The sequence below is a fragment of the Streptomyces pseudovenezuelae genome (assembly GCF_001513955.1).
GTDB lineage: Bacteria > Actinomycetota > Actinomycetes > Streptomycetales > Streptomycetaceae > Streptomyces > Streptomyces pseudovenezuelae.
Genome location: NZ_KQ948148.1, coordinates 177,699 through 234,475 on the forward strand (window position 1 = coordinate 177,699; position 56,777 = coordinate 234,475).

Sequence of the window (56,777 nt, forward strand, 5' to 3'; positions counted from 1 at the left end):
CAGGCGGGTGCCGTCAGCCGGAACTCCACGATGCTGCACGGCGTTCTCGTGGTGATCGCCGCGCTGCTGATGGTCCCGGTCCTCGAGTTCATCCCGCTCGCCTCGCTCGCCGCGCTGGTGATGGCCGTCGGCGTCCAGATGGTGTCCCTGCACCACATCCGCACGGTGACCCGCCACCGCGAGGTCCTGGTCTACGCCGTCACCACCCTCGGCGTGGTCGTGTTCGGGGTCCTGGAGGGGGTGACACTCGGGATCGCCGTCGCCGTCGCCGTCTCCCTGCACCGCCTCACCCGCACCCGGATCACGCACTGCGAGAGGGAAGGAGTCCATCATGTACACGTACGCGGGCAGTTGACGTTCCTCGCGGTCCCCCGGCTCAGCCGGGCCCTGCATCTCGTCCCCCAGGGGGCGGCCGCCGTGGTGGAGCTGGACGGTTCGTTCATGGACCACGCGGCGTACGAAGCGCTGCAGGACTGGCAGAAGACGCACACCGCGCAGGGCGGTTCCGTCGAGCTGACCGGGCGCAGACCGGGGACGCGCATCGCCGAGCCGTCCGACTCCGCCCACTGCCGCTGCCGTCCCTGGACGGCCTGGCGCAACCACCAGTGCGAGCGTCCGTACACCGCCCAGTCCGCCGGACAGCCCGGTGCGTCCGGCGAGCCCTGTGCCGCGCAGGCTCCGGGCGCGCCCCGCGAGTCGAGCGGGCAGGAACTGGCGCGTGGCATCAGCGCGTTCCAGCGCAACACCGCGCCGATCGTGCGCGGTGAGCTGGCCCGGTTGGCGCGCGAGGGCCAGCAGCCGGACCAGCTCTTCCTCACCTGCGCCGACTCACGGCTGGTCACCTCGATGATCACCTCCAGTGGTCCGGGCGACCTGTTCGTGGTGCGCAATGTGGGCAACCTCGTTCCCCTGCCCGGTGCGGAGAGCGGGGACGACTCGGTGGCGGCCGCGATCGAGTACGCGGTGGACGTGCTGAAGGTGCGCTCCATCACGGTGTGCGGGCACTCCGGCTGCGGAGCCATGCAGGCGCTGCTCAACTCCGAGCCGGGCGACGCCCGGACCCCGCTGAAGCGGTGGCTGCGGCACGGACTGCCCAGCCTGGAGCGGATGGCCGACGGCAGCGGGCCCTCGGCCAGGCTTGCCGGGCGGGCACCCGCCGACGCGGTCGAGCAGCTCTGCCTGACCAATGTGGTGCAGCAGTTGGAGCATCTGAGCGCCCATGACGCGGTCGCCCGCGCCCTGCAAGCAGGGGAGCTGGAGCTGCACGGGATGTACTTCCACGTGGGCGAGGCCCAGGCGTACCTGCTCACCGAGGCGGACGGGGACGGGCTGTTCGGCCATGTGGAGGCGGCGGCGGACCTGCCGGCGTGAGTCTCACGGGTGTGCGGCCCCTCCCGTCGGGGCCGCACACCACCTGCCCGGTGCCGGGAAGTCCGGGACCTGCCGGGCGCTAGGAACTCCGGGACCTGTCCGGCGTCGGCTTCACCGGGACACAGGGCTCGACGTCGGCCTCGGTCGGGTAGACGTCGACCCGGTGCGGGTCCGCCCCGTCGTTGAAGTTCACGAAGACCAGCACGTTGCCGCGGTGCAGGGTGATCTTCCGAGCCCAGTGGAAGGTGAAGATCGGGACGCGTTGACCCTCGCGGTCGTGTGACCAGATCACGGTGTCCCCCTCGCAGATGTAGCCGGAACGCAGGATCTGCACGTCCACCTCGATGCCGTTCGGGCGCAGCTGCCGTGCGAGCTCGCGCTGGTCGTCGACGTCGATGTACTGCTCGTTGGCGGTGAGCGTGACGGTTCCGTCGTCATGGCGCTCCAGCGCATACGCCGGGGACTCCGCCGGCGTCCCCGGCACCGCCACCACCGCGAACCCGGCCGCCGCGCAGAGCCCCGCGGCGAGCGCGAGCCGGCGGCCGGTGAGCAGCGGGCGCCGTACGGCGGGCATCGGCGCGGACTCCCGCTGCTCGATCTCCCCCTGCAGCTCCGCCAGCAGCCGGTCCTCGAACGTCGTCCTGGTCGTCATGCCGCTCCCCCGCTTCCTTCCGTGACGTACGACAGGGAGCTGCCGTACGGCTCCCCGCCCGGTGATTCCGCCTGCTCCCGCAGTGACCTGCGCGCCCTGTGCAGCCGTACACGTGCCGCCACCTGGCTGATCCCCAACGCCGTGGCCGCCTCGGAAACCGTCAACTCGTCGACCGCGACCAGTTCCAGGACGGCTCTCTCCCCCGCCGGGAGCCTGTCCAGTGCGGCCAGGGCGCGGCGGCCCGGGCTCTGCGCGTCGAGCTTGTCCTCCAGGCGGGCGATGTCGTCGGGCTCCAGCAGCCGCCGGCCCGAGATGCGCCGGTCGCGGTCGGTCTCGCGGGCGACCCTTCGGCGCTCCCCGGCGACCACGTTGCGCGCGATGCCGTACAGCCATGCCCGCTCGCTGCCCCGGGACGGGCGGTAGGTGTGGGCGGAGTCCAGGACCGCCAGGAAGATCTCGGCCGTCAGGTCGGCGACGGTGTGCGGATCCGCGACACGCCGGGCCAGGAAAGACGTCATGGCGTCCACATGGCGCCGGTAGAACTCTTCGAAGAGCTGTGGGTCGCGGGCCGCGGCCCGCGGTCCACCCCGTATCCCGTCCACTCGGGCTCCCTTCCGATCGCGCGCCGGTGGGTCGGCGGCGCCTCACCCGTACTTGGGCGGGAGTGTGAAAGGCGTTACAGGCGCTGAACTCCGCCTGGTCGGCGTACGTGGGTACGGATGACCACGGCCGACGGACTCGACCGCTACAGGTCTAAACCAATTTTCGGTCGACCCTTGTCATCGCACCCCCGGTCTGATGAGCTGTGGCCTGGGACACAACGGACAACCTGGGAAAGGCAGATGCCGTGAGCAACGAAAGCCTGGCCAACCTGCTCAAGGAAGAGCGCAGGTTCGCACCCCCCGCCGACCTGGCCGCAGGCGCCAACGTCACGGCGGAGGCGTATGAGCAGGCCAAGGCTGACCGGCTCGGTTTCTGGGCCGAGCAGGCCCGCCGACTGAGCTGGGCCAAGGAGCCGACCGAGACCCTGGACTGGTCGAACCCGCCGTTCGCCAAGTGGTTCCAGGACGGCGAGCTCAACGTGGCGTACAACTGCGTCGACCGGCATGTCGAGGCGGGGCACGGCGACCGGGTCGCCATCCACTTCGAGGGCGAGCCGGGCGACAGCCGCGCGATCACCTACGCCGAGCTCAAGGACGAGGTCTCCAAGGCCGCGAACGCCCTGCTGGAGCTGGGAGTCCGCAAGGGCGACCGGGTCGCCGTCTACATGCCGATGATCCCCGAGACTGCGGTCGCGATGCTCGCGTGCGCGCGGATCGGCGCGGCCCACTCCGTGGTCTTCGGCGGATTCTCGGCGGACGCCCTCGCCACGCGCATCCAGGACGCCGACGCCAAGGTCGTCATCACCTCCGACGGCGGCTACCGGCGCGGCAAGCCGTCCGCGCTCAAGCCGGCCGTCGACGAGGCCGCCGACAAGGCGGGCAATGTGGAGCACGTGCTCGTGGTCCGCCGCACCGGCCAGGAGGTCGCCTGGAACGACGACCGGGACGTGTGGTGGCACGAGATCGTCGAACGGCAGTCCGCCGAGCACGCCCCCGAGGCGTTCAACGCCGAGCAGCCGCTGTTCATCCTGTACACGTCCGGCACGACGGGTAAGCCCAAGGGCATCCTGCACACCTCCGGCGGCTACCTCACCCAGGCCGCGTACACCCACCACGCCGTCTTCGACCTCAAGCCGGAGACCGATGTCTACTGGTGCACGGCCGACGTCGGCTGGGTGACCGGGCACTCGTACATCGTCTACGGCCCGCTCGCCAACGGTGCCACCCAGGTCATGTACGAGGGCACGCCGGACACCCCGCACCAGGGCCGCTTCTGGGAGATCGTCCAGAAGTACGGGGTGACGATCCTGTACACGGCGCCCACCGCCATTCGTACGTTCATGAAGTGGGGCGACGACATCCCCGCGAAGTTCGATCTCAGCAGCCTGCGGGTGCTGGGCTCGGTGGGCGAGCCGATCAACCCCGAGGCGTGGATCTGGTACCGCAAGCACATCGGCGCCGACCGGACGCCGATCGTGGACACCTGGTGGCAGACCGAGACCGGCGCGATGATGATCTCCCCGCTGCCGGGGGTGACCGCGACCAAGCCCGGTTCCGCGCAGACGCCGCTGCCCGGCATCTCCGCCACCGTCGTCGACGACGAGGCGAACGAGGTCCCGAACGGCGGAGGCGGCTACCTCGTCCTCACCGAGCCGTGGCCGTCGATGCTGCGCACCATCTGGGGCGACGACCAGCGCTTCCTCGACACGTACTGGTCGCGCTTCGAGGGCAGGTACTTCGCCGGTGACGGGGCGAAGAAGGACGACGACGGCGACATCTGGCTGCTGGGCCGCGTCGACGACGTCATGCTGGTCTCCGGCCACAACATCTCCACCACCGAGGTCGAATCCGCGCTCGTCTCGCACCCCTCGGTCGCCGAGGCGGCCGTCGTCGGTGCCGCGGACGAGACGACCGGGCAGGCCATCGTCGCCTTCGTGATCCTGCGCGGCACGGCGAACGCCGAGGACGAGAACCTCGTCGCCGACCTGCGCAACCACGTGGGCGCCACCCTCGGCCCGATCGCCAAGCCGCAGCGGATCCTGCCGGTGGCCGAGCTGCCCAAGACCCGCTCCGGCAAGATCATGCGCCGTCTGCTGCGGGACGTCGCCGAGAACCGCCAGCTGGGTGACGTGACCACGCTGACGGACTCCACGGTCATGGACCTCATCCAGGCCAAGCTGCCGGCCGCGCCCAGCGAGGACTGACCGGCTCCGCACACAGGGGCGCCGGACGCGGAAGCGCGCCCGGCGCCCCTTTTAGGTAAACTAAGCAAAAGAGCGTGACCCTCAAGGTGTGCCGGGAAGTCTGGTCGGCGAGTAGTACTGCCCTGCCCACCGACCGGAGGTCCCCCTGATGCCCGCGCCCTCTCGCAAGGTCCTCGGACGTCTCTCCCTCCCCGAGCGGACCTTCGTCACGGACGCGCTGCGCACCGAGACGGTGGGCGGTGTGCTGCTGCTCATCGCCGCGGTCTCCGCGCTGGTCTGGGCGAACGTCCCCGCCCTGCAGGGCAGTTACGAGAGCGTCAGCCACTACCACCTGGGCCCCGCGGCCCTGGGGCTCGACCTGTCGATCGCCCACTGGGCCGCCGACGGACTCCTCGCGATCTTCTTCTTCGTGGCCGGCATCGAGCTCAAGCGCGAGCTCGTCGCCGGTGATCTGAAGGACCCCAAAGCGGCCGCGCTGCCCGTGGCCGCCGCCCTGTGCGGCATGGCCGTACCGGCTCTCGTCTACACGCTCACCAACCTCACCGGCGGCGGCTCCCTGAGCGGCTGGGCCGTGCCCACCGCCACCGACATCGCCTTCGCGCTGGCCGTGCTCGCCGTCATCGGCACCTGGCTGCCGAGCGCGCTGCGCGCCTTCCTGCTCACCCTCGCCGTCGTCGACGACCTCTTCGCGATCCTGATCATCGCGGTCTTCTTCACGGCGGACATCGACTTCGCCGCGCTCGGCGGCGCGGTCGTCGGCCTCGCGGTCTTCTGGGTGCTGCTGCGCAAGGGCGTGCGCGGGTGGTACGTCTATGTCCCGCTCGCGCTGGTGATCTGGGCGCTGATGTACAACAGCGGCATCCACGCCACGATCGCGGGCGTCGCGATGGGCCTGATGCTGCGCTGCACCAGGCGGGAGGACGAGAAGCTCTCCCCGGGCGAGCGCATCGAGCATCTCGTACGGCCGCTCTCGGCGGGCCTGGCCGTCCCGCTGTTCGCGCTCTTCAGCGCGGGTGTCTCCGTCTCCGGCGGCGCGCTCGGCGATGTGTTCACCCAGCCGGAGACACTGGGCGTGGTGCTCGGGCTGGTCCTCGGCAAGGTGCTCGGCATCTTCGGCGGGACCTGGCTGACGGCCCGCTTCACCCGGGCCTCGCTCAGCGACGACCTCCAGTGGGCCGACGTGTTCGCCGTGGCGACCCTCGCGGGCATCGGCTTCACCGTCTCGCTGCTCATCGGGGAGCTCGCCTTCGACGGCGACGCGACGCTGACCGACGAGGTCAAGGCGGCCGTACTGCTCGGCTCGCTCACCGCCGCCGTCCTCGCGACCGTGCTGCTGAAGCTGCGCAACGCCCGGTACCGCAAGCTCTACGAGTCCGAGGAGCGCGACGACGACCAGGACGGCATCCCGGACGTGTACGAGGAGGACGACCCCGCGTACCACCTGCGCATGGCGGCCATCTACGACCGCAAGGCCGCCGAGCACCGGCGCATCGCCGAGCGCAAGACCGCCGAGCGGCTTGCCGAAGTGACGGGCGGGGCAGGCGAGGAGGACGACCGTCGGGCATGATCTGACGGGACGGTACAAAAGACACGGCCCATACAGAGTCAGTGATGAGGGAGACCGCGATGAGCGCACCCGACGGCAGCCCGGTCGGCGCCGAACGCAGCATCGGCCAGCTGTTCGCCTCGGCGACGACCGAGATGTCGGCACTGGTGCACGACGAGATCGCGCTGGCGAAGGCGCAGCTCAAGCAGGACGTCAAGCGGGGCGCCGTGAGCGGCGGCATGTTCAGCGTGGCCGGCGGGGTCCTGCTGTTCTCGCTGCCGATGCTCAACTTCGCGCTGGCGTACGGCATCCGGACCTGGAGCGACTGGAACCTCGCGGTCTGCTTCCTGCTGTCCTTCGCCGCCAACGTCCTGGTCGCGCTCGTCCTCGCGCTGATCGGTGTCGTCTTCGCCAAGAAGGCGCAGAAGAGCAAGGGCCCGCAGAAGGTCGCCGCCTCGATGAAGGAGACGGCCGGCGTGCTGCAGAACGCCAAGCCGCACCCGCGTCCGGGCAACGACAACAAGGCCCTGGAGGAGCGGGTCCGGGAGACGAAGGCCATCGAGGCTGTGGCACGCTCGTCGTCATGACCGATCCCGCCGCCCCTTCGGCGCAGCAGCCCGCCTCTCTCGTACGGCCCGACGGTCCCTGGACGCACCGGGACGTGGCGGCCAACGGCGCGCGCTTCCACATCGCCGAACTGGGCGACGGACCGCTCGTGATGTTCCTGCACGGCTTCCCCCAGTTCTGGTGGACCTGGCGCCACCAGCTGGAGGCGCTCGCCGACGCCGGCTTCCGGGCCGTGGCCATGGATCTGCGCGGCGTCGGCGGCAGCGACCGCACCCCGCGCGGCTACGACCCCGCCAACCTCGCCCTCGACGTCACCGGGGTGATCCGCTCCCTCGGTGAGCCGGACGCCGCGCTGGTCGGCCATGACCTGGGCGGCTATCTGGCGTGGACGGCGGCCGCGATGCGTCCCAAGCTCGTACGCCGGCTGGCGGTCGCCTCGATGCCGCATCCGCGGCGCTGGCGCTCGGCGATGCTCTCGGACGTCAAGCAGTCGCGGGCCGGCTCCTACATCTGGGGGTTCCAGCGGCCCTGGATCCCCGAGCGGCAGCTGACCGCGGACGACGGCGCGCTGGTCGCCGAGCTGATCCGGGACTGGTCCGGCCCCCGGCTGCCGGACGACAAGGCGGTGGAGACCTACCGCGCGGCGATGTGCATCCCCTCGACGGCGCACTGCTCGGTCGAGCCGTACCGCTGGATGGTGCGGTCGATGGCCCGTCCCGACGGCCTCCAGTTCAACCGGCGCATGAAGCGGCCCGTGCGCGTGCCGACCCTGCATCTGCACGGCTCGCTCGACCCGGTGATGCGGACGCGCAGCGCGGCCGGGTCCGGGGAGTACGTCGAAGCGCCGTACCGCTGGCGGCTGTTCGACGGCCTCGGACACTTCCCGCACGAGGAGGATCCGGTCGCCTTCTCGACAGAACTGATCAATTGGTTGAAGGACCCCGAACCCGATCGGTGACCGAACGGCCACTTGCCCGGCGCATAGGCCAATTGGGGGGCGTGGGGGCGGTTATCGACCTTGGGGCAGGGGCACACGTCCGGGTATGGGCTGGACGCACGACTACGGTGACGCGGCACGCAATCGACGCTCGGGCGCTGCCCTGAGCTCCCACCATCAGGGCGGTGCCCCGCACCTGCCGGGCGGCACGGATCTGAGGGTGGGCATCCCGCGCATCCTGCGCCGCCGGGCCCGCTGGGTCTCGGTGCGCCTGCGTCACCCCCGAGGCTGACGCACCCGCCGTCCGGCACCTCTCACAGTGCGCAGCTGTCGCTGTCCACCTGCTGGTTCGCGGTACGACCCTTGGCGATGTCCTCCTGGATCTCGTCCGCGGTGAGCGCGTACCCGGTGTCGGCGTCGTCGAGCGACTTGGCGAAGACCACGCCGTAGACCCTGCCCTGCGGGGTCAGCAGCGGGCCGCCGGAGTTGCCCTGGCGGACGGTCGCGTAGAGGGAGTAGACGTCGCGGTCGACGGTCCCCCGGTGGTAGATGTCCGGTCCGTGGGCGTCGATGCGCCCGCGCACGCGCGCGGAGCGGACGTCGTACGAGCCGTTCTCCGGGAAGCCGGCCACGATCGCGCTGTCCCCGCTGGCGGCGTCCTCGGACGTGAACTTCAGCGCGGGCGCGTCCAGATCGGGCACGTCCAGGACGGCGATGTCGCGCTCCCAGTCGTAGAGGACGACCGTGGCGTCGTACTTCCTGCCCTCACCGCCTATCTGGACCGTGGGCTCGTCGACGCCGCCGACGACATGGGCGTTGGTCATGACACGGCGGTCGCCGAAGACGAAGCCGGTGCCCTCCAGTACCTTGCCGCAGCTCTGCGCGGTGCCCATGACCTTGACGATCGAGCGCTGGGCGCGGGTGGCGACGGCACTGTGCGCGAGCTGGGGATCGGGCGGCTGGACCTCCTTGATGGGCTCGTTGGAGAAGGGGCTGAAGACCTGCGGGAAGCCGTTCTGCGCGAGGACCGAGGTGAAGTCCTTGAACCAGGTGTCGGCGGCGCCGGGCAGCGCCTCCTGCACCCCCAGGAGCACCTTGGAGCTGCGGACCTCCTTGCCGACCGTGGGCATGGTGGTCTGGGCGAGGGCGGAGCCGATCAGCCAGGCCACCAGCAGCATCGCGAGGACGTTGACGAGGGCGCCGCCGGTGGCGTCCAGGGCCCGGGCCGGGGACCAGGTGATGTACCGGCGCAGCTTGTTGCCGAGGTGGGTGGTCAGGGCCTGGCCGACGGAGGCGCAGACGATGACGACGACCACGGCCACGACGGCGGCGACCGTGCCGACCTCCGCGTGGTCGGTCAGCGCGTCCCAGATGACGGGGAGGGTGTAGACGGCGACGAGACCGCCCCCCAGGAACCCGATCACCGACAGGATGCCTACGACGAAGCCCTGGCGGTAGCCGACGATCGCGAACCACACGGCGGCGACCAGCAACAGGATGTCCAGCACGTTCACCGGTTCGAGCCTCGCCTCATCACTTCGCGTTCACCACAGGTCGGCCGGCCGGGGGCTGTCCCCGGGAAGACACAGCACGGACGCCACCCTGTCATGCGCGCCAGTCGAGCGGGACCTGCTTCTCGCGGTCCCAGGGACGCTCCCAGCCCGCGTAGTGCAGGATGCGGTCGATGATTCCGGCGGTGAAGCCCCAGACCAGTGCCGATTCGACCAGGAATGCCGGACCTCGGTGTCCGCTGGGGTGGACGGTCGTCGCACGGTTGTCGGGGTCCGTGAGATCCGCCACGGGAACCGTGAAGACGCGTGCGGTCTCGTTCGGGTCGACGACCCCGACCGGGGTCGGCTCGCGCCACCAGCCCAGCACCGGGGTCACCACGAAGCCGCTGACCGGGATGTACAGCTTGGGCAGCACGCCGAAGAGCTGGACGCCCGAGGGGTCGAGGCCGGTCTCCTCCTCGGCCTCGCGCAGGGCGGCCCTGAGCGGCCCGTCGCCCTTCGGGTCACCGTCCTCCGGGTCGAGCGCGCCGCCGGGGAACGACGGCTGCCCGGCGTGCGACCGCAGCGAACTCGCCCGCTCCATGAGCAGCAGCTCGGGTCCGCGCTCGCCCTCGCCGCCCTCGCCGAACAGGATCAGCACCGCCGACTGCCGTCCCGCGCCGTTGGCCGGCGGCAGGAAGCGGCTCAGCTGGAGCGGCTCGATCGTCTCCACGGCGTGCACCACCGGGTCCAGCCAGCCCGGCAGGCCGTCCTTGCTGAGCGTCACGCCCTCCGTATGGCTCGCCCGTGTCATCGCCACCCCCGTCGTCCTGCACTGCCCAACGCCCGACAGGCCCTAGATCGTTCCGCCCGGGCACGCCACCGGGCTTCGGGCGGCGGGGTCGGCGCTGTGGTCCGGGTCGGATTTCCGGTCCGGCCCGGTTCTCCGGTCCGGTTCAGCTGCAGGGCCCGGCTCGGTGTTCCGGCCCGTGCCGGTCCGCCCGGACCCGCCGTCCGTGTCCTCACCCGGTGGCCCCCAGGGGCGGCGCGGCCTTGCCGCCCGCGTCCAGGTAGGCCTGCGGGGGGTTCAGCCGCTGTCCCGGGAAGCCGCCCTTCTCGTACTTGAGGAGCTTGTGCGCCTTCTCCGGGTCCGTCTCGCCCTCGCCGTAGGCCGGGCAGAGGGGCGCGACGGGACAGGCGCCGCAGGCGGGTTTGCGGGCGTGGCAGATGCGGCGGCCGTGCCAGATGACGTGGTGCGACAGATCCGTCCAGTCGCTCTTCGGGAAGAGCGCGGAGACGGCCGCCTCGATCTTGTCGGGGTCGGTCTCGTCGGTCCACCGCCAGCGCCTGACCAGCCGCATGAAGTGGGTGTCGACGGTGATGCCGGGCCGCCCGAAGGCATTGCCGAGGACGACGAAGGCGGTCTTGCGGCCCACACCGGGCAGCGTGACGAGGTCGTCGAGCCGCCCCGGGACCTCGCCGTCGAACTTCTCCACGAGGGCCTTGGACAGCCCTATCACCGACTTGGTCTTGGCCCGGAAGAACCCGGTCGGCCGGAGGATCTCCTCGACCTCCTCGGGGTTGGCCGCGGCCAGGTCCTCGGGGGTCGGGTACTTGGCGAACAGCGCCGGGGTCGTCTGATTGACCCTCAAGTCGGTGGTCTGCGCGGACAGGACCGTCGCCACGATCAGCTGGAAGGGGTTCTCGAAGTCCAACTCGGGGTGGGCGTACGGGAACACCTCCGCGAGCTCGCGGTTGATGCGCCGGGCACGGCGGACGAGAGCGGTCCGCGACTCGCTCCTCGGGGGCTTCGTGGCAACCGTCTTGGCGGCCGACGCCTTCTTGACCGCAGCCGCCGCCTGCTCGGGAGCGGCGGTCGTCTTCTTCGCGGCGGCGGCCTTGCGCACGGGAGCCGCCTTTTTCGCCACCTTCTCCGCTGTCTTCTCCGCCGTCTTCTTCGCCGAAGCCCTCTTCTCCACCGGAGCCTTCCCTGCCGCTTTTGCCGTTTTCTTTCCGCCCCCGACGCCCTGTTCGCCCAGAGCGGAATCCCGACGTGCAACCACCCGCCCAGCCCCCTTGGCCTGTGCTCTCACCGGCGTTTTGGACACCCGGCCAGCCTAGAGCCCGGCACTGACATCCGCCCCGGACCCCGAAGACCGGCCCCCAATTGGACCCCTGCCGCTTACCCCGGGACATGTGTGCGGCATCCTTGTGACAGATCACACTGTTTGGACCGTCCGGCAAAATGGGCACCGGGTTCCCCTGGTACCAAAGGGGAACAAGATCCCCTGAGCAGGTCGACAAGGAGAGAACTCGTGGACGACGTTCTGCGGCGCAACCCGCTCTTCGCGGCACTCGACGACGAGCAGTCCGCGGAACTGCGCGCCTCCATGAGTGAGGTGACTCTCGCGCGTGGCGACTCCCTGTTCCACGAGGGCGACCCGGGTGACCGGCTCTACGCGGTCACCGAGGGCAAGGTGAAGCTCCACCGCACCTCACCCGACGGTCGCGAGAACATGCTGGCCGTTCTCGGCCCCGGCGAACTCATCGGCGAGCTGTCGCTCTTCGACCCGGGCCCGCGCACGGCGACCGCCACCGCGCTGACCGAGGTCAAGCTGCTCGGCCTCGGCCACGGCGACCTCCAGCCCTGGCTGAGCGCGCGTCCCGAGGTGGCCTCCGCGCTCCTGCGGGCCATCGCGCGGCGGCTGCGCAGGACCAACGACCAGATGTCCGACCTGGTCTTCTCGGACGTGCCGGGCCGCGTGGCCCGTGCGCTGCTCGACCTCTCCCGCCGCTTCGGCGTGCAGTCCGAGGAGGGCATCCACGTCGTCCACGACCTCACGCAGGAGGAGCTGGCCCAGCTGGTCGGCGCCTCCCGCGAGACGGTCAACAAGGCCCTCGCGGACTTCGCCCAGCGCGGCTGGCTGCGCCTGGAGGCCCGCGCGGTGATCCTCCTGGACGTCGAGAGGCTCGCCAAGCGCTCGCGCTGAGCGCGTGACCGTACGAACGACGCAGAGGGGCCCCGCCGGCTGGCGGGGCCCTTCGCGTACGGCCGGGGCACTTCGCGTACGGCCGGGGCACTTCGCGTACGGCCGGGGCCCCTCGCGTACGGCCGGGGCACTTCGCGTCCGGCCGGGGGCGGGACGCGCGGAGGCGGTTGGCCGGTGCGTCGTCTGGGGGGCCACGGTCGGCACCGCGCGAGAGGGCCCATGGGACGGGACTCGGCCGGGGCCACCGGAACGCGTCCGCGAGGCCGCACGGTCCGCGAGCGCGCCGGGACCCGCTGGCCCCGCACCCGGCCCCGCCTCGCCGTCGCAGGAGCTCGCGGCGTCCGATCACGTGATCGCCGTGAGCTGCGCCTGCGGCCGCCACATGCGCCCCCTGCGTGTCATCGGTGACGCTTGACCCTGTACGGCCCCACAGGCCCCACACGGCCCGCCCAGGGCCGTAAATGAGCTGCCCACGGGTCGGCCCCCGGGCACAGTGATCCCATGGCCGCCGCATCTGTTCCGTCCATCGCCCCCAAGGGACTCGACGCCCAGGGCTGCATCGAGCGCGAGGGCTCCCTCGGGCGGATCCCGCAGCCTTTCCGCCCGGTCGTCGCCGCCGCCCGCGACCGGGTGCTGGAGCTGTTCGGGCCGCGCCTGCACAGCGCGTACCTCTACGGCTCGATCCCGCGCGGCACCGCGCGCGTGGGCCGCAGCGACCTCGACCTCCTGCTCGCCCTGCGGGACGAACCGTCCGACGCGGACCGGGAGGGCGTACGGGAACTCGGGGAGGCCCTGGACAAGGAGTTCCCGCAGATCGACGGCGTCGGGACGCTCCTGTACGGCCGGGATGTCCTGCTGAGCGACCTGGAGCGCCACGACCTGGGCTGGTTCGTGGCCTGTCTGTGCACCCCGCTGCTCGGCGACGACCTCGCGGAGTACCTCCCGCGCTACCGCCCCGACTCCCTCCTGGCCCGCGAGACGAACGGCGACCTCGCCCTCCTGCTCCCCCGCTGGCGCGAACGGATCGGGACGGCGGACGCGGACGAGACCCGGACCCGCCTCGTCCGCGTCATCTCCCGCCGCCTGGTCCGCACCGCGTTCACCTTGGTCATGCCCCGCTGGAACGGCTGGACGAGCGACCTGCGGGAGATGGCCGAGGTCTGCGCCGCGTACTACCCGGAGCGCGCAGGCCAGGTGAGGGCCGCGGCCGCCCTGGGCCACGACCCGACCGCCGACCCGGCCGTACTGCGCGCGTTTGTCGACGACCTGGGCCCCTGGCTGGCAGCCGAGTACACGCGCGTGCACGGCGTGAAGGCCCCTAGGTGCGAAGCCCTTCAGGCGTGAAGCCCTCTGGGCATGAAGCCTTCTATGCGTGAAGCCTTCTATGCATGAAGCCCTTCAGATGAGCCCGTGCTCCTGCAGGTACTCCAGCTGGGCCCGCACCGACAGCTCGGCGGCGGGCCAGAGCGAGCGGTCCACGTCCGCGTACACGTGCTCCACGACGGCACCGGGGGTCCGGTGTCCGTTCTCCACGGCCGTCTCGATCTGGGCGAGCCGATGGGCCCGGTGGGCGAGATAGAACTCGACGGCACCCTGGGCGTCCTCCAGGACGGGCCCGTGGCCGGGCAGGACGGTGTGGACGCCGTCGTCGACCGTGAGGGACCTCAGCCGCCGCAGGGAGTCCAGATAGTCGCCCAGGCGGCCGTCGGGATGGGCCACGACGGTCGTACCGCGCCCCAGGACGGTGTCGCCGGTCACGACGGCCTGGTCGGCCGGGAGATGGAAGCACAGCGAGTCCGCGGTGTGGCCGGGAGTGGGGACGACCCTGAGCTCCAGCCCGCCGACGCGCACCACCTCGCCCGCGCCGAGCCCCTCCTCCCCCAGCCGCAGCGCGGGGTCGAGAGCCCGCACCTTGGTGCCGGTCAGCCCGGCGAAACGGACGGCGCCCTCCGCGTGGTCGGGGTGGCCGTGGGTGAGCAGCGTGAGCGCGACCCGCTTGCCGGCGGCCTCTGCGGTGTCGACGACCGCGCGCAGGTGCCCTTCGTCCAGGGGGCCGGGGTCGATCACGACCGCCAGGTCCGAGTCCGGTTCCGAGAGGATCCAGGTGTTGGTCCCGTCCAGGGTCATCGCGGAGGCGTTGGGAGCGAGGACGTTGACGGCCCGTGGGGTGGCGGGGCCCGAGAGGACCCCGCCCCGTGGCTGGCCGGGCAGGGCTGCGGCGTCGGTCATGCGGAGGCTCCACCGGTCGGGATGTGTTTGGTGAACTCGTCGTGTCCCGGCCAGGACAGCACGATCTCGCCGTCCACCAGGCGGGCCTGCGCGAGCACAGGGGTCAGGTCACGGTCGGGCGCGGCGGCGAGCGTGGCGGCGGCGGTGCCGTACGCGGTGAGCTGGCGCAGGGTGGCGATGGTGGGCGGCATCATCAGCAGCTCGCCCTTGTCGTAGCCGTCCGCCGCGTCCTCGGGCCTGATCCACACCGTGCGGTCGGCCTCGGTGGAGGCGTTGCGCGTGCGCTGCCCCTGCGGGAGGGCGGCGACGAAGAACCACGTGTCGTAGCGGCGGGGTTCGAACTCGGGCGTGATCCAGCGCGTCCAGGCCCCGAGCAGATCCGATCGCAGCACGAGTCCGCGACGTTCCAGGAACTCCGCGAAGGAGAGCTCCCGCGCCACGAGGGCGGCCCGGTCCGTCTCCCACTCCGCGCCCGTGGTGTCACCGACCACCGTCTCGGCGGTCGGCCCGGCGAGCAGGACGCCCGCCTCCTCGTACGTCTCCCGCACGGCCGCGCAGACGATCGCCTGAGCCGTCGTCTCGTCCACGCCGAGCCTGGCCGCCCACCACGCGCGCGTGGGGCCCGCCCAATGGATCTGGTGCTCGTCGTCACGGGGGTCGACGCCGCCGCCGGGATAGGCGTACGCGCCGCCGGCGAACGCCATGGAGGCCCGCCTGCGCAGCATGTGTACGACGGTCCCGGCGGGGCCGTCCTTCAGCAGCATCACGGTGGCGGCGCGTCTCGGCGTGGCCGGCGCGAGCGTGCCGTCCGCCAGCGCGCGGATACGGTCCGGCCATTCCGCTGGGTACCACTGCCCGTTTGCCATGGCCGGAGGCTAACTCCTGGGGCGCGGATGTTCGAGGGCCGGGCGGGTGTGGGGGGTGCCGGGTGGGTCGTGGCTGGTCGTGAGCAGCTGCGCTGGGCCTGGGCGGGGCGCCTAAGGGGGTGCCTCGCTGTGTCGTCGGGCGGGTGCGGATGCGTCGTGGCTGGTCGCGCAGTTCCCCGCGCCCCTGGGGAGGTGCGGTCAGTCGCGCCACGACGGGCCGTTCTCACCTCGACCCACCACGACGAACCGTTCCCACCCAGACCCACCACAACGAGCCGCTCTCACCCCGACCCACCACCACGGGCCGTTCTCACCTCGACCCACCACGACGAGCCGTAGGGACCCAGCCTCACCACGACGAGGCGTAGTCACCTCGACCCACCACGACGAGGCGTAGTCACCTCGACCCACCACAACGAGCCGTAGTCACCCCGACCCACCACAACAAGCCGTAGTCACCCCGACCCACCGCGACGAGCCGCTCTCACTCAACCCCACCACGACGAGCCGTAGGGACCCAGCCTCACCACGACGAGCCGTAGTCACCTCGACCCACCACGACGGGCCGTTCTCGCCTCGGCCCGCCCCGGCACAGCCGCCCGCGCTGCCCGCGCCCCCGCCGACCCCGCCCAGCCGCCGCAGGCATCACGCCTCGGTGAGTTCCACCTGGACCTCGACCTCGACCGGGGCGTCGAGGGGCAGGACGGCCACGCCCACCGCGCTGCGGGCGTGGACGCCCTTGTCGCCGAGGACCTCGCCCAGCAGCTCGCTCGCGCCGTTGATCACACCCGGCTGTCCTGTGAAGTCCGAGGCCGACGCCACGAACCCCACGACCTTCACCACGCGCGCGATCCGGTCCAGATCACCGGCCACGGACTTCACCGCTGCCAGCGCGTTCAGCGCACACGTGCGGGCCAGCGCCTTCGCCTCCTCGGCCGTGACCTCCGCGCCCACCTTGCCGGTGACCGGAAGCTTGCCGTCGACCATGGGCAGCTGGCCCGAGGTGTACACGTACACCCCGGACTGCACGGCCGGCTGATACGCGGCCAGCGGCGGCACGACCGCCGGCAGTGTCAGTCCGAGCTCCGCGAGCCGCGCCTCGACCGCCCCGCTCACGCCGTCTTCTCCCGCTTCAGGTACGCCACCAGCTGCTCGGGGTTGTTCGGCCCGGGCACGACCTGCACGAGCTCCCACCCGTCCTCGCCCCAGGTGTCCAGAATCTGCTTCGTGGCGTGGACGAGCAGCGGCACGGTCGCGTATTCCCACTTCTTGGTCATGCGGCCGACTCTAGCCGCTGCTCAGCCCTGGCTTTCAGCCGCTGCTCACCCACAGCCGGTGCCCGCGTTATCCACAGCCTCCTGCTTAGGTTCGCCGCCGACTGGTTACGCTCGAATACGTGAGCAGGCTCCAGGTCGTCAGCGGCAAGGGCGGGACCGGAAAGACCACGGTCGCCGCAGCCCTCGCGCTGGCCCTCGCCACCGAGGGGAAGCGGACGCTTCTCGTCGAGGTGGAGGGTCGCCAGGGAATCGCGCAGCTCTTCGAAACGGAGGCGCTGCCCTATGAGGAGCGGAAGATCGCCGTCGCTCCAGGGGGCGGGGAGGTGTACGCACTGGCCATAGACCCCGAACTGGCCCTTCTGGACTACCTCCAGATGTTCTACAAACTCGGCGGAGCGGGACGCGCCCTGAAGAAGCTCGGCGCGATCGACTTCGCGACCACCATCGCGCCCGGCCTCAGAGACGTCCTTCTGACGGGCAAGGCGTGCGAGGCGGTCCGCCGCAAGGTCAAGTCCGGCCGCTTCGTCTACGACTACGTCGTGATGGACGCGCCCCCCACCGGCCGTATCACCCGCTTCCTGAACGTCAACGACGAGGTCGCGGGACTGGCCAAGATCGGCCCGATACACAATCAGGCGCAGGCCGTGATGCGGGTGCTGAAGTCCAAGGAGACCGCCGTCCACCTGGTGACGCTCCTGGAGGAGATGCCCGTCCAGGAGACCGCGGACGGCATCGCCGAACTGCGGGCCGCCCACCTGCCCGTGGGCCGGATAGTCGTGAACATGGTGCGCCCGGAGGTGTTGGACGGCGCGGACCTGGAACTCGTACGGACCACGCCGCGTTCAGCCGTGGCGAAGGCACTGTCCTCGGCCGGACTCGGCGGCGCCCGCCGCGGGGGCAACGCCGAGAAGCTGGTCGACCCGCTGGTCCAGCAGGCCGAGGAGTACGCCGAGCGGTACGCGCTGGAGCACGAACAGCGCTCGGTCCTCGGCGAACTGGGGCTGCCGTTGCACGAACTGCCCTTGCTGACCGAGGGCATGGACCTGGCGGGTCTGTACGAACTGGCCACCGAGCTGCGGAAGCAGGGGATGTCATGAGCCCGGACGCCGACGCGCACGACCGGCACCGCCGTCTTTCGCCCGCCCCCGTGCTCGATCTCGATCCGCTGATCGACGATCCGGGCACCCGCATCGTGGTGTGCTGCGGCTCGGGCGGCGTCGGCAAGACCACGACCGCGGCGGCCCTCGGCCTGCGCGCCGCCGAGCGGGGCCGCAAGGTCGTCGTCCTCACCATCGACCCGGCCCGCCGGCTCGCCCAGTCGATGGGCATCGACTCGCTGGACAACGTCCCGCGCCGGGTCAAGGGCCTCGACGACTCCGCGAGCGGCGAGCTGCACGCGATGATGCTGGACATGAAGCGCACCTTCGACGAGATCGTCGAGGCGCACGCGGACGCCGAGCGGGCGGCCGCGATCCTGAGCAACCCCTTCTACCAGTCGCTCTCGGCGGGCTTCGCGGGCACGCAGGAGTACATGGCGATGGAGAAGCTCGGGCAGCTGCGGGCCCGGGACGAGTGGGACCTGATCGTCGTCGACACGCCTCCGTCCCGCTCCGCCCTCGACTTCCTGGACGCGCCGAAGCGGCTGGGATCGTTCCTGGACGGGAGGCTCATCCGGCTGCTCACCGCCCCGGCCAAGCTCGGCGGCCGGGCGGGGATGAAGTTCCTGAACGTCGGGATGTCGATGATGACCGGCACCCTCGGCAAACTGCTGGGCGGTCAACTCCTCAAGGACGTCCAGACGTTCGTAGCCGCGATGGACACCACCTTCGGCGGGTTCCGCACCCGCGCGGACGCGACGTACAAGCTGCTCCAGGCGCCCGGGACGGCGTTCCTGGTGGTCGCGGCCCCGGAGCGGGACGCGCTGCGCGAGGCCGCGTACTTCGTGGAGCGGCTGGCCGCGGAGCGCATGCCGCTCGCCGGCCTGGTGCTCAACCGGGTCCACGGCAGCGGCGCCGACCGGCTCTCGGCCGAGCGGGCGCTCGCCGCCGCGGAAAATCTCGAGGCCGTGGAAAATCTTGAAGAGCCCCGCATTGTCGATCAGGAGGGCGGGAAAGCTGGACTTCGTAACTCTCCCGACACGTACGGCAGTTCAGAATCTCCCGCTTCCGAGGCACCGGCTCCTGACGAAGGCTCCCCCGCCGACCCGAAGAACCCGAGCTCGGAGCGCACGGAGAAGGGGCGGTCCGCCGACCCCGCCGACCGGTCCGTCGACCAGCTCACCGCAGGCCTGCTGAAGCTGCACGCCGACCGTATGCAACTGCTCTCCCGCGAGCAACGCACACGTGACCGCTTCACCGCGCTCCACCCCGAGGTGGCGGTGGCCGAAGTGGCCGCGCTGCCCGGCGATGTGCACGACCTCGCGGGGCTGCGGGACATCGGAAACCGGCTCGCGGCCGGGCGACCGGAGCTGCCCGAGACCGCCGTGGACCGACCTGACGTGGACTGACCTGAGGGGTGTCCCCCTCAGCTCACCGTCCCCGTCAGCAGCTCACCGGCGCCTCAGCTCACCGCCGCGTAGTTCTCGTAGAGCTCGTCGTCCTCGAGGGGCAGGATGCCGACGCCCCTCTCGTACTCCGTGCGCGCGGTCTCCAGCAGCCTGCGCCACGAAGTGACGGTCGGCCTCCGGCGCAGCAGTGCGCGGCGCTCGCGCTCTGTCATGCCTCCCCACACGCCGAACTCGACGCGGTTGTCCAGCGCATCGGCGAGGCACTCCGTGCGCACCGGACATCCGGTGCACACTGCCTTCGCCCGGTTCTGCGCTGCTCCTTGAACGAACAGTTCATCCGGATCGGTAGTGCGGCAGGCCGCCTGCGCACTCCAGTCGACTACCCAGCCCATACCGGCGCCGTCCTCTCCCGAATCGAGGCTCCCCCACGGCGGCAGCGGCATATTCACCGCCGCCAGTTGAGGACGTTACGGAAGGCAGGCACAGCGCAACACCCCCTTCGGGCCCAATCTTGAATGGCCCGAACGGACTATGCGTAAGCGGCAGATCACCCGGGGGAGTGAGCCCGCGACATACATGACTATCCCGGCAAACCAGGACACTTGTCTTGCGTCACAACGGGCACCTGATGACACACGAGGCGGATTCGGACACGTCCCCACCAAAAAAGTCGGGGAACCTCCGGAACGATTCGGGGTCGCCGGACGTATTGATACGTGGCCCTACTGCTGTGACAGTTGAGAGCAGCTTAGGCCAACGCCTGTGCGCGTGTCCGGCGAATGAGAAGGTAGGGCGCTCCTGTCGCCATGCCCGCTCCAACACGGTCGTGCCCGCTTCCGTCGCCATGCCGTGACACGGGCTCCCTCTGAACGCTCATGAGTACGGATTAGGCTGCCCCTATGTCGAAGAAGCGCTCGGGCGGCGGTCTGTCGCCCACGCAGCAGGCCGCCAAGTTCCTCGGTGTCAGTGTCCTCGCGGGAGCGGTGATGGCCGGCATCGCGCTGCCCGCGGCCGGCGCGCTGGGGCTCGCGGCCAAGGGGTCGGTGGAGAGTTTCGACGAACTCCCGACCAACCTGAAGACCCCGCCGCTGAGCCAGCGCACCACGATCCTCGACAGCGAGGGCGGCACCATCGCCACGGTGTACTCGCGCGACCGTACGGTGGTCGACCTCAAGAACATCTCGCCGTACATGCAGAAGGCGATCGTCGCGATCGAGGACTCCCGCTTCTACCAGCACGGCGCGGTCGACCTGAAGGGCGTCCTGCGCGCGCTCAACAAGAACGCCCAGAGCGGCGGGGTGGCCCAGGGCGCCTCCACGCTGACGCAGCAGCTCGTGAAGAACGTCGCGGTGGAGGAGGCCGGTGACGACCCGACGAAGGTCGCCCAGGCCACCCAGCAGACCCTCGGCCGCAAGATCCGCGAGCTGAAGTACGCGATCCAGCTCGAAGAGGAACTCGGCAAGAAGAAGATCCTCGAGAACTACCTGAACATCACCTTCTTCGGCCAGCAGGCGTACGGCGTCGAGGCCGCCTCCCAGCGCTACTTCTCCAAGCACGCCAAGGACCTCACCCTGGAGCAGTCGGCGCTGCTCGCGGGCATCGTCCAGTCCCCGAGCCGCTACGACCCGGTCAACGACGAGGCCGAGGCGACCAAGCGGCGCAACACCGTGCTCCAGCGCATGGCCGAGGTGGGTGACGTCTCCCAGGCGGAGGCCGACAAGGCCAAGGAGCAGCCGCTGGGCCTCAAGGTGAGCAAGTCGAAGAACGGCTGCATCACGGCGGTCAAGGGCGCCGGCTTCTTCTGCGACTACGTCCGTGAGGTCTTCCTCACCGACCCGGTCTTCGGCAAGACCCAGGAGGCCCGCGCCAAGATCTGGAACCAGGGCGGTCTGACGATCCGGACCACGATGGACCCGCAGGCCCAGAAGTCGGCCCAGAACTCCATCAAGGAGCACGTCTACCAGGACGACGACGTGGCCACCGCCGCGACCATCGTCCAGCCCGGCACCGGCAAGATCCTCGCGATGGGCCAGTCGCGGCCGTACGGCATCAACAACAAGAAGAACGAGACGACGCTCAACCTCTCGGTCGACCAGGCCATGGGCGGCGGAGCGGGCTACCAGCCCGGTTCGACGTTCAAGCCGATCGTGGCGGCGGCCGCCATAGAGGGCGGCAAGCCGGCGACGCAGATCTACCCTTCACCGTACAAAATGGACTACCCGGCCCCGGTCCAGGCGTGCAACGGCAACGTCTGGAACGAGAAGGGCGTCTCGGTCACCAACGAGAACGAGTCCGAGGTCGGCCCGTACGACATGAAGACGGCGACCGCGAAGTCGGTCAACACCTACTACGTGTCGTTGATCAGCGACATCGGCATCTGCCCGGTGACGGAGATGGCCGGGAAGATGGGTGTCGAGCGCGCCGACGGCGACAAGATCCAGCAGCGGCCGTCGATCGCCCTGGGCACCCAGGAGGTGTCGCCGCTGACCATGGCGAACGCGTACGCGACCTTCGCCTCGCGTGGCATGTACTGCACCCCGATCGCCATCGAGTCGATCACCCAGCGGGCCGGCGAGAAGTCGAAGTCCCTCCAGGTCCCGAAGTCGACCTGCTCGCGGGCGATGTCGGAGAACACCGCCGACACCATCAACACGCTCCTCAAGGGCGTGGTCGAGGACGGCACGGGCTCCGAGGCGGGCCTCGGCCCCAGCCGTGACAGCGCGGGCAAGACGGGTACGACCGACGAGCGCTACGCGGCCTGGTTCGTGGGCTACACGCCGAACATGGCCGGCGCGGTCTGGGTCGGCGACCCCGCCCACAAGCGCAAGATGCAGAACATCACCATCGGCGGCGTCGGGTACGACAAGGTGTTCGGTGGCAAGGTCCCCGGCCCGATCTGGCGCGACATGATGAGCGGCGCGCTGGAGGGCAAGGACGCCCCGCGGTTCACCACCGTCTACATCCCGAACATGCCGAAGAAGGAAGACCCCGGCAAGGGCGACGACGGTGACAACGGCGACAACCGCGGTAACGACAACGGCGGCAACGACAACGGTGGGAACGACGGCGGCAACGACGGCAACACCACCTTCCCGACGCCGAGCTTCTCCATCCCGGAGGGCTTCATCCAGGGCGCGAACAACGGGAACGGCAATGGGGGCGGGCGCGGCTGATTCGGCCGCCCCGGGACTCGCGTGACCCCTCGACGGGTCCGGTACGCGACAAGCGCCCTCCCGCCGATCTGCGCACCCCGCCGAGCGTCGCGTCCACAGCGCTCCGCGTCCAGTGAGACGCTCGGTGGGGAGCGTGCCTGAAGACACCGCGCAGACGATCCGACGGCCGTGACACCGTGGCGCTGCGGATTCGTAGCGCCGGGGTTTTGTGTGCGCTCGGCCGAGGGCGAGGACAGGCCCTGATCCCATGTGCCCCGCTCATGTCGTCTCCACCCCGGCTGCAGCAAACTCGGCTCGACCACCGCGCAGATCAAGGTTTCACGCATGGGCCGCTGGGCAACGCGCGGACATCCGGGGGGCGTTGAAGGTTGGGCACACTCTTCGCATCGACCTGGACACCATGGCGTCACGAATGGCTTCGCAAACGGAATGTATGGGTCTGTTCGGCGATGTAAAGGACTTGACCACATCGCGTTGCGCTATGCAAACATCTGCTGACGAGTGACGCTCCGGTGTGACCAGCCGGGTAGCGCGCGGGCCGGCGAGGGGGCATCTGTGGACGTGCGGTGGACTGCATCCGGGTTGACGGAGAGCGGCAACCTCATCAACAGCAGTGGCGGCTAGAAGCTGTTGACCACACCGGCGCGCACGACGCCGGATGCGTCCGCATCGACCCTGCCGGAGCAGACGCCTTCCTTTCCTCTATCCACCTTCAGCGACGGCGGCTTCCACCGGAACCGTCCCGTATCACCCTGGACATCAAGAGGAGTTCCGTGGCCGACGAGATGGTTCTGCGTGCCCAGAAATTTGTGAACACGACGTACAACAACGGTGCGACACTCGGCATATCCAAGCTGGTGGAGAACGGTCAAACCAGCTGGACCGTGATGTACGCCCTGACCCGAGCGCTCCAGTACGAGATGGGCATCACCAGTCTCTCTGATTCTTTCGGTCCGACGACCCTGGCCACGATCGGGGAGAAGTACGGCAAGCTGGACGAGACGACGATTCCGTCGGCGAACTTCTGCCGCGTCATCCAGTCCGCTCTGTACTGCAAGGGCTATGACGGCGGCGACATCGACGGCACGTACAACGACCGAGTCAAGGCCGCTGTCGCGAAGCTGCACCAGAACATGGGCGTGGGCGGTACGTATCCGGGCAGCGCACTGTGGCCGAAGACGACCAAGGGCCTGTTCAACATGGACGCCTACGTCACGGTCAACGGTGGGTCGGACACCATCCGCACGATTCAGCAGTGGCTGAACGGCAAGTACATCCTGCGCAAGGACTACTACGCCATCCCCTGCGACGGACACCACTCGCGGGACGTGGCCAAGTCGATGCTGTTCGCCATCCAGTACGAGCTGGGCATGGCAGACGGCGTCGCCAACGGCGTCTTCGGCCCCGGCACGCAAGCCGGCCTGAAGGAGCACACCCTGTCCACCGGCTCCTCCGGGGTGTGGGTGCAACTGTTCTCCGCGGGCATGGTGCTCAATCAACGGCCGATCTCCTTCACCAGCAGCTTCACCTCCGCACTGGCCTCCGCGGTCAGTGCCTTTCAATCGTTCGTCAAGCTGCCCGTCTCGGGGAGTGGCGACTTTTCCACCTGGGCCTCGCTGCTGGTCTCCTACGGCGACCAGAACCGCCGGGGCTCGGCCTGTGACGGCGTCACCCTGATCACCGCGGCGCGCGCCCAGACGCTGAAGTCACAGGGCATCACTTATGTCGGCCGCTACCTGACCAACCCGGACGCGACGCCGCCTGACAGCCTGAAGCACAAGGCAATCCAGCCCGGTGAACTACAGACGATCGCCGACAACGGGCTGCGCTGTTTCCCGATCTATCAGACCTACGGCCGGGACGCGTCAGGATTCAGCTACCCCTCAGGGCGGGCCGACGGGCAGGCAGCCGTCAACGCCGCCCGCGACCACGGGTTCAAGGCCGGCACCCGGATCTTCTTCGCGGTCGACTTCGATGCTCTCGACTACCAGGTGACCGACAACGTACTGCCGTACTTCAAGGGCATCGAAGACGCGATGGCCGCCAACGGCAACGACTTCGCAGTGGGCGTCTACGGTCCGCGCAACGTGTGCACCCGGGTCGGTGAGGCCGGACACACGTCCGCTTCGTTCGTCTCCGACATGTCGTCGGGATTCTCCGGCAACTTCGGCTATCCACTGCCGACGGACTGGGCATACGACCAGATCGTCACGCGCACCGTCGGCTCCGGCGACGGCGCCATCAACATCGACAACAACATCGCCTCCGGCCGCGACATCGGCCAGAACTCCTTCAACCCGCCCTCGTCCCAGACGGCCGACGTCATATTCGACACTGCGTACTGGCCTCAACTCCTCGCAGACGTCCAGGCCTACATGGAGTCCATCGGCTTCGCCGAGGACAACGGGAAGCTGTACACCACCACCCAGTGCCTGGAAACGATCGTCGCGCGAGACACCGCGGTGACCAACACGGCCCGGGCCTATGGCATGCGCAAGGCACTCATCCAGACCACGGCGTTCTGGGAGTTCCGCCACTACGGCAACGAAGATCTGGTCAAGGACGCCGGGGTGTGGCTGTACCACAACGGCTACGTCCCGGACTGGGCCAAGGACCTCCCTGGAGTCACCGCCCTCCGTGACAGCAGCACCGGTGTGGCCCAGATGTTCGGCTTCGCAGCGATCTGTGCCTGGAACAACTCCATCAACACGGGTCTGGTCACCGGAACCGTGAAGGACACGAGCAAGGACGCGGACGTCTTCAGCGTCTGGGACAAGCTCCGCACGGACAACGACTTCGCCCTCACCAGCGTCGGTCACGCCCACATCTGGGCTGCCGACGGCAAGCCAGGCGGCGACGCGGAGACGCGGATGGAACGCCGCCCCGCACTCGACTACACGGAGTCCGAGATCTACGAGGTGCTGCGCCGTTACCAGGGGCCGGCGGAACCGGCTTTCACCGACGCCACCAAGCGGATGCCGCTGTACTACATCTTCGAGAAGTACAACAGGATGGTGCGGTGAGCCAACACCTCCCTCCACAAGCCTCCGAATCAGCCGACGGATTCAACTCGATCGCCCTGCTCTTCATCCTGCTGATCGGAGTCGTCGTAGTCATCAGCCTGATCGGATATCTGGGCTCGTCCGTCGCGCGGCGCGAACAGCGCCCGCCAGGGCACCGATTGTGGCTTCGGGCAGGCTGCATCCTGAGCGTCTGCGCAGCCATCTGCGTGTACATGTGGGGGGCCCTCCACGTGCTCTTCATGGAAGACATGAACATGCGACAGGCATGCGTCGCGGCGGGCGGAGAAGCGAGAGCGAGCACGGTCGACGGCTACGAAGCGAGCTACATCCCCCTTCGCTTCACCTGCCGCATCAGCGAAGGCGGAAGCTACACCGCCGCCATCCCGCCATGGATCAACCCTGCACTCAGCGGGCTCGTCGGCCTGGGCCTGATCACGGGCGTGGCATCGGGGATCACCCGCGACGACTTCAAACGCGACAACGTCGTGCCGTCCCAACAGAAACGGAACTCATGACAATCCCTGACGTGTCCCGTCGCACCCTGCTCGCGCGGACGAGTGCGCTGGTCGGTACCGCGGCTCTGATCACCCTGCCCGGCTCCGCCCTGCTCGCCACACCTGCCTACGCCGCCGACAACTCCCACTCCAGGACGCCCACAGGTGAAGAGATCAGAGAGGCGTACCGTCGCTTTCAGAAGAACCGGACGCGGGTACATACGGGCAAGCCGAGTTCCAACGGCTGGGAGATGGAGAAGACCGAGGACGGCGGCGGAAGCATCTCCAGCCGTCCCGTCCCCGGTACCCCGTTGACCGGTATCAGCGTCCGCACGGGAGACGTCGAAACGGTTCTGGTCCATGTGGTGCGCCGGTTCCACTACGAGATCGGCGAACTCCGCAAGGGGGACGTGATCGGCTGGCGCAGTCCCGGCACCGTCCGCAAGGGACTGCCCGAGGGCAACCAGGCGTCCGGCACCGCCGTACAGATCCGCCCGGGCTTCTACCCGTCCGGCACGAAGGGCGGCTTCTTCCCCACGCAGCTCGTGGTGGTCCGCGACATCCTCGCCGAGCTCGACGGCGTCGTCCGCTGGAGCGGCGACGACCGGCACGCGGACGAGTCGCTCTTCTACATCGACGTCAAGCCCGGCGATGCCCGACTCGCCGCAGTGGCCAACAAGATCCGCACCTGGCAGGCCACCCCGGGCGAAGGCGCGGGCGCACCTGTCGACGTCCTGGCCACCGGTCGGCGCAAGGCTGCCGAGAATCTCCGACGCCTCCAGCAGCGTACGGCTGCCTGAGGCGCCGTCACACGTATCACCGCACCGCCCCTCCAGCATCGACCATAGGGAGAACCGTGAAATTGACGTCCCGGCTCGGCGTTCTGTTCGGCGCCCTGCTCAGCTCGATCGCCCTCGTGGTCTCGCTACCCAGCTCGGCCTACGCCGCCAGCTGTTCCGGCTTCGGCTGTGACGGACACGACCCGAACGTCCAGACCTGGCAGTCGGGCCCAGTCAGCACGTACGGCCCCATCGATGCCGGAGGCTCGTTCCAGTACGAGCTGAGATGGGGAAAGACTGACGGGGACCAGTACAGCTGGGGCCGCCTGTGGTACATCAGCGGTTCCAACGAGCAGGACTGGTCGGTCTACGTCCAGCGCTGCACCAAGGACCACTCGACCTGCTACTGGCGCCTCGGCGAGAAGAAGGGCGGCGCGTCCGGATGGACTGCGAAGGTGCCCTCCGGGACGAACTACTACTACACACGCACCCCGATGTACTACAACCCCTCGACCCACGAAATGCGGGCCTGCGTGGACACCTCGGACGGGGACACCCGCTGCACCCCTTGGTACTGACAGGCCGACGGGGTTGACGGGCGACCGGCCCAACTGACGAGCTGTCGCACCCGGCCGCGTGACGCGGCCGCGCCGACCGCGCCGATCACTCTGTCGAAGAAAGCACATGAGGCCGGTGGGCGGCCTCGACAACCGCCCACCGGCCTCCGGCGACACCATGCGCCAGCCGCTCAGCCTGCCAGGCGCTTCTTCACGGCCGCGGCTACCCGGCCGCCCTCGGCCAGGCCGGCCACCTTCGGGTTCACGATCTTCATCACGGCGCCCATGGCTCGGGGCCCCTCGGCGCCTGCCGCCTTCGCCTCCTCGACGGCCTGGGCGACGATGTCGTTCAGCTCCTCATCGCTGAGCTGCTGGGGCAGGTACTCGGCAAGGACCACGCCCTCCGCCTTCTCCCGCTCGGCGGACTCCGCGCGACCACCCTGGGCGAAGGCGTCCGCCGCCTCGCGACGCTTCTTCGCCTCCTTGGTGATCACCTTCAGCACCTCGGCGTCGGAGAGCTCGCGCTTCTCCTTGCCCGCGACCTCCTCATTGGTGATCGCGGCGAGCGTCATCCGGAGCGTCGAGGAGCGCAGCTCGTCGCGCCCCTTGATCGCGGCGTTGAGGTCTTCCTGCAGCTTCGACTTGAGCGTGGTCATAGGGGTGATTGTCGCAGGTGTGGGAGGCGGGGTGCCCGTGCATTAACTGGAGGGGTCGAGCGGGTGGTCAGGGCGGGCGTCACGGGACCGCGAGCGCCCGGTCAAGGATGCGCTGGCGATCTGACACGATGGAGGCATGCGCTCGCGATACGGAGTTCCCCTGGGAATCGCGGCGGTTGGCGCCGCCGGTCTGGTCTACTCGGCGGGTTTCGAAGCCCGTTCCTTCCGGCTGCGACGAGTGACGGTCCCTGTCCTGCCGCCCGGTATGCGCCCCCTGCGGGTCCTGCAGGTCTCCGACATCCACATGGTCGGCGGCCAGCGCAAGAAGCAGCGGTGGCTGCGCTCACTGGCGGGCCTGCGCCCCGACTTCGTGATCAACACGGGCGACAACCTCTCGGACCCGGAGGGCGTCCCGGAGGTCCTGGACGCGCTGGGCCCGCTGATGGAGTTCCCGGGCGCGTACGTCTTCGGCTCCAACGACTACTACGGCCCCACGTTCCGCAACCCTGCCCGCTACCTGCTCGAGAAGGCCCAGGGCCGCCACGGCCTGAACGGCAACGCCCGCGCCCTGGGTGTCATCCACAACCCGTGGGAGAACCTGCGGGACGGTTTCGACGCGGCGGGCTGGCAGAACCTCACGAACACGCGGGGCATGCTCAAGATCGAGGGCGTGTCGGTGGAGCTGACCGGCGTGGACGACCCGCACATCAAGCGGGACCGCTACGACGAGGTGGCCGGCGGCCCGTCGGGCGCGGCGGACTTCTCGATGGGCGTCGTGCACGCCCCGTACCTGCGCGTCCTGGACGCGTTCGCCGCCGACGACTACCCCTTGATCCTGGCCGGCCACACCCACGGCGGCCAGCTCTGCCTCCCCTTCTACGGCGCCTTGGTCACCAACTGCGACCTGGACACCGACCGGGTAAAGGGGCTGTCCCGGCATACGGCGGAGGGCAGGACGTCGTACCTGCACGTGTCGGCGGGCTGCGGCACCAGCCGCTACACGCCGGTGCGGTTCGCGTGCCCGCCGGAAGTGACGTTGCTGACGCTGGTGAGCAGGGGGTAGGGGCGGGGCGCACCGGGCCCTGAGCGGAGGAGCGGGAGCAGGAGGGCCGTAGGCCGCGCCCAGGCAGCGGCGGTAACCCACTCGGCCCGCCCGCATCGCCCCTTTTGCCGGATATGCCTAACGTGAGGGCATGACCGCGCCGATACCGAGGGACATCCCGGACCTCCCAGCCCTCCCGGGCATGCCCCGATTCCTGCCCTCGCCCGTCCCCGCCACGGCGGTGGTGGCTCCCGTACGCCATCCCGTCGCCGCCGCCTACCGGGTGCTGGTGGCACTGGTGGGCGCGGGGGCCGTGACCGTCGAACTGCTCCTGAGCAGCACGGTCCGCACCCTGAGCTATTTCTCGGTCCAGAGCACGATCCTGCTGACGCTGGTGTTCCTGCTGTCGGCCCGCAGAGCCTGGACCGCCCGCCGCCCCCTCCCGTCCGCCCTCACGGGCGCGGCCCTCCTCTACGTCACGATCACAGCCCTGGTGCACCACGTGCTGCTGGCGAACGCGGCGAGCCCCTTCCTCCTGACCGGCGACGCGGCGAACCCGACGGGCTGGCACGCGGTGACCGCCCACCTCATGCACACGGCGATCCCCGCGGCGGCACTGGCGGACTGGCTCCTGCTGACACCCCCCGGCCGCCTGCACCTGCGCCAGGCGGCGACCTGGCTGCTCTACCCCCTGGCGTACCTGCTGTTCTCCTTCACCCGAGGCGAACTGATCCCACCGGGCACGACCGGCCGCTACCTGTACCCCTTCCTGGACGTCGACCTCCACGGCTACAAGAACGTCCTCGGCAACGCCCTCCTCCTCGGCCTCTCCTTCTACGCCCTCGCGATCCTCCTGGTCGCCCTCGACCACGCCCGCCCGAACCCCACCCGCCACCGCGCCAAAACCGGATTTCGTCTCCAGCCACCGGTGGGCTAAAGTAAACGACGTCGCCGCGACGAGCAGCGACGATCGGGGTGTAGCGCAGCTTGGCAGCGCGCTTCGTTCGGGACGAAGAGGTCGTGGGTTCAAATCCCGCCACCCCGACAGTGAAACACCAGGTCAGGGGCCTGATCCGCATCGCGGGTCGGGCCCCTGAGCGGTTTCTGAGTCCTGCTTGGAAAAGTCTGGGAGAAGATCTTGGAATCTCGCCCAGACGGCCACCTCTTGGTGCTCCCCCGAACCCCTGGGACGAAGCGCCGTTCCGCGGCTCCCACCCGCGTCGCGCGGCGCAGCCCTCCCGACCGTGCCGTCCCATCAGCCGGGCAGGCAGGTTCAGGCGCGTAACCACCGCTCCTGTGCAGGTCCACCCGACGGCCACCACCCACCTCGCCGCCTTCGGCGACGGCAGCCTGACTACCGGCGAGACCGGCCCGGGTCTCGCCGCGGTCCCTTGTCAGTCCGGACGGGTACATCCGCGCGCCCTGGTCGGAGACAGAAGGTCAGCCGCACAGGGCCGCCACCACGAGGCTGTCGAAGGCGAGGTGGTCGGATTGCCAGGCGGTGATTCGGAGGGCGGCGTCCTCGCTCGCGGACCCGGTGGGGAGTCTGGTCGCGGAGATGTGGCAGGGGGTGGCCAGGGCCACGGGGTGGTGGAAGGCGCTGCGCAGTTCGACGGGGAGGACGCGGTAGGGGGCGCAGGCCGCCTGGACGGCCTGGCGGGCGGCCTCCAGGAGGACCATGCCGGGGACGTCGGCCGTCGGGTGGTCGAAGAGCACCGGGTGGCCGGGGTCGATCCGCAGTTCCCAGTTCAGGCCCCGGCGCTCGGCGGCCGAGCCGGGGACACCGAGCACCACGTCGTGTTCGTCCAGACGGCCCACGATCGCGGGCGGGACGGGGTCGGGCAGGGGCGGGTACCCGCCGCCCTCCCCCGCGGCGGGGTCGCGACGGTCCGACACATGCAGGGTCAGACGCCCCGCGCCGGCGAAGTCGCCTCCGCGCAGCAGGTCCGCCTCCAGGGTGAGGCCGGTCAGGGTGTCGCCGCTGCGCCGTACGTCCGTCGCCGTGAAGTCCAGGCGCATCTCGGCGGGACGGGCGCCCAGGAGCAGGGCGCCGGGCACCACCTCGAACTCCAGTTCGGCAATGGTGAAGTGATGATCGGCCGGAACTCCGTAGTACGCCTGGCCCACCAGGACGGACGCCTGGCGCAGCGACTCCGCGGCGAGCAACGGGTCGTACCAGGTGCCGGCGACGGGTGCGTAGAAGTGGTGGCCGCGTGGCCACTGCGCGCCCAACCGGAAGGTGTCGGGGCCCAGTTGCCGCCAGTCCGTGATCAGTACCTCGGCCACCGCGCTGCGGGCCACGAGGTGGCGCGGAGCGGTCCGGACGAAGTCCAGGTCCCGGTCGAGGTCGGTCTCGGCCCTGGCCTCCGGGGGAAGGGGAAGGGTGGGTGTGGGGTCGGTCGGGGACACGCGGGTTGCCTTTCTCATGGGCGTCGACGCCAGGGCACGGCGTACCGGTGAGGTGCCGGACGGGCCGGGCCGGATGAGGCCGACCGGTCCTGCCGGAGCGAAGGCGGCGGTGGCTTCGGGCCGGTGGAGCGGGCCGGTGGCGTCGGGCGGCTACGAGCAGCGACAGGCTGTGTGAGGTGGGGCGGGTGGAACGGGTGGGGCGGGGGGAACGGGTGCGGTGACTCGTGCCGGGCTGCGGATCGGCGCGGTCTCAGCGAAGTTGACCCCACCAGGCCTGAGGGCCGGGCCAGACCGGGCTGGGCTGCGACTGCGACTGCGACTGCGACTGCCTGGACTACGAGGGCCCGGCCCTGCCCGACCGCCCGCCCCGCAGCCGTTCCTCAGGCCGCCGCCAGCGCCGTGAAGCGGCCCGCGTGGAACACCAGCGGTCCCGCCTGGTCCGTCAGGGCGCCCTCCAGGGCCTCGGCGATGACCAGTTCGTGGTCGCCGGCCCGGTGGACCGCGCTGATACGGCAGTCCAGCCAGCCCAGTCCGTCGGCGGGGATCGGGTGCCCGGCCCGGGTCGTCGACCAGTTGTCGCCCGCGAAACGGTCGGCGCCCTTGGTGCTGAACAGCCTGCACAGCTCCGCGTGCCCGTCGCCGAGGATCGTCACGGCGAAGTGGCCGGCCTCGCGGATGGCCGGCCAGGTGGACGAGGTGTCCGCGGCACACAGGGCGACCAGCGGCGGGGTCAGGGAGACGGAGGTGAAGGAGTTGACCGCCATGCCCTTGGGACCGTCTGCTGTGTCGGCCGTGATCAGGACCACTCCGGTGGTGAACCGGCCGAGTATGTCGCGGAACGAGCGTTGCTCCAGCATGAGTTCTTTCCGTTCGGACGGGACGCCCGGGCGGACCGGCCGGGCGTGCGTGGCGTGGGGCGGGGTGGGGTGGGTGGGGCAGGGTGGAGCGGGATGACTTGCGGGGCGTCGGGGGTGCGGGGTCCGGGATGGGGGCGCTTCGGGGTTCCGGGATGGGGGCGGCCGACGGCGAGGTCCTCCTCCGCCTCCGGCCGGATCCGGCCGGATCCGGTCTCGGCGGGGCCTCACTGTGGGCCGGACGGCACCCCCCGCCGCCGGTCGATGGCCTCAGGGGCGTTCGCATGCCACGAGTTGGTGCACGAGGCGTGCCCATGGGCGGGCGGTGGTCGCGAGGTCCGGCGCCACCGCCGACCGGCCTCAGCTCCGGCGTGGAGCCCCGATCGCGGGGACCTCCGCCGCCGGACAAAGGCCGATGCCGGGAGATTCTGCGCAAGGCCTGCCCAAGGGCCTCCGACGACGAGGTCCACCGGCTCCTCCCACCGGCCCCCGGGCCCGGATTTCGCCGGAATCCGCAACTCCCGGCCGCCCCCACACAACCGAACCCCACAACGGCCGGACCAGGTCTAGCCCTTGCGGCTCGCGATCGCGAAGTCCACCGCCTCCTGCGGCCGGGCGGCGGAACCCGTGAGGCGCGGGGAGACATAGCGGGCCAGCAGTTCCATGCTGCGGTTGGTCTTCTCCCACGACGTCCAGTCGGCGACGTAGACGAGCAGGGTGCCGAAGCCGCCGGTGATCTCCTGCAGGCGCTCGATGCCGGCGACCACGTCGTCCACGGAGCCGACGAGCGCGCCCCCGGCCTCCACGCGGGCCTCCAGGGCCCTCTCCCGCGGGACGTCCGGGCTGAGCACCTCGCGGCCGGCCGCCTTGCCGAAGTACTCGAACAGCCAGCGGTCGTAGCCCTCGCGGACATCCGCGTAGGCCTCCTCGCGGGTCTCGGCCACGTGCACCGGCAGGGCGATGCGCCACTTGTCGCGGTCCAGGGTCTGGCCGTGCTCGGCGGCCGACTCCTCCGCGTACTTCCACTGGTGGGCGAGGTTGATGTGCGCGGGCGCACCCGGCGTCAGCAGGGCGAAGGGCAGCGCGAAGGACGTCATGCTCAGCCCGTACTGGCCGATCAGGCGCGGGCTCGACTGCGAGGTGCCGGAGGTCGCCACGGCCACCTCGATGCCCTGCGGGGAGAAGCGCGGCAGCTGGAGCTTGGCGTCGCGCAGGTCGTACCAGTCGGTCTGCTGGGTGATGCGCTCCTCGCCGTTGACGAGTTCCAGGACCGTCGGCAGCGCCTCCTCCAGGCGGCGGCGCTGCACCGGCTGCTCCAGGCCGAACATCTTCGCGTCGAAGGGCACGCCGGGGCCGACGCCCAGGATGTACCGGCCGCGGGTCAGATGGTCGAGGTGGACGGCCCGGCTCGCCACGTGGAAGGGGTGGTGGCCGGACAGGGGTACGACACCGTGGGCCAGCTTGATCTGGCGGGTGCGCTGCGAGGCGGCGGCGATCAGGGTCTCGGGCGCCCCGACCAGGCCCCAGCCCAGCGTGTGGTGCTCACCGAACCACGCCTCGTCGAAGTTGAGGTCGTCGACGTACTCGACGAGGTCCAGGTTCCGGCGTATCGCCAGGTTCGGGTCCTGGCCGGTCTCGTGGACGGGGGACAGGAACAGACCGATACGGCTGTGCACGATGAGCCTCCTGAGAGAACGAAGATGAGAGAAGGGAGAAGAAGAGGAGAGGGGGCGTCAGGCGACCCGGTACACCGAGTCCTTCAGCGCGCGGACCTTCTCGTAGCCCGCCGTGAGCGTGGCCTCGTCCGGTGCCGTGAGGTACACCCGCAGGGGTGTGGTCAGCAGGTCGACGGTGGGCCTGATCCGGGCGCCGGGCGTGAGCTTGACCGTCGCGGAGAAGACGCTCTCCAGGGAGCGGATCTCCGTCACGGCCGTCTCGTCCACGGACTCCACGACGCCGTCGAGCTCGGTCGGGGTGTTGTAGACGACGGCCGGCTGGAGCCTGGTGTACGTCCGGCCGCCGTACCGCGCGCGGAACTCCTCGGGGCGGACGTACGCCTGCGCGGTGAGCGCCGCCTGGTTGTGGCCCAGGCACACGTCGTGGAAGGGGGCGCTGATGTTGCCGTTGAGGCGGGTGCCGATCTCGACCAGGACGGGGCCCTCGTCGGTGACGATGACCTCGGCGTGGGCCGGTCCCCAGGCGACGCCGAGAGCGGCGAGGACCTCGTCGACGTACGCTGTGAGCGCGGCGACGACCGGGTTGCCGGCCGGGTCGGCGAGCAGGTCGCGGTTGTAGATGTTCTTGCCGGACGGCAGCAGCGTCTTCTCGTACTCCCAGACCCCGCACACATAGCGCTCGCCGCCGCTGCTGACGGTGTCGACGATGTACTCGGTGCCCTTGAGGTAGGACTGCACGAGGATCTCGGTGTTGGTGACGCCGAACATGTTCGGGGCGTCGAGGACGCCCCGCGCGGCGGCGCGGACCGCGTCGGGGTCCGCGCAGACGACGACGCCGTCGGAGGCGGCCGAGCTGAGCGGCTTGACGACGACCGGGTAGCTGCCGTGCTCCTCGGCCCAGGCCACCGCGGCGTCCGGGTCGTCGGTCTTGAACTGCTCCACGCAGCGCACGCCGGCCCGCCGCAGTGTCTCGGTCATCTCGTACTTGTCCCGGCGGGCCGGGGACAGCGCCGAGCCGTTGGACGGGACACCGACCGCCTCGCTCAGCCGGTCGGCGAGCGGCACGGACGACTCCTGGCCGGCGATCACGCACACCGGGTCCAGGCCGCGCAGCACCTCGACGAGTTCGGCCTCGTCGGTGGCGAGGACGGTGTCGTCGTACGCGGTGAGATCCGGCGGGGCCATCGCCGGGATCAGCTCCGGGGTGCTCTGGACGTGGACGACGGCCGTACCGTGCGCGGCGAACGCGGCGGGGTAGAAGTTGCCGGCGGAGTAGCCGTCGACGACGACCGCGACGCGGCGCGGGCCGTCCGTGGGGGACGCGGTGCTCATGCGTGGGCCTCCGATGCGGGCACGAACTCGGGCAGGGACGCGGCGAGGGAGCCGGGAAGTGAGCCGGGGCGGGCGTGCGGCCGGGACTCGGGCCGGTCGCCGGGCTCGGCCTCCAGCACCGGGCCGACCGCGGACTCGGCCCGGACGAAGCGGGCCAGGCGGGCGATGCCCTCGCGGATCGCGGCCGGGGTGAGGTTGCTGAAGCCGAGGCGCAGGGCCCGTTCGCCGCCGCCCTCCAGGTGGAACATGCTCATCGGCGCCCAGCTGACCGCGTAGTCGCGCGCCGAGCGTTCCATCGCGACCAGGTCGGCCTCGAAGGGCACCTCGACGACGAGGAAGAAGCCGCCGCGCGGGCGGTTCCAGCGCACCCCGTGCTCGGCGTACCGCTCGGGCGGGAAGTGCCGGGCGAGGGCGTCGAGGGTGGCGGCGAGCCGTTCCTGGTAGACGGCGGCCAGATCGCGGGTGGCGGAGCGCAGGTCGTGGTCGGCGTCGACGAGGATGCCGCCGATCGCCGCCTGGGACAGCGAGGACGAGCCGACCGTGAACATGGCCTTGGCCTTGGAGAGTTCCTGGGCGAGGGTGCGCCGCACGCCGTCCTCGCCGACGACCTCGCGGTCACCGACCAGGTAGCCGAGGCGGGCGCCGGGGAAGGCGGACTTGGCGAAGGAGCCCAGGTAGACGACGTCGCCGCGGGTGTCCAGGGACTTCAGGGTCGGCAGCCGCTCCTCGTCGCTCGCGAAGAGCCCGTAGGGGTTGTCCTCCAGGATGGTGAACCCCTCCTCGGCGGCCAGCGCGAGCAGTCGCCTGCGCGCCTCCAGCGGGACGACCGTGCCCGAGGGGTTGGAGAAGTCGGGGACCAGGTAGAGCGCGGCGGGGCGCTTGCCCTCGGCCCGCACGGCCCGTACGGCGGCGGCCACGGCCTCGGGTTCGAGACCGTCGGGGCCCTCGGTGATGCCCTTCACCGGGATGTCGAGCATGCGGGCGGCGCCCCGGATGCCGACGTACGCCGGGGACACGGACAGCAGCACGTCGTCGGGCGACCGGAACAGCCCGCGCAGGGCGACCAGCGCGGCCTCCTGGAAGCCGTGCGTGATCATGATGGCCTCGGGCGCGACATCGATGTCCTCGTCCCGGGCGAGCATGCGGACGACCTCGTCCTGGATGAACCCGTTGACGGGTCCGTACTGGAAGTGCAGCCGGGTGATGCGCTGTTCGGGCACGCCCCGCTGCCGCAGGTGGGTCACGTACCGGTCGACGTAGTACGAGAGCTTCGCGAGGTCGTGGGTGCCGTCGTGGGGCGCTCCCGAGGAGAACGACAGGGCTTCGGGGAACCGCATCGCCGTCTCGCTGAGCAGGCGCATCGAGTCCATGGCCGGGTCGACGATGGCGGCGTGCAGCGCGTCACGGGGCAGGGCGGTGTCTTGCGGAACTGGCGTAGTGGACACGTCAGTCGGATCCTTCCGGTTCACGGGCGGGGAGAGGGCGCAGGTGGGGGCGGAGATGAGGGCGCGGGTGCGGAGTCAGGCCGCCGAGGGCCGGGGCGCGGCGGTGATCCACGTCCCCTTGCCGGGGGCCCACTGGCGGACGCGGACGTGGCAGACGATGCCGCCCTGGACGTACGGCTCCGCGGCGAGGATGTCCTGGAGACGCTCGCGGTCCTCGGCCTCGTAGACCAGCAGGCCGCCGTTGGTGTCCTGGAGCGGGCCGGCGAGCAGGAGTACGCCGCTGTCGGTGAGGGTGCGCAGGTAGTCGGTGTGGGCGCGGTGCAGGGGCTCCCGGCCCGCGCGGTCGACGTTGTACTCGAATTCGACGACGAACTTCGCCATGGGTGCCTCCTGGGGCGGGGTGCGGGACGGGGCCGGGCTCACATGCGTCGGGCCTACATGTGTCGGGGCTACATGTGTCGGGGCTACATGTGTCGGGCTCACATGTAGAGGCCGCCGTTGATGTCGATGACGGAACCGGTCGAGTAGCCGGCGCTCTCGGAGCAGAGGTGCAGCACGCTGCCCACGGCCTCGGCGACCGTGCCGTAACGCCCCATCGGCAGCCGGGACATGACGTCCTTCTTGGACTCCTCGGTGCGGCGCTCGAAGGCGCCGGCCACCCGGTCGGTCGCGATCGGGCCGTGCGCGACGACGTTGGCCACCACGCCGGTGCCGGCCAGCTCGTAGGCCATCTGCTTGGTCATGCCGATCACGGCGGCCTTGGCGGCGACGTACGCGGCGTTGTTGAAGTGGCTGTACGTACGGCCGCCCGCGGAGGCGAAGTTGACGATGCGGCCGTAGCCGTCGGCGGCCATCCGCGGGCCGCACACCTTGACCGCGATCCAGCTGCTGACGACGTTCTCCAGGAACGTCTGGTCGAAGTGGTCCGTGGTCAGGTCGGCGTAGCCGATCACGCGGGTGTCGCCGCCGACGCCGTTGACCAGGATCGACGGGGCGAACCGGTCGACGATGTCGGTCAACCGGGCTTCGGCCGCGGGGATGTCGGTGATGTCGCCGACGACGGCCTCGACCTTGGTGAGCCGGCCCAGTTCCTCGGCGAGCCGGTGGACGGCCGCCGCGTCACGGTCGAACAGGACGAGGGTGTGGCCCTCTTCGGCGAGCTCGCGCGCGACCTCCTTGAGGATGCCTCCGGCGGCGCCGACCAGCAGGGCGGTGCGGGGGGTGGGTGCGGACATGACGGTTCACCTTGTCTCTCGGGTCAGCTGTTCTGCGGTGTCGGGGTGGTCACTGGGGGCGGCCGGCGCCTTCGCGAAGCCCGCGAGCCGCGGCAGCAGCGCGAAGCCGAGCGTCACCGCGCATCCGAGGCCGAGGACGGACAGCCACAGGGCCCCGTAGCCGTGGGCGTGGGCCAGGGCGAGGCCGGCCGGGCTGCCGACGACGAACGCCGCGTTCCAGGCGAAGAAGTAGGAGCCCTGGTAGCTGCCACTGCGCCCGGCGGGCGCCCGGTCGGCGATGAAGGTGGCGGACATGGGGGCCCACAGCACCTCGCCGAGCGTCCACACGACGGTGGCGAGCGTGAAGGAGAGCATGCCGTCGGCCAGGACGTTGGCGCCGAAGCCGACGGCCATGAAGGCGGCGGCCATGATCAGCGGGATGTGCGGGCGCAGCCCGCCGACGAGCCGGGGCACGAGCGGCAGCAGCAGGACGGACAGCACCGCGTTGACCGCGAGGACGAATCCGATGCCCCCGGCGGTCAGCCCGCTGTCCCGCATGTCCAGCGGGAGCGCGGAGTTGACCTGGAGGTAGATGCAGGCCAGCAGGAAGGTCAGCAGCAGGAAGGCGACCAGGACCGGGGTGCGGAAGGGTTCGGCGATGCCGCGCGCGGCCGATGCGAGGGCGGCGGCCGCTCCGCCGGGCCGGTCCGCGGTCCGGGGCAGGGGGTCGGCGGGCACCGCGAACACCAGGGCCGCGTACAGCAGACTGGAGACCGCCCAGACGACGAAGAGGGCGCCGGGGCTGACTTCGAGCAGGAACCCGGAGAGCACGGGGCTCAGCGACATGCCGATGTTGAAGCCCACCAGGAAGAGGCTGTACGCCTTCGAGAACTGTTCCGGGGGCACGATCGCGGAGATCAGTCCGGCGCCGGCGGGCCGGTCCACGGCCGACAGGAACCCGGTGATCAGCGACAGCGCGCACAGCGCGGCCACATGGTCGGCGACGGCGAACAGGAGGGCCATGCCGGCGGTGAACGGCTGGGCCGCGACGATGGTGCGGCGCGGGCCGATCAGATCGGCGACCGCTCCTCCCACCAGTCCGGACAGCACCACTCCGGCGCCGAAGAGCCCGACGACGAGTGGGGTGGTGCCGGGGGCGACGAGGTGGTTCTGCTCCAGGTAGAGGACGAGGAAGGCGGGGGCGAGCGTGCCGAGCCGGCTGACGGTCTGGCCGCACCACAGCAGCCAGAACGCCTTGGGGAGGGCCATCAGGAGCATCCCGTTCGTGTCGGTGTCGTCAGGGTCCGTGCCCGGCGCGGGGGCCGGGCGGGCTGGGGTCCGCGCGAGGCACGGGCGGGGCGGGTGGGGGGTGTGCCGGCGCGGCCGAGGGCCCCGTAGGCGAAGGCGGCGGACACCAGCGTCATGTGGTGGTGCCAGCCGGGGTACGAGCGCCCTTCGAAGGCGCGCAGCCCGAAGTCGTCGGCCAGCCGCCGCATGGTGTCGGCGGCGCCGGTGTGCAGCCGGGCCAGCGCCGGCGTCTCACGGGCCGGCCGGTCCACGAGGTCGGTGAGCCAGAACCGGTCACCGCCGGCCTCGCTCGGCCGGCGCTCCACGGTCAGCAGCAGGGGAAGGGGAACGCCGGGCAGCCGCACGGCCACGACGGGCGCGCCCGGGAAGCGATCCGGCAGCCGGGCGTCCTGGGCGGCGAGGAGCTCGCGCACCCGTAGTCCGCCCCCGTCGCCCCGCGCCGTGGAAGCGCCGACACCGGTTCGCACGGGCGGCACGTCGGCACCGGTCCCAACGGACGTCATCCCCAAGGCAGTTCGCACGAAGGGGACACCGACAGCGGCCCGCCCGGGGCCGACACCGTCTCCGCCCCGCGCCGACAGACCACCGCCACCGGCAAGGACCACGAGCTCACCGGGTACGGCCACGGCGAAGCGGCGCCCCCGGGCCGCGAGCCCGGCCGCCAGCGCCGCGGTGTCCGCGAAGCCGACCAGGTCGGCGACGACCGGCACGTCGTCCGGGCCGGTGCCGGAGCGGGACAGATCGACCCCGTCGACCAGGTCCAGCGCCTGGGCGGCGGCCGTGGTGCCGGCGGCGTCCTCGGGAACCCGGGCCCGGTCGCGCACCTGCGGGTCCGCGGACCACGGCCCGGGCAGCAGCAGCCGCCAGTCGACGGGGACCGTCGCCCGGTCCGCGGCGAGGAACGCGCCGATGCCGACCTGGCAGTTGACGGTCCGGCCCTCCTGCGGGACGAAACGACGGTGCACCCCGCAGGAACGGTCACCGCGCTTGGGCAGCACCGCCGTCCCGAGGAGCAGGGCGCGGGGCCCGGACCTGCGGACCACCCAGTCGGCCAGCCTCGCCCGGACCGGCTCCCAGTCCCACGGGCTGGCGTTGACGAACTGGTGCAGGGCCTGGGCCGCGGTGGCCGAGTCCGACACGGAGGCCGCGAGCCGCCGTACCGTCTTGCGGCCCGGCGTCGTCAGCAGGCCCCGGGTGTAGACGTGGGCCCATCGGCGCTGGTCGGCGCGGGGCAGCCGCTCGAAGATCTCCGCGACGAAGGCGTCGAAGGCGTCGGCTGCGGGGTGGTCCGGGGAGCCGGTGCGGACCCGCGGAGCGGCAGGCCCGGGAGCCACCGTGGAAAACGCCGTCACCATGTCGCGTTCCCCTTTCTCTGGACTGGGCGGACCTCGCCGGTTCGGAGCCCGCACCAAAAAAATAGAGAACGAACTCTTTGTTTTCAAGACGGAGGCCGCTCTCCGACTGCGACTTTGCCGAGTCCGCACCCTCGCACCGCTGTCACCTGCGGTTTTCACAAAGGGGAGAAGGCCGGTCGCAGCAGCGCCGCTTCGCTCAACTCCCGCTCCGCGCGCGCCGACCAGCTCTCGCCGAGCCCGTGCGAGGAGAGTGCGGCGGTCAGCGCGCCCTTGAAGGTGGACAGATACAGGGAGCCGCCGGGCCCGCCGCCTGCCCCACGGGCCGCGACCGTGCGGAGCCCCGTGATCCGCGCGGCATGCGGGCCGAGCGCGGTGTCCACCGAACCGGCGTCGACGACCCGCACCTCCGGTCCCCGGGCCTTCGCCTCCCGCTCGACCGCGTGCCGGATCCCGGCGTGCGCCCGCCGCTCCGGCCGCCAGGCCCGCCCGGCCGAGCACAGCACCGCCGCGTTCGCCCGCGCCCGGCCCAGCGCGTCACCGCCGGCCCCGGCGCGTAGCCGTGCCTTCACCAGCCCCAGCACGCAGCCCGGTTCGGCGATCAGCGTCCGCTCGGCGTACCGCCGGCGCAGGGACATCGCGGTGGCCACGGTGACCTCCGCCCGGCCGGTCTCCCGGGCGAGCGCGTCCGCCAGAACGGTCGTGAGGAACCCGCTCACCGTCACCCGACCCGCCCGGCACCACTCGCGCAGCCGACGGCTCTCGTACGGCGTCAGCGTGACCGCCACGACACCGGGCGCCATGGCCTCGGACGTACGGCCGTCACCGCGCCCCTGCCCGTGCCCGCGCCCTCCCCGGTAGGCCACCGCAGCCCCGGGCCCGCACACTCCGCACACGCACCCGCCGCTCTCGTAGGTGAGCTCGTCGGTGTCGGGCGGCAGCGCCTCCGTCGCGCGGTCGGCGGCGTCGGGGCCCGGGGTGTCGAACAGGGCGTCCAGCAGCGGTCGTACGACACGGCCGACGGAGTAGGCGTCGCAGATCGCGGGGTGGAGGGTGAGGCGGAAGCGCGTGGTCCCCGCCGGACCCGGACCGGCCCGCAGCCGCCACAGCCGCTCCCCCGCCACCTCGTCGTCCGTCCCGGCCGGCGCCGTGAGGAGGGGGTGCGCACCGGTCGGCGCCCCCTGCCGGAAGCACAGCCCGCCGTCCGCGCCGGTGATCCGCAGCGACAGCAGCGGCAGCCGGCCGAGCCACCGCCGCACCGCCCGCTCGACCCGGTCCGGTGCGAACGTGCCCCGCACGGTGAACGACGTGGTCAGCCGCCCGCTCCCGCGCATCAGGGCGTGGGTGTAGGCGAACGCGGCCTCCGTGTCGCTGAGTCCGCGCTCCCCCTCGCCGGCGCTCACGGTCCCTCACAGCGCACGGTGTTGGACAGGGTCACCCCGTGGCTCGCGAAGTCCAGGGTGACGCGGTCGCGGTCGGCGATGCGGAAGCCGTCGTGGAAGCTGCTGCGGTCGGCGCCGAGGTAGACGTAGTGCACCCGGCCGGGGACGCTCAGGGCGTCGTACGAGAACAGCTCGGACATGATGGCGTCGAGGCCGTAGTGCAGGGCCTTGGTGCCGGTGGTGAACTCGCCCCGCCAGCACGGCTCGCCGTCGCGCTCGATCGTCACGTGCCCGGTGACGTGCCGCGGGGGTTCGCCCGGGAACAGCCAGGGCGCCACGGCCGCGTCGCAGAGCTTGGCGTAGGACAGGTGGCCCCGGTGGCGCCGGAAGCGGCCGATGTCGGTGAGGTCGTTGCCGAAGGTGTAGCCGGCGTACCGGGGCCGGCCGGCCGCGTCGGTGACGTAGACGAGGACGACCTCCGCCTCCTCGGTCAGCGCGACGGACCCGACGGGTGCGCGCAGGTCCTGGCCGGGAAGTTTCAGCACGTCACCGAGGCCCTTGAGGAACCAGTTCGGCTGGGTCGGGGTGTCCGCGTCCACCTTGACGTTGTGGGTCTGCATGAAGCCGCCGACCAGCGCGCCACCGGGGTGGTCGGGCAGCAGCGGGGGCCGCAGGGTCACCTCCCCGGCGGGGACGGTCACCGCCTCGGCGTCGGCGGGGTCGTCACCGGCCAGCAGCAGATCGGCCAGGTTCCGGTCGCCGAGCGGGACGAGGCGCAGCGGTTCGCCCTCCCGTGGCAGGCCGAGGCCGATGTGGCGGCGGCCCTGGTAGGCGCATTCGAACAGCACGGTCGTGGAAGCGGTCATGGGAGGTCCTGCCTTTCCGGCATGGTGAAGGGTGGTCACAGGTCCCGTACCGCCCAGCGCTCGGCGTGCCCGGCGAGGTCCATGCCCCAGCCGGTGCCGCCCGCGGGGCGAAGGGTGTTGGTGTCCCGGTCGACGGCCGGGGGCGGGGCGACGATCATCTGCGGGAAGAAGCGGTCGGACTGCCCGGCCTCGACGGTGAGCGCGTCGGGGTGAGCGAAGGCCAGGGCCCGGCCCGCGTTGATGAGGGGGCCCACCTCGGCGACCTGGACGCCGAACTGGAAGCGGATCCCGTTCTCCCGGGCGTACGCGACGAGCCCGGCGGCCGGCAGCGGTCCCCCGTTCTTCGACACCCGGATGTTGAAGGCGTCGCAGGCCTCGGACTCGACCGCCCTGCGGGCGTCCCGGGCCGTGCACACCGACTCGTCGAGCATGACGCGCACCCCACCGTCGCGGCGCAGCGTGCGCAGTGCGTCCCAGGAGCCCTTGGGCAGCGGCTCCTCCACCCAGTCGGTGCCGGCCTCGCGCAGCCGGTGGGCGTGGCCGACCGCGTTCGCCGGGGTCCAGCTCATGTTGGCGTCGACCATGACCGGGACGTCGTCGCCGAGCTTGTCGCGCAGGGTGCGCACGGTCCGGGCGTCGTGCTCGACGTCGTCCGAGGCCTTGATCTTCACGAAGTGGAAGGGGCCGCGGGTGGCGAGGAACTCCTCGGTGTCCAGGCTGAGATCGAGCACCTGGGAGACGGGAAGGGCCGAAGCGGGCCCCGCCCCGGCGGCCGGGCCGGGCGGCAGCAGGTCGCGCGCGTCCGCCCCCAGCCGGCGGCCCAGCCAGTCGAGGACCGCGGTCTCCAGAAGGCAGAGCAGGTTGTTGCCGCCGTCGACGGCGAAGACGCGGGCGAAGCCGTCGCGGTGCAGCAGACCCAGCGTCTCCTCGGGCGGGCCGTCCGTCAGCCGGGCGAGCAGGGCGCCGAGGTCCGTCTGTTCCAGCGCGCCGCGCACACTCGCGGTGGTCTCGCCGGTGACGTACGAGCGCGGCGCGCACTCGCCGAGGCCCGTCACGCCGTCGGCCGACAGGCTCAGGACCAGGCTGTCGGAGGTGCGGCGGCGGGCGGCGGGATGGTCGAACGGCGTCCGCATCGGCAGCTCGACGTGGTACAGCCGGGCCCGCCCGGCCTCAGACGCCACGGTTCACCCCCTGGAGCAGGGTGTACGTGGACGTCCAGTCGACCAGGTCGTCGCTGACGTCGGTGTAGAAGAGGTAGTGCCGGTCGGTGGGGAACCGCATGAGCGCGCCGCGTCCGGCCACCAGCTCCTGGAAGACGGACTGGGCGGCCTCCAGGTCCACGATCGGGTCGGTGATCCCGGAGACGAAGGTGGCGGCGGGCACCGGCGCGGTGGTGGGTCCGCCGCTCAGATAGCGCTGCTCCAGGTCGAGCAGCACGGCCCGCGAGCGGCGCGTCAACTGCCGTACGGCCAGGTCGTCGTGGTCGATGAAGTGCTGGTACTTGGTCTCGTCGGTGAAGTCGGCGGCCCGCAGTCCCGCGTCCCACAGCTGCTCACCGCGGTCCGAGGCGATCGTCTGCCGGGTGTCCGCGTCGAGGGTGGCGTGCATCCGGCCGAGCCAGGAGGAGCAGAACACGGCCGCGTCGTAGGAGGTGGTGAACCCCTCGTGGCACATCAGGGCCGCCATGAAGGAGCCGCCGAGGCAGTGCCCGAACAGGGACAGGGGCACGGTGTCGCCGATCATGGCCCGGACGAACGCGGCTGCCTGCGCGTAGTCGTCGAGGACCGTGCCGGCCTCCGGTATCTCGCCGCGCGGGCCGGGGCTGATGCCGCTGCCGCGCCGGTCGAGGACGAAGAACGCGATGTCGTTGTCGGCGAAGCGCGGTCCCACTTCCCACAGCCACCCGGCGTGGCTCTGGAGCCCGTGGAAGTAGAAGACGGCTCCCTTGATCCGCTCCGGCCGCCACACGTGCAGGGCGAGGCGGGTGTCGCCGCACGGCACGTCGATGATCTCGCGGCGGATGTTCTGCGGGGGCCTGATGGTCTCGATCACGGTCGAACTCCTTTTGGTGGAGGGGTGGTTGGGGGATCAGTCGGAGACGAGGGCGCCGACGAAGTCGACGTCCTGCTGGAAGGGCTTGTACTTGTACTGGGTGGCGTTGCCCTGCTGGCGCCGGGACTCGACGTACGCGGCGATCGCGCCCTGCGCCACGGTGCGCACCCGCAGACCGGCGAGGCGCCCGCTGTCCCGCTTGGAGGCGTACTCGATGTTGATGACGGACAGCTCGCGGTCGATCGCGCCGGACAGCTCGCGGTCCAACTCGTCCGTGGGCTCCGGCACTTCGACGACGACGGTGTAGGACGGCAGCTCGTCCCAGCGCGGCCCGCACATGTACAGCCCGGTCTCCAGGCCGCCGGCCGCGAGGCCCTGGCGGATGGCCTGGGTGACCTGGCCCTCGGTGATCTTCTCTCCGGTGAAGGAGTGGAAGACGCCGTCGCGGTGGGTGAAGTGGATCCAGGGCGTGCCGTCCTCGATCCGGTCGACGCGGTAGATGTCACCGGTCCACAGCCGGTACAGGCCGTTGCCCTGCGACATGATCAGGTGGTAGTCGCGGCCCTCCTCCACCTCGTCGTACAGCAGCGTCCCGACCTTCTCGCCGGCGTCCAGGAGCGCGCCCAGCGGGACTTCGGCGGGGACGAACTCGAAGTACGCCTGGCTGACGGCGAGCGGCTGGCTCTCCAGGGTGTCGTCCACGGGGATGGTGGTGACGCCCTCGGTCCCGCAGCTCATGAACGGCAGCTTGGCGACGCCGGGCAGCACGGCGTCCAGCCGCGGCCGGTACAGCTCGGCGGAGGCCGACAGCCAGCAGCTGTACAGGGTCAGGGAGGGCCAGACGTCGACCAGGCTGAACTCGGCCTTCGCCAGCGTCCGTTCGAGGTGTGCGGCGGCCCGCTCGTCGGGGTCGGTCCAGGGTTTGCCGTACAGGGTGCCCTCGCGCAGGTCGCGCACCAGCTCGGCGCCGTGCTCCGCGATCAGGTCGCGCAGCGAGACCAGGGTGCTGGGGTTGATCGCCGAGATGTAGTGCAGGTCCTTGCCGACGAGGTTGCGCACCCGGTGGTACATCCGCCCGGCGTGGCTGGTGGGCGCGTCGGGGCCGAACCAGGGGGACTCGTACCACGGCGGGTTCCAGTCCCGGCTGTTGAGCTGCGGATGCCGGTTGCTGATCGCCTGGTGCTCCACACCGTGCACGAAGTCGTACACGTCCTCGCGGACGGTCTGGGTGTCGAGGGTGGCCCAGGGGTGCGCGAGGATCTCGGGGTGGTGCTCCAGGCAGGTGCCCCACATGGCCTTCATCGCGGGGATCCGGTACGTCAGCAGCCAGTGCAGCGTGTACGGGACCCGCTTGGGGGTGCCGGTCGTCCCGCTGGTCTTCAGCCAGCGCAGCACCGGACTGCACGAGAGGATGCCGCCCTTGGTGCGGGTCTCGCGGTCGATCTCGTCGACGAAGTCGTTGTAGCGCATGATCGGCAGGACCGACCGGAAGCTGCCCGGGTCGGCGGCGATCACGTCGTACCCCTTCTCCTTCCAGTGCAGCGAGGCGGCGCCGATGTCGATGAGGTCGTCGAGGACGCGGGCCTGCGCGCCGGCCGGGTCCTTCAGGTCGGCGAGCAGGCTCTGCCGGGCCCGCAGGCACTCGTCGACGAAGGGGTCGCGCCGGGTCTGCCAGTGCTGCTGCCACGGGGACGTCTGCGGGAGCTGGGGGATCTGTGCTGTGTCCACTGCTGTCTCTCCTCGAAGTACCGTGCCGACGGCCCGTTTTCGGGCATGGGTCGGCACCGCGCGGCGGTGGCCGGACGGTGGGGTGGATGGATCGGTCGGGGTGCTGGTGCGGGAGGACCGTCGGTCAGGCGTCGTGCGCCGAGGCGGTCTCGCCGGCCACGAGAGCGGCCAGTTCGTTCAGGTCGTACAGGGCCTGGCGGCGCGTCCCGTAACGGGTGAGCTTGCCGCGGCGGGCCCACTGGCGGATCGTGCCCTCGCGGACGTCGAGGGCGAGCGCCGCCAGCGAGGTGGGAACGCGTCTGCCGCGCTCGGGGTGTGCGCTGTTCATGCCGTCTCCTCGGCCTCGGACATCGACTGACGTCGGTTCAGCAGGAGCCACTGGCGTGGCGTCAGAACGTGCCCGGCGCCGCACATCGGTCCGCGCAGCACCAGGTCGTCGCCGCCCCGCTCGGGCAGCGTCACCTCGGCCTCGCAGCCCGGCTCGACACACCGGCCGAGCGGGACGAGTTCGGGCCTGGGCGGTGCGACCACGCCGCGCAGGGCGGTGGCCACACGGGCGATCTCGTCGGCCGCCGGGCCCGCGGCGGGGTGGGCGGCCAGCAGGCCGACATGCCGGCCGAGGAAGGCGGCCAGCGCGGGCACGGTCCGCTCCGGCGGCTTTCCCGCCCCGGTCTCGTCCAGCACCAGCCGCGCCCAGGAGGCCAGGCGTACGACGGCGTCGTGCCGGGCCTCCAGCGCCGCGTCGCTCACCGGCGGGGGGTCCGGGCGGTGACCGGTGACCCGGGCGAGGCCGCCCTGCCGGGCGGGCAGCACCAGGTGCTGCTCGCTCTCGCGGTGGAGCGCCGGCAGCGCGGCCAGATCGGCGGCCAGGGCACGCCGGCACGGTCCGCAGAGCCGGGCGTCCGGTTCGGCGGGCCTGCGCCCGAGGACACCTGAACGGGCCGCGCGGCGGCAGCGGTTCGACGCGCACTGCGCCGGGAGGAAGGGTCGGGAAATCGGGTCGGCCATGGTCGCCTCACTTCGGGGAGCTCGGGTCGACAAGCAGCGGGCACCGGGGAATCCGGGCAACAAAAAAGCGCCGCTCGATGGCGGCGCTACGACAGTGCGAGAGGTCCTGGAAGAGGACAGACTGCCTCGCGAAAGAGTGTTACACGGCTGCTGCGTCGGGCGCAAGGGGCTGCCGGAAGAGATGCGGTGGGGGAGAACAAGGACGGCAGGTGCCGTCCGCCCGGCAGTCTCGGGGCGGACGGCACCTGCCGTCTCGGGGCACATGTCAGCGCGGCACCGGCACACCGAGGACCCGGTCGCGCAGGGCCGGGAACTCCGCACGCGTCTTCGCGACGAGCGCCGGATCGAGGTCGACGACGAGCGTCTCCTCCCCCGCCCCGGCCTCGGCCAGGACCGCGCCCCACGGATCGACCACCAGGCTGTGGCCGGCCTGCTCCACACCGGCGTGCGTGCCGGCCGTACCGCAGGCGAGGACGTACGCCTGTGACTCCACGGCGCGGGCGCGGGCCAGCAGCGACCAGTGGGCGCGGCGGGCGGCGGGCCATCCGGCCGGCACCAGGAACAGCTCGGCGCCGGCGTCGACCAACTGCCGGAACTGCTCGGGGAAGCGCAGGTCGTAGCAGGTGGCGAGGCCCGCCGTCAGGCCCGCGGTCGCGTCGCCGTCGAGCACGGCCGTGACGGTCTCGCCGCCCCGGGCCAGCAGCGCCGCCTCGCCCCGGTCGAAGCCGAAGCGGTGGATCTTGCGGTACGTGCGGCGCAGCCTGCCGTCGGGGCCGAACAGCAGCGAGGTGTTGTACAGCTCGTCCGCCGGACCGCGTTCGATGAGGGAACCGGCGTGCAGCCACACCCGTGCCGAGGCCGCGGCCGCGCCCATCTCCCGGGCGGTGGGGCCGTCGAGGGGTTCGGCGTGCGCGGCGAACGCGTCGAACGCGAACGCCCCGACCGTCCACAGTTCCGGCAGCACCACCAGGTCGCTGGCGTGCTGCCGGCGCACGAGCCCGGACACGCGGGCCCGCCGCTCGTCGGCCGGTTCGTCGGGTCGTACGGCGATCTGGAGGACTGAGGCGCGCACGGGGTCTCCGTTTCGTGGTCGGTGGCGGTGCCGGGACAACTGCCGTCGGTACGTGGGTCAGCGCAGGTGGGAGGCGCCGTTGACGTCGAGCACGGCGCCGCTGCACCACTCGGCGCGGGCGCTGCTCAGCCAGGCGACCGCGGCCGCGACGTCCGAGGGCACGGCGATCCTGCCGAGCGGACTCTGGCTGCGCACCTCCTCCTCGACGGCTCCGACGAGCACGGGTTCGGTGAGGTCGGTGCGGACGAACCCCGGCGCCACGGCGGTCACCGCGATGCCGAGCGGGCCCAGCGACTGGGCGAGCGACTGGGTCAGCGCGTGCAGGGCGGCCTTGGTCGCCCCGTAGGCGGGGGCGTCGGGTTCGCCGCGGTAGGCGCCACGCGAGCCGACGTTGACGACGCAGGCGCCCTGCGGCCCCTGGAGGCGGTGCCGCAGATGGTCGACCAGGCACCAGATCAGATCGGCCGGGCCGAGCAGGTTGACGTCGACCAGGCGCCGCCAGTCGGCCTGCCAGTCCTCGTACGAGGTGGTGGCGACGGGCTGTTCGGCGTACACGCCCGCGTTGTTGACGAGCACGTCGACGGTGCCGAGCCCGGCGACCGCCGCGTCGATGATCTCCCGGGCCGCGCCGGGGGCGCCGACATCGCCGGTGACCAGGATGTGTCCGGTGCCGGGCAGACGGTCGAGCACGTCCTGCGCGGCCGCGGAGTCGGCGCGGCAGTGCACGGCCACGCGGTGCCCGGCGGCGGCGAGTTCGGTCGCGACGGCGGCCCCGATACCCCGGGAACCGCCGGTGACGAGCGCACAGCGTCGAGTCATGGATCGAGCCTTTTCGTGGAGGGGGCGGGGGTGAGGGAGCGGCGCGGGGTCAGGACGGGTCGCGGAGGGGCGAGGCGACGGCCCGACAGTCGTCGGCACCGCGCGGCGACCCGGTGACGAGCACCAGGGCCCACAGGCACTCCAGTTGGGCGAGCACCTCCTTGCCGGTGCGTCCCTCCCGCAGTGCCGCCTCGGCGCCGGCCGTCAGATAGACGGCCAGCAGCTCCAGTTCCTCGGGCCGGGGCCCGCAGCCGGGACCCGGCGGTTCGGGGGCGAGGACCACCAGGTCGCGCAGGACGTCCCGCCACACGGTGTGCCAGCGGGAGGGGACCGCCCGTTCCTGGGTCAGCCGGGCCGCCGCGCGGACGGTGACCTCCTCGTCCAGCAGCCGGGCCACCACGAGGGTGAACTCGACGACCGGCAGGAGGGCGCCCATCGGGGTGAGCCGGGTCAGGGCCCCCCGCGTGATGGCCTCGGCCTCCTGGCAGACCGCGCTCGCCAGGTCCGCCTTGGCGCGGAAGTGGAAGGTGAGCGCGCCCATCGTCATGCCGCAGGCCCGGTGCACGGCGGACAGCGATGTCCCGGCGTATCCGTGCCGGTCGAACTCGATGGCCGCCGCCGCGATCAGCGCCTGGCGGGTGCGCTCCGCTCTCACCTGCTTGACCATGGGCCTGACCTCGGTATTCATCACGGGAACTGACTCCACGGACCGCCCGGACAGCGGTGTGCGCGCCAGGTGCCCGAGGAGGGGGCCCGTCGTGGGCCTCCCGTCCGCTCGCGCCGCTGTGGATGACGGGAGGCCGCCGGCCCCGGTCCTGCGAACGTACCGCCGGTTCACCGCACGGACACCTCTCGCGCCCGGCTCCGGGACGACTTGGCCAAGTTGGACGCGACGTCCCCGGTTTCCACCCGGTTTCCACACAACTACCCCGATCCTCAAGGGACTTCGGGGACAACGTGCGAGCCGGTCCCGAGCGCCCCTGGGACCCGAGCGCCCCCGGTCAGCCCGCCGCGAGGTGGGCCCGGTACCAGGGCGCGACGTGCGAGCCGGTCCCGAGCGCCCCCTGCGCGCCCCCTGGGGCCCGAGTTCCCCCGGTCAGCCCGCCGCGAGGTGGGCCCGGTACCAGGGGGCCGCCTGGGCGAGCCGCTCCAGCGGCCCGGGGCCCGGCGCGCAGCCGGCGAGCCGCCAGACCTCCTCGCTCTCGTACCAGTGGTCGAGGGCCAGCAGGGCGAACTGGCGCTCGCTGATCCGGCCGGGCACCTCCCGGAGCCGCTCCAGGCACCGCTCCCAGGACAGGTCGCCGGTGACCGGCGGCAGGACGTCCAGTTCCGCGAGCCTCGCCGTGAGGTCGCCGCCGCGCACCGGAACCGGGTGCCCGGCGTGGAAGATCCCGGACGGCACCGCGTCCGGTGCCGTGGCCAGGGCCGTCACCAGCCGGGCCAGGTCCTCCACGGCCACGAGGGAGAGCCGCCCGCGGCCGCCGTCCCAGCGGGCCGGGACCCGCCGGAGCAGTTCGCGCAGTCCGGGCACCACCCAGCGGTCCCCGGCGCCGAGGACGAGCCCGGGACGCAGGACGACGGCACCCGCGTCGAGGGCGATCCGCTCCGCGGCCAGCCGGGTCCGGCTGGCCGCGGACACGGGCGCGGGCGTGACCCCGTTCACGGGGATGCCGCGGTGCGGGCCGGGGCCGTAGACCGCCGCCGTGGACAGGTGCACGACGCGCCGCACCCCGGCCCGCCGGGCCTCCCCGACCACGGCCCGGGTGCCGCCGACGTTGGTCCGCTCGCACTCGCTCTCCGTGCCGTCGACCCGGGCGGCGAGGTGGACGAGGACGTCCGCACCGCTCGCGGCCCCGTCGAGCGACGCGGGATCCGACAGGTCCGCGCGCGACCACTCCACGCCCGTCCGCTCCCGGAGTCCGGCCGGCACGGTACGGACGAGGGCGCGCACCTCCAGATCGCGGCCCTCCGCCCGTTCCTGCAGCAGCCGGTGGAGCACCGCCCCGCCGACGAAGCCGGTGGCGCCGGTCAGCAGCACCCGAAGCGGTCTCATGAAGCGGTCTCCTCCGCCTCGTCCGCGTCCTGCGGCACCTCGGGGGCGCCGCCGTTGTCCGGGAACTCCAGCGTGGCGACGACCTCCGGCGGCGCGAGGGCCGGCAGCAGGCAGCGCAGCATGCTCTCTATGCGTTCGGGCAGGTCGCCCCGGGCGCTGGAGAGCCGCGACATGATCTGCGTACCGGTGTACGCGGCGACGATCACCTGCGCGAACGCGGCCTCGTCGACCCCCGGGCGCAACTGGCCCAGGTCGCGGGCCTCGGCGAGGTGGATGCCGAACTGCTCGGCCCACCAGTCGTAGATCGAGTAGTTGAGCAGGTTCACCTCGCTCTGCTCGACGGCGAGCCGGACGCCGGCGCGGAACAGGACGTTGGAGCGCATCTCCACGGCCAGGTACTGGCACACGTCGATGAGCTGCTGCAGCCCCTGCTTCCCGCTGGGCCACTTCAGCTCGGCGGCCTGTTCGACGATGACCGCCCGGGCCAGTTCTTCCTTCGACTTGAAGTGGAAGTACATGGCTCCGGTTGTGGTCTCGGCTCTGCGCAGGATCGCGTTGAGACCCGCTCCGTGGTACCCGACCTGGTCGAACATCTCCGCGGCCGCGCGAATCAGCGCGGCCCGCGTCCGCTCCGCGCGCTCCTGCCGTTGTCGTGCCATCGGCAGACTCCTCGTACCTGTAGACAAACAAAAAGAACGACCTCTATTTTATTCACGTCGAAGCCGCCTTGTCACCGTCGGCGGCGTCGATTCATCTGCGCGTGCCCAATTCGGACGTCACCGCACCTGGGGGGAACACCATGACCATCGACCTTGCCCAGCACAGCCTCGCGAATCGATTTGAGACGGTTTCGGCCGATTACACGCACAAGACGAACCAGGACGAAATGCTGCTGCGCAGCTGGCGGCGCACCGGGCCCGACACCTTCACGGTGACGGCCGCGTGGCCCGCCGCGCACCGGTTCTACGTCAGCCGCCTGGGCCTGTACGACCCGCTCCTGCTCAGCGAGACCGTACGCCAGACGCTGCCGCTGCTGTCCCACGGCGCCTACCAGGTGCCCTTCGGTCATCAGCTTCTGTGGAAGGACTTCAGCTGGACGCTCGACCCCGCGGCCGCGCAGGCCGACGGCGATCCGGCCGAGCTGGAGCTGCACATCAGCTGCCACGACGTGACGTACCGGCGTGACCGCGCCTCCGCGATATCCCTGACCGTCGAGGTGGAGCGGGACGGGCGCCTGCTGGCCACGGCCCACTCGCGCTTCACGATCCAGGACCGCACGGTCTACAACCGGCTGCGCGGCACGTACGCCGACGCGACCGCGGCCACCGCGCGCGCCGTACCGCTGCCGCCGCCGGCGGGTCTGTCGCCCTTCGGCCGCGACCGCTTCGAGGACGTGGTGCTCGCCGCGACCGACCGACCCGACCACTGGCAGCTGAGAGTCGACACCACGCACCCCGTGCTCTTCGACCACCTCGTGGACCACGCCCCCGGCATGCTGCTCCTGGAGGCCGCGCGTCAGGCGGCGCTGGCCACCGCGCACCCGCACCCGATGGCCGTCACGGGCATGGACTCGGACTTCGTCCGGTACGCCGAGATGGACGCCCCCTGCCTCCTGGTGACCGAACGCCTCACGGAGCCCGGCCGGGTACGGGTCAGCGCCCGCCAGCACGACCGGGACATCTTCACCAGCCTCGTGACCCTGGCCACCGCTCCCCGCAACCTCGCCGCCTGACCCACCCCCGGCCGGGTGCCCCTCGGCACCCGGCCACGCGACGACGCTCCCCTCCCGGGCCTCACACCCCGACCACCCGACCACAGGAGACTCGCCCCCCCACACCCCGGCCAGCACAAGCGGCCGGGCCCGGGCACACCACGAGCAGATCCGCCAGGCACAGGCGGCCGGCCCCGCGCACACCACGACGACACCCCGCTCAGCACAGGCGGCCAAGCCCGCGCACACCATGAGCAGATCCGCCGGGCACAGACGGGCAAGCCCCCGCGCACCCCGACCACCCCCGCCCAGCACAAGCGGCCGGGCCCGCCCGCACACCACGAGCAGACCCCGCCGACACAGACAGCCGGGCCGCGCGCACCACGACCAACTCCACCCGGCATAGACGGCCAGCCCGCGTACACCGCGAGCAGACTCCGCCGGGCACAGGCGACCAGCCCCTCGCACACCACGAGCAGATCCGCCGGGCACAGACGGGCAAGCCCCCGCGCACCCCGACCACCCCCGCCCAGCACAAGCGGCCGGGCCCGCCCGCACACCACGAGCAGACCCCGCCGACACAGACAGCCGGGCCGCGCGCACCACGACCAACTCCACCCGGCATAGACGGCCAGCCCGCGTACACCGCGAGCAGACTCCGCCGGGCACAGGCGACCAGCCCCTCGCACACCACGAGGACACCCCGCCCAGCACAAGCGGGCCGGGCCCCGCCCGCCAAGAGCAGACCCCGCCTGCACAGACGGCCGGACGCGTGCACCACGGCCACACCCGCTCGGCCCAAGCGGCTGGGCCCCGACACACAACGAGCAGACCCCGCCGACACAGATGGCCAAGCCCCCGCGCACCACGCCCACACCCCACCCGGCGCAGCCAGCCAGCCCCACGTACACAACAACCACACCCCACCCAGCGCAAGCGGCGCGGGCCCGTATGCGTGGTGAGGAAGTCCGGCCGGGTGCGCATCGGCACCCGGTGGCTCGCATCGGCGCCGCGTCACGGCGCCCGGCGACGCACGTCGGCCCGGGGACCGCGCCCCGGCTGAAGTCGCTCTCCCCGCCCGGGGTCAGTGCGCCGCGGGGACCGTCGGGGGGTCGGTGGCTGCCGCGTCGCGGAGGGCCGAGAGGAGGCCGCGGAGGGCGGGCTGGTCGAGGGCCGTTTCGCGGGCCACCGCGGAGATCACGCGGACCGGTTCGGGGTTGCGGACCGGGCGGACGACGACGCCGGGGTGGCGGCCGCGCAGGCCCAGTCGCGGCATCAGGCCGACGCCGAGGCCCGCCGCGACGAAGCCCTGCGCGGTGGCGTAGTCCTCGCTGCGGATGACGAAGTCGGGACTGAACCCGGCCGCCGCGCAGGAGTCGATCACCGGTTCAAGGCAGGGGCCGGGCGGTTCGCTGCCGACCCACTGCTCCCCGGCCAGCTCGTGCAGGTCGATGACCTCCCGGTCCGCGAGCCGATGCCCCAACGGCAGGACGGCGGCGTACGGGTCGTCGAGCAGATGGACCAGGCGGAACCCGTCCCCCGCCCGGCCCCGCGCCTGAACGACCACGGCCAGGTCGGCCCGGCCCCGGACCACCTCCTGGAACGGGTCCTCCGGGTCGGCGAGTTCGAGGTCGACCCGGACGCCGGGGTGTTCCGCGCGGAGCCGGGCCAGAGCCGGGGCCACCAGCGTGGAGCCCGCCGTGGCGAAGTACCGGACCGACAGGGTGCCGATGCGCCCGGCGCGGAGGTCGGCGAGGGCGCTCTCGGCCTGGGCCACCGCCGAGCTGATCAGGGCCGCGTGCTCGGTGAGCAGCAGACCGGCCGGAGTGGGCCGCACCCCCCGCCCGACCCGTTCGAGCAGCTCGGTGCCCGCCTGCTTCTCCAGCGCCGCCACCTGCTGGCTGACGGCGGACGGCGTGTAGCCGAGGTGGGCCGCGGCCGCGGTGACCGTCCCGCTGGTGACCACCGCACGCAGGACCTGGAGGCGCCTCACGTCAAGCATGTAGCACAGCTTAACAGACTAGGTAGAACCATTTGCTTGTCCTCACAGTTCGACTGGGGCATCGTCGAAGAACGGGACGGAACGGACCGGACCGACTACCGGGTCGTACGGCGGCCGGACGGAGGAAGCATCGTGAACAGTGGGACACGGAGTCTGCGGGGCGGGGTGCGGGTGGCCGTGCTCGCCCTGCTGTGGGGGTCGACCTTCCTCTGGATCGAACTGGCGCTGCGCGGCCTGTCCCCGCTCCAGGTCACGTTCGTCCGCTGCCTGCTCGGCGCGCTCGTCCTCACCGTCGCCTGCTACGCCTCGGGCCGGCGCATGCCGCGGGGCCGTACCGTCTGGCGCCACATCGTCGTCGCGGCCTTCTTCTGCAACGCGCTGCCCTTCGCCCTGTTCAGCCTGGGCCAGCAGACCGTCGACTCCGGCCTCGCGGGGGTCCTCAACGCCACGACCCCGCTGTGGTCGATCGCCCTGGGCCTCGCCCTCGGCTCGGAACGCGGGCTGCGCCCGGTCCGTCTGACGGGCCTGCTGCTCGGCTTCGCCGGCACGATCCTCATCCTCGCCCCGTGGCAGTCGGCCGGGGCCACCGGCTGGGGAGCCCTCGCCATTCTCGGCGCGGCCGCCAGCTACGCCGTCGCCTTCACCTACATGGGCCGCACCCTGGTGCGCCGGGGCACCCCCACCATCTCGCTCTCCGCCGCCCAGCTGGTCGCCGCGAGCGGGCTGACCGCCGTCGCGCTGCCGGTCGGCGGCCTGGAGTCGATCGACCCCGGCCCGGCCGTCGTGGTCGCGGCCCTGGTCCTCAGCGTCTTCTGCACCGCGATCACCTTCCACCTCACCTACCGGATCATCAACGACGAGGGCGCCACCAACGCCGCCGTGGTCGGCTACCTGCTGCCCGTGGTCTCCGTGCTGCTCGGCGCGGTGGTCCTGGGCGAGGGTCTGAGCGTCCGGGTCGTGCTGGGCATGGCCGTGGTCCTCGTCGGGGTCGGGCTGACCCGGCGCAAGGACGCGACGGCCACGGCTCCGGCCCGGACCGGCAGGGGCGAGACCGCGGGCTCACCGGCATCCGCCGAGGAGACGCCCGCGAAGGACGCACTCGGCACAGACCTTCCCTCCGGCCCTGCCTCCGACCTTCCGCCCACCCGTCGCCCAGAGCTGGAGCGGGCCGGATGACCTCCGGCGAGCCCCGGCTCTGGTCGGCGTACCGCCTGCTGACCGAGGGCACGGTCCGCACCGACCTCACCCATGCCTTCCGGCCGGGGCAGCCGCACTTCGCGGGCTTCGGGGACGAGCACCGCGAGACCCTCTACGACCGGGTGCGCGGCGACGGCTTCACCGCGCACCGCTACTCCCTGGCCGGCCAGTGGGGCACCCATGTCGACCCGCCCGCGCACTTCGTGGCCGGGGCCCGCACCCTGGACCTGATCCCGGTCGAGGAGATGATCCTTCCGCTGGCGGTGCTCGACATCACCGCCCGGGCCAAGACCGACCCCGACGCCACCCCGGCCCTGGACGACGTACGGGCCTGGG

53 protein-coding genes and 1 tRNA gene (2 of these 54 cut by a window edge) are annotated in these 56,777 nt (G+C 71.5%); 21 read left to right on the forward strand and 33 right to left on the reverse strand.

Going from position 1 to position 56,777, the window contains the following annotated elements; all coding sequences use genetic code 11:
- A protein-coding gene (locus tag AQI94_RS21225) for a SulP family inorganic anion transporter (protein ID WP_031044728.1) crosses the window boundary here: on the forward strand, window positions 1–1,371 show its 3' portion. It extends 1,041 nt beyond the left edge of the window; only the last 1,371 of its 2,412 coding nucleotides appear in the window; its start codon lies off the left edge, out of view; it ends in the stop codon at window positions 1,369–1,371.
- 79 nt (window positions 1,372–1,450) lie between these two features.
- Here the strand turns inward: AQI94_RS21225 and AQI94_RS21230 are convergent, their stop codons facing one another.
- On the reverse strand, window positions 1,451–2,023 hold the full coding sequence (locus tag AQI94_RS21230; protein ID WP_031044725.1) for a hypothetical protein: 573 nt from the start codon (window positions 2,021–2,023) through the stop codon (window positions 1,451–1,453).
- Window positions 2,020–2,625 carry an RNA polymerase sigma factor gene (locus AQI94_RS21235; protein ID WP_031044719.1) on the reverse strand — a complete coding sequence of 202 codons (606 nt, stop codon included), beginning with the start codon at window positions 2,623–2,625 and terminating at the stop codon, window positions 2,020–2,022. Before AQI94_RS21235 ends, AQI94_RS21230 begins: the two co-directional genes overlap by 4 nt.
- A 245-nt stretch (window positions 2,626–2,870) precedes the next feature.
- On the opposite strand from AQI94_RS21235, the gene acs reads away from it, so the two are divergent.
- From acs to AQI94_RS45695, 5 genes are all read left to right on the forward strand, one after another.
- A complete protein-coding gene (gene acs, locus AQI94_RS21240) occupies window positions 2,871–4,829 on the forward strand; it encodes an acetate--CoA ligase (RefSeq protein ID WP_031044717.1) in 1,959 nt (652 codons plus the stop codon).
- Window positions 4,830–4,977: 148 nt separating this feature from the next.
- Window positions 4,978–6,396 carry a Na+/H+ antiporter NhaA gene (gene nhaA / locus AQI94_RS21245; RefSeq protein ID WP_031044714.1) on the forward strand — a complete coding sequence of 473 codons (1,419 nt, stop codon included), beginning with the start codon at window positions 4,978–4,980 and terminating at the stop codon, window positions 6,394–6,396.
- A gap of 59 nt (window positions 6,397–6,455) precedes the next feature.
- Entirely contained in the window at window positions 6,456–6,962 is a 507-nt protein-coding gene (locus tag AQI94_RS21250) for a phage holin family protein (RefSeq protein WP_031044711.1), read from the forward strand.
- A complete protein-coding gene (locus AQI94_RS21255; RefSeq protein ID WP_031044709.1) occupies window positions 6,959–7,900 on the forward strand; it encodes an alpha/beta fold hydrolase in 942 nt (313 codons plus the stop codon). Before AQI94_RS21250 ends, AQI94_RS21255 begins: the two co-directional genes overlap by 4 nt.
- A gap of 85 nt (window positions 7,901–7,985) precedes the next feature.
- A complete protein-coding gene (locus AQI94_RS45695; protein ID WP_078902717.1) occupies window positions 7,986–8,171 on the forward strand; it encodes a hypothetical protein in 186 nt (61 codons plus the stop codon).
- Window positions 8,172–8,193: 22 nt separating this feature from the next.
- Here the strand turns inward: AQI94_RS45695 and AQI94_RS21260 are convergent, their stop codons facing one another.
- The 3 genes from AQI94_RS21260 to nth all read right to left on the reverse strand — a co-directional run bounded on the left by AQI94_RS21260 (window position 8,194) and on the right by nth (window position 11,348).
- Entirely contained in the window at window positions 8,194–9,393 is a 1,200-nt protein-coding gene (locus tag AQI94_RS21260) for a MarP family serine protease (RefSeq protein ID WP_031044706.1), read from the reverse strand.
- A 91-nt stretch (window positions 9,394–9,484) separates the two neighbouring features.
- Window positions 9,485–10,183: an NUDIX hydrolase gene (locus AQI94_RS21265; protein WP_031044703.1), complete on the reverse strand. Its 699-nt coding sequence runs from the start codon at window positions 10,181–10,183 to the stop codon at window positions 9,485–9,487.
- A gap of 208 nt (window positions 10,184–10,391) precedes the next feature.
- A complete protein-coding gene (nth, locus tag AQI94_RS21270; protein ID WP_031044700.1) occupies window positions 10,392–11,348 on the reverse strand; it encodes an endonuclease III in 957 nt (318 codons plus the stop codon).
- 336 nt (window positions 11,349–11,684) lie between these two features.
- Between nth and AQI94_RS21275 the strand changes: the two genes are divergently transcribed.
- Window positions 11,685–12,359, forward strand: a complete 675-nt coding sequence (locus AQI94_RS21275; protein ID WP_007383667.1) for a Crp/Fnr family transcriptional regulator — start codon at window positions 11,685–11,687, stop codon at window positions 12,357–12,359.
- A 501-nt stretch (window positions 12,360–12,860) separates the two neighbouring features.
- The gene (locus tag AQI94_RS21280) at window positions 12,861–13,703 is read left to right on the forward strand and encodes a nucleotidyltransferase domain-containing protein (protein ID WP_031043223.1); all 843 of its coding nucleotides are present in this window, start codon (window positions 12,861–12,863) and stop codon (window positions 13,701–13,703) included.
- A 54-nt stretch (window positions 13,704–13,757) separates the two neighbouring features.
- Here AQI94_RS21280 and AQI94_RS21285 read toward each other — a convergent pair whose 3' ends face one another.
- The 4 genes from AQI94_RS21285 to AQI94_RS44035 all read right to left on the reverse strand — a co-directional run bounded on the left by AQI94_RS21285 (window position 13,758) and on the right by AQI94_RS44035 (window position 16,731).
- Window positions 13,758–14,588: an MBL fold metallo-hydrolase gene (locus tag AQI94_RS21285; RefSeq protein ID WP_031043220.1), complete on the reverse strand. Its 831-nt coding sequence runs from the start codon at window positions 14,586–14,588 to the stop codon at window positions 13,758–13,760.
- The gene (locus AQI94_RS21290) at window positions 14,585–15,454 is read right to left on the reverse strand and encodes an NUDIX hydrolase (RefSeq protein ID WP_031043217.1); all 870 of its coding nucleotides are present in this window, start codon (window positions 15,452–15,454) and stop codon (window positions 14,585–14,587) included. Before AQI94_RS21290 ends, AQI94_RS21285 begins: the two co-directional genes overlap by 4 nt.
- A 645-nt stretch (window positions 15,455–16,099) precedes the next feature.
- Window positions 16,100–16,570, reverse strand: coding sequence for a RidA family protein (locus AQI94_RS21295; protein ID WP_031043215.1), 471 nt, complete (start codon window positions 16,568–16,570; stop codon window positions 16,100–16,102).
- Complete coding sequence (locus AQI94_RS44035; RefSeq protein WP_086724107.1) at window positions 16,567–16,731, reverse strand: DUF4177 domain-containing protein; 165 nt, start codon at window positions 16,729–16,731, stop codon at window positions 16,567–16,569. The genes AQI94_RS21295 and AQI94_RS44035 overlap by 4 nt, the downstream gene beginning before the upstream one ends.
- A 119-nt stretch (window positions 16,732–16,850) precedes the next feature.
- Here AQI94_RS44035 and AQI94_RS21300 point away from each other — a divergent pair, with 119 nt between their 5' ends.
- Window positions 16,851–17,828: an ArsA family ATPase gene (locus AQI94_RS21300; RefSeq protein WP_031043214.1), complete on the forward strand. Its 978-nt coding sequence runs from the start codon at window positions 16,851–16,853 to the stop codon at window positions 17,826–17,828.
- Entirely contained in the window at window positions 17,825–19,237 is a 1,413-nt protein-coding gene (locus tag AQI94_RS21305; protein WP_031043212.1) for an ArsA family ATPase, read from the forward strand. Before AQI94_RS21300 ends, AQI94_RS21305 begins: the two co-directional genes overlap by 4 nt.
- 53 nt (window positions 19,238–19,290) lie before the next feature.
- Here AQI94_RS21305 and wblA read toward each other — a convergent pair whose 3' ends face one another.
- Window positions 19,291–19,629 (reverse strand): transcriptional regulator WblA, encoded by a 339-nt coding sequence (gene wblA / locus AQI94_RS21310; RefSeq protein WP_031043210.1) that lies wholly within the window; start codon window positions 19,627–19,629, stop codon window positions 19,291–19,293.
- Between the two features lie 507 nt (window positions 19,630–20,136).
- On the opposite strand from wblA, the gene AQI94_RS21315 reads away from it, so the two are divergent.
- The 5 genes from AQI94_RS21315 (at window position 20,137) to AQI94_RS21335 (ending at window position 27,284) form a co-directional block, all read left to right on the forward strand.
- Window positions 20,137–22,410 carry a transglycosylase domain-containing protein gene (locus AQI94_RS21315; protein WP_031043208.1) on the forward strand — a complete coding sequence of 758 codons (2,274 nt, stop codon included), beginning with the start codon at window positions 20,137–20,139 and terminating at the stop codon, window positions 22,408–22,410.
- 773 nt (window positions 22,411–23,183) lie between these two features.
- Window positions 23,184–25,433 (forward strand): glycoside hydrolase domain-containing protein, encoded by a 2,250-nt coding sequence (locus AQI94_RS21320; protein ID WP_031043206.1) that lies wholly within the window; start codon window positions 23,184–23,186, stop codon window positions 25,431–25,433.
- Window positions 25,430–25,948 carry a hypothetical protein gene (locus AQI94_RS21325; RefSeq protein WP_051832076.1) on the forward strand — a complete coding sequence of 173 codons (519 nt, stop codon included), beginning with the start codon at window positions 25,430–25,432 and terminating at the stop codon, window positions 25,946–25,948. The genes AQI94_RS21320 and AQI94_RS21325 overlap by 4 nt, the downstream gene beginning before the upstream one ends.
- Window positions 25,945–26,727 carry a hypothetical protein gene (locus AQI94_RS21330; RefSeq protein WP_031043200.1) on the forward strand — a complete coding sequence of 261 codons (783 nt, stop codon included), beginning with the start codon at window positions 25,945–25,947 and terminating at the stop codon, window positions 26,725–26,727. The genes AQI94_RS21325 and AQI94_RS21330 overlap by 4 nt, the downstream gene beginning before the upstream one ends.
- Before the next feature lie 56 nt (window positions 26,728–26,783).
- Window positions 26,784–27,284: a hypothetical protein gene (locus tag AQI94_RS21335; RefSeq protein ID WP_031043198.1), complete on the forward strand. Its 501-nt coding sequence runs from the start codon at window positions 26,784–26,786 to the stop codon at window positions 27,282–27,284.
- A gap of 170 nt (window positions 27,285–27,454) precedes the next feature.
- On the opposite strand, the gene AQI94_RS21340 is transcribed toward AQI94_RS21335, so the two are convergent.
- Window positions 27,455–27,919, reverse strand: coding sequence for a GatB/YqeY domain-containing protein (locus tag AQI94_RS21340; protein ID WP_031043196.1), 465 nt, complete (start codon window positions 27,917–27,919; stop codon window positions 27,455–27,457).
- 136 nt (window positions 27,920–28,055) lie between these two features.
- On the opposite strand from AQI94_RS21340, the gene AQI94_RS21345 reads away from it, so the two are divergent.
- From AQI94_RS21345 to AQI94_RS21355, 3 genes are all read left to right on the forward strand, one after another.
- A complete protein-coding gene (locus AQI94_RS21345; protein WP_031043191.1) occupies window positions 28,056–28,982 on the forward strand; it encodes a metallophosphoesterase in 927 nt (308 codons plus the stop codon).
- Window positions 28,983–29,112: 130 nt separating this feature from the next.
- Window positions 29,113–29,898 carry a Pr6Pr family membrane protein gene (locus AQI94_RS21350; RefSeq protein WP_031043188.1) on the forward strand — a complete coding sequence of 262 codons (786 nt, stop codon included), beginning with the start codon at window positions 29,113–29,115 and terminating at the stop codon, window positions 29,896–29,898.
- 34 nt (window positions 29,899–29,932) lie between these two features.
- A tRNA-Pro gene (locus AQI94_RS21355) sits at window positions 29,933–30,006 on the forward strand.
- Window positions 30,007–30,401: 395 nt separating this feature from the next.
- Here the strand turns inward: AQI94_RS21355 and AQI94_RS21360 are convergent.
- From AQI94_RS21360 to AQI94_RS21460, 21 genes are all read right to left on the reverse strand, one after another.
- Window positions 30,402–31,370 carry a ScbA/BarX family gamma-butyrolactone biosynthesis protein gene (locus AQI94_RS21360; RefSeq protein WP_051832074.1) on the reverse strand — a complete coding sequence of 323 codons (969 nt, stop codon included), beginning with the start codon at window positions 31,368–31,370 and terminating at the stop codon, window positions 30,402–30,404.
- 380 nt (window positions 31,371–31,750) lie between these two features.
- Window positions 31,751–32,227, reverse strand: a complete 477-nt coding sequence (locus AQI94_RS21365; RefSeq protein WP_037942027.1) for a flavin reductase family protein — start codon at window positions 32,225–32,227, stop codon at window positions 31,751–31,753.
- 563 nt (window positions 32,228–32,790) lie between these two features.
- Entirely contained in the window at window positions 32,791–33,900 is a 1,110-nt protein-coding gene (locus AQI94_RS21370; RefSeq protein WP_031043184.1) for an LLM class flavin-dependent oxidoreductase, read from the reverse strand.
- Between the two features lie 57 nt (window positions 33,901–33,957).
- Window positions 33,958–35,232 carry an ATP-grasp domain-containing protein gene (locus tag AQI94_RS21375; RefSeq protein WP_031043180.1) on the reverse strand — a complete coding sequence of 425 codons (1,275 nt, stop codon included), beginning with the start codon at window positions 35,230–35,232 and terminating at the stop codon, window positions 33,958–33,960.
- On the reverse strand, window positions 35,229–36,677 hold the full coding sequence (locus AQI94_RS21380) for an aminotransferase-like domain-containing protein (protein ID WP_225890234.1): 1,449 nt from the start codon (window positions 36,675–36,677) through the stop codon (window positions 35,229–35,231). Before AQI94_RS21380 ends, AQI94_RS21375 begins: the two co-directional genes overlap by 4 nt.
- A 75-nt stretch (window positions 36,678–36,752) precedes the next feature.
- Window positions 36,753–37,058, reverse strand: a complete 306-nt coding sequence (locus AQI94_RS21385; protein ID WP_031052522.1) for a YciI family protein — start codon at window positions 37,056–37,058, stop codon at window positions 36,753–36,755.
- A 98-nt stretch (window positions 37,059–37,156) separates the two neighbouring features.
- Window positions 37,157–37,912: an SDR family NAD(P)-dependent oxidoreductase gene (locus AQI94_RS21390; protein ID WP_031052524.1), complete on the reverse strand. Its 756-nt coding sequence runs from the start codon at window positions 37,910–37,912 to the stop codon at window positions 37,157–37,159.
- A gap of 6 nt (window positions 37,913–37,918) precedes the next feature.
- Window positions 37,919–39,160, reverse strand: a complete 1,242-nt coding sequence (locus AQI94_RS21395; protein ID WP_199814359.1) for an MFS transporter — start codon at window positions 39,158–39,160, stop codon at window positions 37,919–37,921.
- Complete coding sequence (locus AQI94_RS21400; protein WP_455712803.1) at window positions 39,160–40,551, reverse strand: IS701 family transposase; 1,392 nt, start codon at window positions 40,549–40,551, stop codon at window positions 39,160–39,162. The genes AQI94_RS21395 and AQI94_RS21400 overlap by 1 nt, the downstream gene beginning before the upstream one ends.
- A 158-nt stretch (window positions 40,552–40,709) precedes the next feature.
- A complete protein-coding gene (locus AQI94_RS21405; RefSeq protein WP_062229880.1) occupies window positions 40,710–41,954 on the reverse strand; it encodes a hypothetical protein in 1,245 nt (414 codons plus the stop codon).
- Window positions 41,951–42,799: a fumarylacetoacetate hydrolase gene (locus AQI94_RS21410; RefSeq protein ID WP_031051565.1), complete on the reverse strand. Its 849-nt coding sequence runs from the start codon at window positions 42,797–42,799 to the stop codon at window positions 41,951–41,953. Before AQI94_RS21410 ends, AQI94_RS21405 begins: the two co-directional genes overlap by 4 nt.
- A 35-nt stretch (window positions 42,800–42,834) precedes the next feature.
- Complete coding sequence (locus AQI94_RS21415) at window positions 42,835–43,980, reverse strand: enolase C-terminal domain-like protein (protein WP_225890235.1); 1,146 nt, start codon at window positions 43,978–43,980, stop codon at window positions 42,835–42,837.
- Window positions 43,970–44,851 carry an alpha/beta fold hydrolase gene (locus AQI94_RS21420; RefSeq protein ID WP_031051569.1) on the reverse strand — a complete coding sequence of 294 codons (882 nt, stop codon included), beginning with the start codon at window positions 44,849–44,851 and terminating at the stop codon, window positions 43,970–43,972. The genes AQI94_RS21415 and AQI94_RS21420 overlap by 11 nt, the downstream gene beginning before the upstream one ends.
- Before the next feature lie 36 nt (window positions 44,852–44,887).
- Entirely contained in the window at window positions 44,888–46,579 is a 1,692-nt protein-coding gene (locus tag AQI94_RS21425) for a GH3 family domain-containing protein (RefSeq protein ID WP_225890236.1), read from the reverse strand.
- Window positions 46,580–46,703: 124 nt separating this feature from the next.
- The gene (locus AQI94_RS21430) at window positions 46,704–46,907 is read right to left on the reverse strand and encodes a hypothetical protein (protein ID WP_031051574.1); all 204 of its coding nucleotides are present in this window, start codon (window positions 46,905–46,907) and stop codon (window positions 46,704–46,706) included.
- Complete coding sequence (locus AQI94_RS21435; protein WP_062229881.1) at window positions 46,904–47,587, reverse strand: hypothetical protein; 684 nt, start codon at window positions 47,585–47,587, stop codon at window positions 46,904–46,906. Before AQI94_RS21435 ends, AQI94_RS21430 begins: the two co-directional genes overlap by 4 nt.
- Window positions 47,588–47,852: 265 nt before the next feature.
- Complete coding sequence (locus tag AQI94_RS21440; protein ID WP_031053320.1) at window positions 47,853–48,659, reverse strand: carbon-nitrogen family hydrolase; 807 nt, start codon at window positions 48,657–48,659, stop codon at window positions 47,853–47,855.
- A 57-nt stretch (window positions 48,660–48,716) separates the two neighbouring features.
- Window positions 48,717–49,478 carry an SDR family NAD(P)-dependent oxidoreductase gene (locus AQI94_RS21445; RefSeq protein WP_031053323.1) on the reverse strand — a complete coding sequence of 254 codons (762 nt, stop codon included), beginning with the start codon at window positions 49,476–49,478 and terminating at the stop codon, window positions 48,717–48,719.
- A 49-nt stretch (window positions 49,479–49,527) separates the two neighbouring features.
- A complete protein-coding gene (locus AQI94_RS21450) occupies window positions 49,528–50,166 on the reverse strand; it encodes a TetR family transcriptional regulator (protein ID WP_078902858.1) in 639 nt (212 codons plus the stop codon).
- A 408-nt stretch (window positions 50,167–50,574) separates the two neighbouring features.
- Window positions 50,575–51,531 (reverse strand): NAD-dependent epimerase/dehydratase family protein, encoded by a 957-nt coding sequence (locus AQI94_RS21455; RefSeq protein ID WP_062229882.1) that lies wholly within the window; start codon window positions 51,529–51,531, stop codon window positions 50,575–50,577.
- Window positions 51,528–52,190 (reverse strand): ScbR family autoregulator-binding transcription factor, encoded by a 663-nt coding sequence (locus AQI94_RS21460; RefSeq protein WP_063760184.1) that lies wholly within the window; start codon window positions 52,188–52,190, stop codon window positions 51,528–51,530. Before AQI94_RS21460 ends, AQI94_RS21455 begins: the two co-directional genes overlap by 4 nt.
- A 140-nt stretch (window positions 52,191–52,330) precedes the next feature.
- On the opposite strand from AQI94_RS21460, the gene AQI94_RS21465 reads away from it, so the two are divergent.
- On the forward strand, window positions 52,331–53,263 hold the full coding sequence (locus AQI94_RS21465) for a ScbA/BarX family gamma-butyrolactone biosynthesis protein (protein WP_031053156.1): 933 nt from the start codon (window positions 52,331–52,333) through the stop codon (window positions 53,261–53,263).
- A 1,063-nt stretch (window positions 53,264–54,326) separates the two neighbouring features.
- On the opposite strand, the gene AQI94_RS21470 is transcribed toward AQI94_RS21465, so the two are convergent.
- Window positions 54,327–55,244 carry a LysR family transcriptional regulator gene (locus AQI94_RS21470; RefSeq protein ID WP_062229883.1) on the reverse strand — a complete coding sequence of 306 codons (918 nt, stop codon included), beginning with the start codon at window positions 55,242–55,244 and terminating at the stop codon, window positions 54,327–54,329.
- Between the two features lie 165 nt (window positions 55,245–55,409).
- Here AQI94_RS21470 and AQI94_RS21475 point away from each other — a divergent pair, with 165 nt between their 5' ends.
- Together AQI94_RS21475 and AQI94_RS21480 are read left to right on the forward strand one after the other, a co-directional pair.
- The gene (locus AQI94_RS21475; RefSeq protein ID WP_225890254.1) at window positions 55,410–56,420 is read left to right on the forward strand and encodes a DMT family transporter; all 1,011 of its coding nucleotides are present in this window, start codon (window positions 55,410–55,412) and stop codon (window positions 56,418–56,420) included.
- A protein-coding gene (locus AQI94_RS21480) for a cyclase family protein (RefSeq protein WP_031051498.1) crosses the window boundary here: on the forward strand, window positions 56,417–56,777 show its beginning. The gene runs 398 nt beyond the window's last position; only the first 361 of its 759 coding nucleotides appear in the window; its start codon is at window positions 56,417–56,419; the stop codon falls past the right edge of the window. The genes AQI94_RS21475 and AQI94_RS21480 overlap by 4 nt, the downstream gene beginning before the upstream one ends.

Coding starts and splice junctions, on each gene's coding strand:
- AQI94_RS21290 (WP_031043217.1), bottom strand. CDS start 15,454: ATGGCAAACGGGCAGTGGTACCCAGCGGAATGGCCGGACCGTATCCGC.
- AQI94_RS21350 (WP_031043188.1), top strand. CDS start 29,113: ATGACCGCGCCGATACCGAGGGACATCCCGGACCTCCCAGCCCTCCCG.
- AQI94_RS21450 (WP_078902858.1), bottom strand. CDS start 50,166: ATGAATACCGAGGTCAGGCCCATGGTCAAGCAGGTGAGAGCGGAGCGC.
- AQI94_RS21285 (WP_031043220.1), bottom strand. CDS start 14,588: ATGACCGACGCCGCAGCCCTGCCCGGCCAGCCACGGGGCGGGGTCCTC.
- AQI94_RS21345 (WP_031043191.1), top strand. CDS start 28,056: ATGCGCTCGCGATACGGAGTTCCCCTGGGAATCGCGGCGGTTGGCGCC.
- AQI94_RS21395 (WP_199814359.1), bottom strand. CDS start 39,160: ATGGCCCTCCCCAAGGCGTTCTGGCTGCTGTGGTGCGGCCAGACCGTC.
- AQI94_RS21465 (WP_031053156.1), top strand. CDS start 52,331: ATGACCATCGACCTTGCCCAGCACAGCCTCGCGAATCGATTTGAGACG.
- AQI94_RS21305 (WP_031043212.1), top strand. CDS start 17,825: ATGAGCCCGGACGCCGACGCGCACGACCGGCACCGCCGTCTTTCGCCC.
- AQI94_RS21250 (WP_031044711.1), top strand. CDS start 6,456: ATGAGCGCACCCGACGGCAGCCCGGTCGGCGCCGAACGCAGCATCGGC.
- AQI94_RS21445 (WP_031053323.1), bottom strand. CDS start 49,478: ATGACTCGACGCTGTGCGCTCGTCACCGGCGGTTCCCGGGGTATCGGG.
- AQI94_RS44035 (WP_086724107.1), bottom strand. CDS start 16,731: ATGACCAAGAAGTGGGAATACGCGACCGTGCCGCTGCTCGTCCACGCC.
- AQI94_RS21430 (WP_031051574.1), bottom strand. CDS start 46,907: ATGAACAGCGCACACCCCGAGCGCGGCAGACGCGTTCCCACCTCGCTG.
- AQI94_RS21280 (WP_031043223.1), top strand. CDS start 12,861: ATGGCCGCCGCATCTGTTCCGTCCATCGCCCCCAAGGGACTCGACGCC.
- AQI94_RS45695 (WP_078902717.1), top strand. CDS start 7,986: ATGGGCTGGACGCACGACTACGGTGACGCGGCACGCAATCGACGCTCG.
- AQI94_RS21265 (WP_031044703.1), bottom strand. CDS start 10,183: ATGACACGGGCGAGCCATACGGAGGGCGTGACGCTCAGCAAGGACGGC.
- AQI94_RS21330 (WP_031043200.1), top strand. CDS start 25,945: ATGACAATCCCTGACGTGTCCCGTCGCACCCTGCTCGCGCGGACGAGT.
- AQI94_RS21375 (WP_031043180.1), bottom strand. CDS start 35,232: ATGAGCACCGCGTCCCCCACGGACGGCCCGCGCCGCGTCGCGGTCGTC.
- AQI94_RS21365 (WP_037942027.1), bottom strand. CDS start 32,227: ATGCTGGAGCAACGCTCGTTCCGCGACATACTCGGCCGGTTCACCACC.
- AQI94_RS21255 (WP_031044709.1), top strand. CDS start 6,959: ATGACCGATCCCGCCGCCCCTTCGGCGCAGCAGCCCGCCTCTCTCGTA.
- AQI94_RS21230 (WP_031044725.1), bottom strand. CDS start 2,023: ATGACGACCAGGACGACGTTCGAGGACCGGCTGCTGGCGGAGCTGCAG.
- AQI94_RS21455 (WP_062229882.1), bottom strand. CDS start 51,531: ATGAGACCGCTTCGGGTGCTGCTGACCGGCGCCACCGGCTTCGTCGGC.
- AQI94_RS21435 (WP_062229881.1), bottom strand. CDS start 47,587: ATGGCCGACCCGATTTCCCGACCCTTCCTCCCGGCGCAGTGCGCGTCG.
- AQI94_RS21470 (WP_062229883.1), bottom strand. CDS start 55,244: ATGCTTGACGTGAGGCGCCTCCAGGTCCTGCGTGCGGTGGTCACCAGC.
- AQI94_RS21340 (WP_031043196.1), bottom strand. CDS start 27,919: ATGACCACGCTCAAGTCGAAGCTGCAGGAAGACCTCAACGCCGCGATC.
- AQI94_RS21385 (WP_031052522.1), bottom strand. CDS start 37,058: ATGGCGAAGTTCGTCGTCGAATTCGAGTACAACGTCGACCGCGCGGGC.
- AQI94_RS21460 (WP_063760184.1), bottom strand. CDS start 52,190: ATGGCACGACAACGGCAGGAGCGCGCGGAGCGGACGCGGGCCGCGCTG.
- AQI94_RS21390 (WP_031052524.1), bottom strand. CDS start 37,912: ATGTCCGCACCCACCCCCCGCACCGCCCTGCTGGTCGGCGCCGCCGGA.
- wblA (WP_031043210.1), bottom strand. CDS start 19,629: ATGGGCTGGGTAGTCGACTGGAGTGCGCAGGCGGCCTGCCGCACTACC.
- AQI94_RS21410 (WP_031051565.1), bottom strand. CDS start 42,799: ATGACCGCTTCCACGACCGTGCTGTTCGAATGCGCCTACCAGGGCCGC.
- nhaA (WP_031044714.1), top strand. CDS start 4,978: ATGCCCGCGCCCTCTCGCAAGGTCCTCGGACGTCTCTCCCTCCCCGAG.
- AQI94_RS21315 (WP_031043208.1), top strand. CDS start 20,137: ATGTCGAAGAAGCGCTCGGGCGGCGGTCTGTCGCCCACGCAGCAGGCC.